General features: G+C 65.4%; 37 protein-coding genes (1 of these 37 running past the window's edge). 14 read left to right on the top strand and 23 right to left on the bottom strand.

The window, feature by feature from the left end; genetic code table 11:
* On the top strand, positions 1-1,091 hold the 3' portion of the coding sequence (locus tag DNJ95_RS04810) for a GGDEF domain-containing protein (RefSeq protein ID WP_242671911.1). 199 nt of this gene lie to the left of the window's left edge; the window shows 1,091 of its 1,290 coding nt (coding positions 200-1,290); the start codon falls outside the window, past its left edge; its stop codon occupies positions 1,089-1,091.
* A 52-nt stretch (positions 1,092-1,143) separates the two neighbouring features.
* Here DNJ95_RS04810 and nirD read toward each other — a convergent pair whose 3' ends face one another.
* From nirD to DNJ95_RS04780, 6 genes are all read right to left on the bottom strand, one after another.
* Positions 1,144-1,527 carry a nitrite reductase small subunit NirD gene (gene nirD / locus DNJ95_RS04805; protein ID WP_131183589.1) on the bottom strand — a complete coding sequence of 128 codons (384 nt, stop codon included), beginning with the start codon at positions 1,525-1,527 and terminating at the stop codon, positions 1,144-1,146.
* Positions 1,524-4,091: a nitrite reductase large subunit NirB gene (nirB, locus tag DNJ95_RS04800; protein WP_131183588.1), complete on the bottom strand. Its 2,568-nt coding sequence runs from the start codon at positions 4,089-4,091 to the stop codon at positions 1,524-1,526. Before nirB ends, nirD begins: the two co-directional genes overlap by 4 nt.
* Positions 4,092-4,357: 266 nt before the next feature.
* The gene (locus DNJ95_RS04795) at positions 4,358-5,602 is read right to left on the bottom strand and encodes a nitrate regulatory protein (protein WP_131183587.1); all 1,245 of its coding nucleotides are present in this window, start codon (positions 5,600-5,602) and stop codon (positions 4,358-4,360) included.
* A gap of 15 nt (positions 5,603-5,617) precedes the next feature.
* Positions 5,618-6,364 carry a uroporphyrinogen-III C-methyltransferase gene (gene cobA / locus DNJ95_RS04790; RefSeq protein WP_131183586.1) on the bottom strand — a complete coding sequence of 249 codons (747 nt, stop codon included), beginning with the start codon at positions 6,362-6,364 and terminating at the stop codon, positions 5,618-5,620.
* Between the two features lie 16 nt (positions 6,365-6,380).
* On the bottom strand, positions 6,381-8,111 hold the full coding sequence (locus tag DNJ95_RS04785) for a bifunctional protein-serine/threonine kinase/phosphatase (protein WP_131183585.1): 1,731 nt from the start codon (positions 8,109-8,111) through the stop codon (positions 6,381-6,383).
* 41 nt (positions 8,112-8,152) lie between these two features.
* Positions 8,153-8,965 carry a formate/nitrite transporter family protein gene (locus DNJ95_RS04780; RefSeq protein WP_131183584.1) on the bottom strand — a complete coding sequence of 271 codons (813 nt, stop codon included), beginning with the start codon at positions 8,963-8,965 and terminating at the stop codon, positions 8,153-8,155.
* A gap of 552 nt (positions 8,966-9,517) precedes the next feature.
* Between DNJ95_RS04780 and DNJ95_RS04775 the strand changes: the two genes are divergently transcribed.
* The gene (locus DNJ95_RS04775) at positions 9,518-11,293 is read left to right on the top strand and encodes an acyl-CoA dehydrogenase C-terminal domain-containing protein (protein WP_131183583.1); all 1,776 of its coding nucleotides are present in this window, start codon (positions 9,518-9,520) and stop codon (positions 11,291-11,293) included.
* Between the two features lie 359 nt (positions 11,294-11,652).
* Here DNJ95_RS04775 and msrA read toward each other — a convergent pair whose 3' ends face one another.
* Entirely contained in the window at positions 11,653-12,300 is a 648-nt protein-coding gene (gene msrA, locus DNJ95_RS04770) for a peptide-methionine (S)-S-oxide reductase MsrA (protein ID WP_131183582.1), read from the bottom strand.
* 180 nt (positions 12,301-12,480) lie between these two features.
* Here msrA and DNJ95_RS04765 point away from each other — a divergent pair, with 180 nt between their 5' ends.
* Entirely contained in the window at positions 12,481-13,284 is an 804-nt protein-coding gene (locus DNJ95_RS04765) for a helix-turn-helix domain-containing protein (RefSeq protein ID WP_131183581.1), read from the top strand.
* A gap of 77 nt (positions 13,285-13,361) precedes the next feature.
* The gene (locus tag DNJ95_RS04760; protein WP_131183580.1) at positions 13,362-14,000 is read left to right on the top strand and encodes a LysE family translocator; all 639 of its coding nucleotides are present in this window, start codon (positions 13,362-13,364) and stop codon (positions 13,998-14,000) included.
* 79 nt (positions 14,001-14,079) lie between these two features.
* Here DNJ95_RS04760 and plsB read toward each other — a convergent pair whose 3' ends face one another.
* The 4 genes from plsB to DNJ95_RS04740 form a co-directional block, all read right to left on the bottom strand.
* The gene (gene plsB / locus DNJ95_RS04755; RefSeq protein WP_131183579.1) at positions 14,080-16,560 is read right to left on the bottom strand and encodes a glycerol-3-phosphate 1-O-acyltransferase PlsB; all 2,481 of its coding nucleotides are present in this window, start codon (positions 16,558-16,560) and stop codon (positions 14,080-14,082) included.
* A 26-nt stretch (positions 16,561-16,586) separates the two neighbouring features.
* On the bottom strand, positions 16,587-18,629 hold the full coding sequence (locus tag DNJ95_RS04750) for a putative bifunctional diguanylate cyclase/phosphodiesterase (protein WP_131183578.1): 2,043 nt from the start codon (positions 18,627-18,629) through the stop codon (positions 16,587-16,589).
* A gap of 331 nt (positions 18,630-18,960) precedes the next feature.
* Complete coding sequence (locus DNJ95_RS04745; protein WP_131183577.1) at positions 18,961-19,542, bottom strand: superoxide dismutase; 582 nt, start codon at positions 19,540-19,542, stop codon at positions 18,961-18,963.
* 844 nt (positions 19,543-20,386) lie between these two features.
* On the bottom strand, positions 20,387-21,007 hold the full coding sequence (locus DNJ95_RS04740) for a LysE/ArgO family amino acid transporter (protein ID WP_131183576.1): 621 nt from the start codon (positions 21,005-21,007) through the stop codon (positions 20,387-20,389).
* An 89-nt stretch (positions 21,008-21,096) separates the two neighbouring features.
* Between DNJ95_RS04740 and DNJ95_RS04735 the strand changes: the two genes are divergently transcribed.
* Complete coding sequence (locus DNJ95_RS04735) at positions 21,097-21,993, top strand: LysR family transcriptional regulator ArgP (RefSeq protein ID WP_131183575.1); 897 nt, start codon at positions 21,097-21,099, stop codon at positions 21,991-21,993.
* A gap of 230 nt (positions 21,994-22,223) precedes the next feature.
* Positions 22,224-26,120, top strand: coding sequence for a phosphoribosylformylglycinamidine synthase (purL, locus tag DNJ95_RS04730; RefSeq protein ID WP_131183574.1), 3,897 nt, complete (start codon positions 22,224-22,226; stop codon positions 26,118-26,120).
* 108 nt (positions 26,121-26,228) lie between these two features.
* Here the strand turns inward: purL and DNJ95_RS04725 are convergent, their stop codons facing one another.
* The 3 genes from DNJ95_RS04725 to DNJ95_RS04715 form a co-directional block, all read right to left on the bottom strand.
* The gene (locus DNJ95_RS04725) at positions 26,229-27,182 is read right to left on the bottom strand and encodes a DMT family transporter (RefSeq protein ID WP_131183573.1); all 954 of its coding nucleotides are present in this window, start codon (positions 27,180-27,182) and stop codon (positions 26,229-26,231) included.
* 119 nt (positions 27,183-27,301) lie between these two features.
* Positions 27,302-28,372, bottom strand: coding sequence for an LOG family protein (locus DNJ95_RS04720; RefSeq protein WP_131183572.1), 1,071 nt, complete (start codon positions 28,370-28,372; stop codon positions 27,302-27,304).
* Between the two features lie 186 nt (positions 28,373-28,558).
* Complete coding sequence (locus DNJ95_RS04715; protein WP_131183571.1) at positions 28,559-29,968, bottom strand: MBL fold metallo-hydrolase RNA specificity domain-containing protein; 1,410 nt, start codon at positions 29,966-29,968, stop codon at positions 28,559-28,561.
* 179 nt (positions 29,969-30,147) lie between these two features.
* On the opposite strand from DNJ95_RS04715, the gene DNJ95_RS04710 reads away from it, so the two are divergent.
* Positions 30,148-32,553 carry a phosphoketolase family protein gene (locus DNJ95_RS04710; RefSeq protein ID WP_131183570.1) on the top strand — a complete coding sequence of 802 codons (2,406 nt, stop codon included), beginning with the start codon at positions 30,148-30,150 and terminating at the stop codon, positions 32,551-32,553.
* A 104-nt stretch (positions 32,554-32,657) separates the two neighbouring features.
* On the opposite strand, the gene DNJ95_RS04705 is transcribed toward DNJ95_RS04710, so the two are convergent.
* Positions 32,658-33,056 carry a PA3611 family quorum-sensing-regulated virulence factor gene (locus DNJ95_RS04705; protein WP_131183569.1) on the bottom strand — a complete coding sequence of 133 codons (399 nt, stop codon included), beginning with the start codon at positions 33,054-33,056 and terminating at the stop codon, positions 32,658-32,660.
* A 741-nt stretch (positions 33,057-33,797) separates the two neighbouring features.
* On the opposite strand from DNJ95_RS04705, the gene DNJ95_RS04700 reads away from it, so the two are divergent.
* Positions 33,798-34,505 (top strand): tRNA-uridine aminocarboxypropyltransferase, encoded by a 708-nt coding sequence (locus tag DNJ95_RS04700; RefSeq protein ID WP_131183568.1) that lies wholly within the window; start codon positions 33,798-33,800, stop codon positions 34,503-34,505.
* A gap of 9 nt (positions 34,506-34,514) precedes the next feature.
* Here DNJ95_RS04700 and DNJ95_RS04695 read toward each other — a convergent pair whose 3' ends face one another.
* On the bottom strand, positions 34,515-35,408 hold the full coding sequence (locus DNJ95_RS04695; protein WP_131183567.1) for a DMT family transporter: 894 nt from the start codon (positions 35,406-35,408) through the stop codon (positions 34,515-34,517).
* Positions 35,409-35,663: 255 nt separating this feature from the next.
* On the opposite strand from DNJ95_RS04695, the gene erdR reads away from it, so the two are divergent.
* On the top strand, positions 35,664-36,311 hold the full coding sequence (gene erdR / locus DNJ95_RS04690) for a response regulator transcription factor ErdR (protein ID WP_131183566.1): 648 nt from the start codon (positions 35,664-35,666) through the stop codon (positions 36,309-36,311).
* Between the two features lie 21 nt (positions 36,312-36,332).
* Here the strand turns inward: erdR and DNJ95_RS04685 are convergent, their stop codons facing one another.
* The gene (locus tag DNJ95_RS04685; protein WP_131183565.1) at positions 36,333-37,259 is read right to left on the bottom strand and encodes a LysR family transcriptional regulator; all 927 of its coding nucleotides are present in this window, start codon (positions 37,257-37,259) and stop codon (positions 36,333-36,335) included.
* A 122-nt stretch (positions 37,260-37,381) separates the two neighbouring features.
* Between DNJ95_RS04685 and fpr the strand changes: the two genes are divergently transcribed.
* Entirely contained in the window at positions 37,382-38,161 is a 780-nt protein-coding gene (gene fpr / locus DNJ95_RS04680) for a ferredoxin-NADP reductase (protein ID WP_131183564.1), read from the top strand.
* 620 nt (positions 38,162-38,781) lie between these two features.
* Here the strand turns inward: fpr and DNJ95_RS04675 are convergent.
* Positions 38,782-39,270, bottom strand: coding sequence for a YchJ family protein (locus tag DNJ95_RS04675; protein ID WP_131183563.1), 489 nt, complete (start codon positions 39,268-39,270; stop codon positions 38,782-38,784).
* A 201-nt stretch (positions 39,271-39,471) separates the two neighbouring features.
* Between DNJ95_RS04675 and DNJ95_RS04670 the strand changes: the two genes are divergently transcribed.
* Together DNJ95_RS04670 and dinG are read left to right on the top strand one after the other, a co-directional pair.
* The gene (locus DNJ95_RS04670) at positions 39,472-40,110 is read left to right on the top strand and encodes an OmpA family protein (protein WP_165491580.1); all 639 of its coding nucleotides are present in this window, start codon (positions 39,472-39,474) and stop codon (positions 40,108-40,110) included.
* A 220-nt stretch (positions 40,111-40,330) separates the two neighbouring features.
* A complete protein-coding gene (dinG, locus tag DNJ95_RS04665) occupies positions 40,331-42,475 on the top strand; it encodes an ATP-dependent DNA helicase DinG (protein WP_131183561.1) in 2,145 nt (714 codons plus the stop codon).
* A 19-nt stretch (positions 42,476-42,494) separates the two neighbouring features.
* Here dinG and DNJ95_RS04660 read toward each other — a convergent pair whose 3' ends face one another.
* From DNJ95_RS04660 to DNJ95_RS04640, 5 genes are all read right to left on the bottom strand, one after another.
* Positions 42,495-43,760: a mechanosensitive ion channel family protein gene (locus tag DNJ95_RS04660; RefSeq protein ID WP_131183560.1), complete on the bottom strand. Its 1,266-nt coding sequence runs from the start codon at positions 43,758-43,760 to the stop codon at positions 42,495-42,497.
* A 232-nt stretch (positions 43,761-43,992) separates the two neighbouring features.
* A complete protein-coding gene (locus DNJ95_RS04655; RefSeq protein ID WP_131183559.1) occupies positions 43,993-44,535 on the bottom strand; it encodes a hydrolase in 543 nt (180 codons plus the stop codon).
* A gap of 50 nt (positions 44,536-44,585) precedes the next feature.
* The gene (locus DNJ95_RS04650) at positions 44,586-44,930 is read right to left on the bottom strand and encodes a YdbL family probable chaperone protein (RefSeq protein WP_131183558.1); all 345 of its coding nucleotides are present in this window, start codon (positions 44,928-44,930) and stop codon (positions 44,586-44,588) included.
* A gap of 9 nt (positions 44,931-44,939) precedes the next feature.
* Complete coding sequence (locus DNJ95_RS04645; protein ID WP_131183557.1) at positions 44,940-45,131, bottom strand: YnbE family lipoprotein; 192 nt, start codon at positions 45,129-45,131, stop codon at positions 44,940-44,942.
* A gap of 16 nt (positions 45,132-45,147) precedes the next feature.
* Positions 45,148-47,712 (bottom strand): intermembrane phospholipid transport YdbH family protein, encoded by a 2,565-nt coding sequence (locus DNJ95_RS04640; RefSeq protein WP_165491581.1) that lies wholly within the window; start codon positions 47,710-47,712, stop codon positions 45,148-45,150.
* A gap of 441 nt (positions 47,713-48,153) precedes the next feature.
* Here DNJ95_RS04640 and DNJ95_RS04635 point away from each other — a divergent pair, with 441 nt between their 5' ends.
* Together DNJ95_RS04635 and DNJ95_RS04630 are read left to right on the top strand one after the other, a co-directional pair.
* A complete protein-coding gene (locus tag DNJ95_RS04635; protein WP_131183669.1) occupies positions 48,154-48,498 on the top strand; it encodes a tetratricopeptide repeat protein in 345 nt (114 codons plus the stop codon).
* A 291-nt stretch (positions 48,499-48,789) separates the two neighbouring features.
* Positions 48,790-57,402 (top strand): glycoside hydrolase family 94 protein, encoded by an 8,613-nt coding sequence (locus DNJ95_RS04630; RefSeq protein WP_131183555.1) that lies wholly within the window; start codon positions 48,790-48,792, stop codon positions 57,400-57,402.
* The last annotated feature ends 269 nt before the right edge of the window (positions 57,403-57,671 follow it).

Raw genomic sequence — 57,671 nt, 5'->3', positions numbered from 1 at the left:
TGATCCTGTACCTGCTGTATTTCGTGCTCGACGAGCAACTCGACTATTTTCGCGAACAGGGCCACGTGCGCGCCGATGCCGCCCTGGTCTTCCACCTGAGCTGCCTGTTGCTGCCGTTGCTCTACGGGTTGTTCGCGCTGTGGCGCGAGCGAACCCACCTGGCCCAGGACCTGGTCGCCCGCTTTGCCGTGCTGTTCGCCGTGGGTATCGTCGCCATGGCGCTGGCCCGGCGTTATCCGCAGGAGCTGGAACGATGGCTGTCGCTGGTGCGCTGGCCGGGCCTGTACGCCGACTGGATGACGCTGATGCAACTGGCCTACCCCGCGTTCCTGATCGCCGGGATGGCGCTGCTGGCACAGTACCTGCGGGTGCCGCGTCCGCTGCATGCCGCGCAATGCGTCGGGCTGGTCGGGCTGTTCTGGATGCTGCCCAATACCTTTATCCAGCCGAATGCGCTGCAGGTGATATCCAGCCTGAGCATGCTGATGATTATCGTCGGGGTGGCGCACGAGGCCTACCAGATGGCCTTCCGCGACGAACTCACCGGCCTGCCCGGGCGCCGTGCGCTGAACGAGCGCCTGCAGCGCCTGGGGCGCAATTATGTGATCGCCATGGCGGATGTCGATCACTTCAAGAAATTCAACGACAGCCATGGCCATGATGTCGGCGACCAGGTGTTGCGCCTGGTCGCCGGCCAGTTGCGCAAGGTCGGCGGGGGCGGCAAGGCCTATCGCTACGGTGGCGAGGAGTTCACCCTGGTTTTCACCGGCAAGACCCTCGAACAGTGCCTGCCTTATCTCGAGGCAGTGCGCCAGGCGCTGGAGCAGTACCCGATCCAGTTGCGCAACCGGGCACAGCGCCCGGGCGATGACCGGCAGGGCCGGCAGATGCGCGCCGGAACCTGCGCCAGCAGCGTTTCGGTGACGATGAGCATGGGCGTGGCGGAGTGTACCGATGTCCGGCTCACCCCCGAGGAGGTGATCAAGGCCGCCGACAAGGCGCTCTACAGCGCCAAGAGCGCCGGGCGCAACTGCATCCGCAGCCACGGCCAGCGCCGTGGTGCGATGCGGGTATCGCCGCAGGTTTCCTGACGCGGTCGTCGAGCCTTCATGCCCCAGGCGATACGTTGCGGCAGCCCGCTGCCTATGCCGGCTTTTCATCGCCGCGGCTGGCGATTTCCACGGTTGCCTCGCGCAGGCGTGCCGGCCAGACCTTCAGGCGCTGCTCCGGGTATTCCAGGCAACCGCCATCGCTCAGGCGGAAGTGCTGCTTGTACAGTGGCGAGGCGATCACCAGTTCTCCCGCGAGCTGGCCGAGCAGCCCGCGGCCAATCACATTGGCGGCGGATTTCGGGTCGCGGTTGCCGACGGCGAATACCTGCTGCTCGGTTTCCGGCAGGTAGAACAGGGCTATCTGCTCGTCGCCCAGGCGTACCACCACACCGGAGTTGGCGACCAGGTCGGTCTGGCGGCAGACCGGCTGCCAGGCGAGCGCATTGCCGCTATGGAGGGTTTCGCTGCTGCTCATGCCGGGTTCTCCTCGGTGTTGGCGAGCGCTCCGAGTTCTTCGTCGCGGGCTGGGCGGCGCTGGCCGCGTTCGCGCACGAAGCGGATCTCCGGGTCGCCGCCCTGCTGGTTGACGAAGGTGCGGAAGCGCTTGAGTTTTTCCGTGTCCTGCAGCGCGTTGGCCCATTCGCACTGGTAGCGATCGACCACCCGTTGCATCTGCGCCTCCAGTTCGGCGGCCAGGTCCAGGCTGTCGTTCAGGATCACCGCCTTCAGGTAGTCCAGCCCGCCTTCCAGGGATTCGCGCCAGACCGAGGTGCGCTGCAGTTTGTCGGCGGTGCGGATGTAGAACATCAGCAGGCGGTCGATGGTGCGCACCAGGCTTTCGTCGCTCAGGTCGGTGGCGAACAGTTCGGCGTGGCGCGGGCGCATGCCGCCGTTGCCGCAGACGTAGAGGTTCCAGCCGTTCTCGGTGGCGATCACGCCGATGTCCTTGCTCTGCGCCTCGGCGCATTCGCGGGTGCAGCCGCTGACCGCGAACTTGATCTTGTGCGGGCTGCGCAGGCCCTTGTAGCGGTTCTCCAGGCGCAGCGCCATGGCCACGCTGTCCTGTACGCCGTAGCGGCACCAGGTGCTGCCGACGCAGGACTTCACCGTGCGCAGCGACTTGCCGTAGGCGTGGCCGGTCTCGAAGCCGGCGGCGATCAGTTCGCTCCAGATCTCCGGCAGTTCGTGCAACTGGGCGCCGAACAGGTCGATACGCTGGCCGCCGGTGATCTTGGTGTAGAGGTCGTATTTCTTCGCCACGGCGCCGATGGCGATCAGCCCGTCCGGGGTGATCTCGCCGCCGGGGATGCGCGGCACCACCGAGTAGGTGCCGTTCTTCTGCATGTTGGCCATGAAGGTATCGTTGGTGTCCTGCAACGGGATCAGCGCCGGCTCGGTGATCGGCCGGTTCCAGCAGGAAGCGAGGATCGAGCCCACCGCCGGCTTGCAGATGTCGCAACCGATCCGGCCCTTGCCGTGGCGGGCCAGCAGTTCCTCGAAGCGCTCGATGCCTTCGACGCTGACGAAGTGGAACAGCTCCTGGCGCGTATGGGCGAAGTGCTCGCACAGGCTCTTGTCCACGGCGATGCCACGGACGCTCAGTTCGTGCTCGACCACCTGCTTGAGCAGCGCCGCGCAGCCGCCGCAGCCGCTGCCAGCCCTGGTGCAGGCCTTGACTGCGGCGACATCCGTGCAACCGCCGTCGATGGCCGCGCAGACCGCGCCCTTGCTGACGTTATGGCAGGAGCAGAGGGTGGCGCTGTCCGGCAGCGCATCGACACCGAGCGCCGGGGCGCCGCCGCCGGCGGGCATGATCAGGCTGGCCGGGTCCTCCGGCGGCTCGATGCCGTTCTGCGCGTATTGCAGCAGGGTATCGTAGTAGCTGTTGTCGCCGACCAGCACCGCGCCGAGCACGCGCTTGCCATCGGCGGCCACCACCAGCCGGCGATAGCTGGCCGTGGCTTCGTCGATATAGCGATAGCTGCGGGCGCCGGGCTGGGCGGCGTGGGCATCGCCGATGGAGCCGACATCGACGCCGAGCAGCTTGAGCCTGGTCGACATGTCCGCGCCGCGGAAGGGCGCGGACATGTCGACCAGGCCACAGAGCTGGGCGGCGACGCTGCGTGCCATCTGGTAGCCGGGCGCCACCAGGCCGAACACGCTGTCGTTCCAGGCGGCGCATTCGCCGATGGCATGGATGGCGGGATCGCTGGTCAGGCACAGGTCGTCGACGGCCACCCCGCCACATTCCCCGAGTTTCAGGCCACAGGCGCGGGCCAGGGCATCCTGCGGGCGAATGCCGGCGGAAAATACGATGAGGTCGGTTTCCAGGAACTCCCCCGCGGCGAAATTCATGCGGTAGCGGTACTCGCTGCCCGCGGTGATGGATTGGGTCGCCCTGGACAGGTGCACGCCGACACCGAGTTCCTGTATGCGCTGCTTCAAGGCCGCGCCGCCGAATTCGTCGAGCTGTACCGGCATCAGGCGCGGCGCGAACTCCACCACATGGGCTTGCAGGCCGATGGATTTCAGGGCGTTGGCCGCCTCCAGGCCGAGCAGACCGCCGCCGACCACCACGCCACGGCGCTTGCCCCGGGCGGCGGCGCGGATGCCGTCGAGGTCGTCGAGGGTGCGGTAGAGCAGCCGCGCCTCGCCCTCGGCACCGGCGATGGGCGGTACGAAGGGGTAGGAGCCGGTGGCCAGCACCAGCCGCTGGTAAGCAAAGGCTCCCCGGGTAGTGATCACTTCGCGGCGCACGCGGTCGATCTCCAGCACCGGCGTGCCTAGGTGCAGGGTCAGGCCGGGTTGCCGATAGAGCGCGGCATCGCTCATGGCCAGGGCTTCACTGTCACTGCCATTGAAATATTCGGACAGGTGCACGCGGTCGTAGGCGCGTTGCGGTTCTTCGCCGAAGACCAGGATGCGGTATTGTCCGAGGGCGCCGTTGGCGATCAACTGTTCGATGCAGTGGTGACCGACCATTCCGTTGCCGACGACGATCAGGGTCGGCAGGTCGTTGGAGCGAGTGGCTGGGTTCATGGGCAATCTCCCCGTTCAGGGCCTGATCAGGTTTTCGGTGGCGCAAAAAAAAGCGCCCCGGACCTTGCGGTCCCGGGCGCCATTGCCTGTGTATCTCTAAGTGTGGAAGCCGCTGTCGAGCGGCGACGAAGGGTATCAAGCAGGAGCCGTGCCAACTGCGCCGTCGAATCCCTCCCCCCGTAGCGGCGGCTCTGGCCGCGAATGGGGCTGCTCCGGGTACGCAGGTTTCGCGGCCAGGGTTGCTCCTGGTTGGGGCGCTTGCCTGTTTATGGTGCGGCCTGCTCCTGCGCCAGTAGGCGCTCGGCCACGTCGATCAGGCGCAGGCCCTGGTTCATCGCCGCCCGCTGCATCCGCTCATGGGCGGTCTGCTCGTCCAGTCGGTACTGGCTCATCAGCAGGCGCTTGGCCTGTTCGATGCGCTTGCGTTCGGCCAGGGTGCTGCGGGCGGCCTTGAGTTCATCGCCGAGGCGTTGCAGGTGCCGGGATTGTTCCTGCAGCAGGTCGAGCAGCGAGTGCTGCAGCGGGTCGTCCGCCGCGGCCTCACCGAGGGTGCGACCCTGTACGCTGAACAGCAGCGGTTGTTGGTGGTCCGCCTGCCTGGCCAGTTGGCGCAGCAGGGCGCGGTGGTTGTCCAGCTCCATGCTGGCGCTGTCCAGGCGTTGCCGGCAGAGCTGCCTGAGCGCCTCGGCGAGCAGGCCCTCGACCTCGTGCATGGCGTCGATACGTTCGCTGCACAGTTCGAACCAGAGCTCCGCCAGGCCGGCATCCAGCGGCTGCTCGGCCGAGGTGCGCAGGGCCAGTTCGCGCAGGCGTTGCACCTGCCCGGAGCTGCCCTCTATCCGTTGCCAGCGTTGCAGGGCGTCGCTGTCGGCGTACTGCACGAAGATCTCGCTGCAGCGCTGCTGGCCGGCACGCAGGTGGTTCATCCGCTCCTGGCGCGGCGCATCGAAAAAACCGAGGGAAAAGCCCATCACGCCACAGGCGCGTTCCTGCCCGGCCAGTTCCTTGGCCTGCATGAAGTTGAACATGGCCACCAGGGCGCGGGTCAGTTGCGGGTCGATGGCGGTGTCGGCGGCTTCGAATACCACCGCCAGCAGGCTGGCGATCAAGCGGGTGAAGCTGTCGCTGGCTTCTTCTACGCCCATGTGCAGGTCGCGGATGTGCCGCCGCAGCGCCGGCAGGTCGTCGAGACCGTGCAGCAGGTACGCCAGGCGATGGTAGAGGCGGGCGCGCTCGGCGCCCTCGACATCGAGCCGGTCGAGGTCGTCGCGCACCTGGCGTTCCCAGCCGCGGGCCTCGTCGCTGTACTGCTCGAGTGTCGCCAGCAGGCGCGGCTGCGGCTGGCCGAGGTAGATATTGGAGAAACCGCGCTCGCGCTGCAGGGCATGCACCAGGTTGCTCAGCAGGCTGACCAGCGTGCAGGTCTGCGCCAGGGTCTCCAGCCCCTGCTGTTCGCAGCGGCGAGCGGCGAGCATGAAGCGCAGGGTCGCGGGCAGGTGTCGGTCGTGCATGCGGGTGCTCCGGGTTCAGTTGGCGGCCAGCCGCGCCGCTGTTCGCTGTGTGCCACAGTATGCGGCCACCGCGCCGATGATGAGAATGGCCGGGCTGCGCAGGGCGAAGCCGCGGGCATCTTCGTTCATGCGCCCCAGGCTGCTGAGATGGGCACGCTGTTCCGGCAGCGAGGCGCGCTCGACCATCGCCACCGGGGTGTCCGCCGCCAGCCCGCCGGCCAGCAACCGGCTGCGTGTTTGTTCCAGGGTCGCCACGCCCATGTACAGCACCAGGGTGGTGCCGGATCGTACCAGGGCCGGCCAGTCCGGCTGGCTGCCATCCTCCGTGTGGGCGGTTAGCAGTGTCACGCCACGGGCCAGCCCGCGCAGGGTCAGCGGGATGCCGAACTCACTGGCGGCGGCCAGCCCGGCGGTGATGCCGTTGACGATCCCGCAGGCGATCCCGTGTTGCGCGAGCCAGGCCGCCTCTTCGCCGGCCCGGCCGAAGATGCATGGGTCGCCACCCTTGAGCCGTACGACGCAGCGCCCCTGGCGGGCATAACGCAGCAACAGGCGCTGGATGAAGGCCTGGGGCGTCGAGCGGCAGCCGCCGCGCTTGCCTACACGCAGAATCCGCGCCTGCGGGCAGTGTTCGAGAAGGGCCGGGTTGACCAGGTCGTCCACCAGCACGACATCGGCCCTGGCCAGCACACGTACCGCCTTGAGGGTGATCAGCTCCGGGTCGCCGGGGCCGGCGCCCACCAGCCAGACATGGGGGTTCATGTTTCGCCTCCTCCGTTCAGTTCATGCCGAGGCGGATCAGGCACAGGGCCAGCGCCACCACGGTGGTGCCGAGCAGCAGTGCCAGGCGTTGCCAGAAGCGCAAGCGCTGGGCCAGGCTGGCCGGCTCTGGTATGCGCAGGGTTGCCGCGCTGGGATGGCGCAGTTGGTGGATAAAGCTGGAGAGCGCTTCATGGCGCCGGCGCGGCAGGGGATGCACGGCCTGGCGGATCACCGCGTCCAGCCAGGCGGGAAAGGCGCTCTCGTTCTCCAGCAGCGAGCGGTAGGCCAGCCGGCGCTGTTGCGCGGGGCTGTGGGTGGCGGCCAGGCGGGTGCCATAGGGCAGTTGGCCGCAGAGCAGTTCATAGGCGAGTACGCCCAGGGAGAACTGGTCGGACAGTTCGCTGCCGCCTTCGCCGAGGAAATATTCCGGCGCCGCGTAGGCAGCCGAACCCAGCGGCATCTGGTTGGCGGGCAGGTCACCGGTGCTTTCGGCATGGGCCGCGATATGCACGGCGCCGAAGTCGATGATGCGCACGAAGCCGCTGTCGTCGATCAGGATGTTTTCCGGGCGCAGGTCCTGGTGGAGGATTTCCAGACGATGCAGGGCCTGCAGGCCGCGGGCGATCTGTTCGACGATGGCGATTACCTCGTCCAGCGGCGGGCGCGGGTTCGCCCGCATCCACTGGCGCAGCGTCCTGCCCGGCACGAAGCGGGCGATGGTGTAGAGATGGCTGCGCGGGCGCGTATGGGGTACCGCGCCGAGCAGGTGCGGGTTGTTCAGGCGGCTGGCGACCCACTCTTCGTTCAGCAGGCGTGCCAGCGCCTGACGATCCTCGGCCAGTTCGGCGGAGGGCGCCTTGAGCACCACCTGGCGCCCGCTGGGCAGGTCTTCGGCCTGGTAGACATGGCTGCGACTGCCGCTGTGCAGGCGGGCGAGGATGCGAAAACCATCGAATGCATGGCCAGGCTCCAGCAGCGGTGTCAGTGGCAGGCCGGCGAGGCGTTCGAGCAGTTCATCCGCCCGTGGCGCGGGCAGGGCCTCCAGGCGCAGCAACTGGGCCGTCAGGTTGTCCTGGCTGCCCTGTGCCAGGGCCGTCTCGACCAGTTCGCGGGCGGCGTCCTGCAGGGCTGGCCCGGAGCGCTCGATGATGGCGCGTATCTGGCTGTGCGAGAGGTGTTCGTAGACCCCGTCGGTGGCCAGCAGGAACAGGTCGCCGACTTCCAGCGGCAGGCGGCGGTAGTCGATTTCCACATGCCGCGCGACCCCCAGCGCCCTCGACAGGTAGCTGTGCTCGCTGGTGGTGTGCAGGCGATGGTCTTCGCTCAGTTGTTCCAGCACACCGCCGCTCAGGCGGTAGATGCGTGCGTCACCGATGTGGAACAGGTGCACGCTGGCGGATTTGAGCACCAGCGCGCTGAAGGTGCAGACGTGCCCGTGGTCGCGTGGCCCCTGGCGGCTTTGCGCATACAGCCAGGCGTTGCTGGCGGCCAGTACCCGTTGCGCCGAGCGGCGTACCGACCAACTGGGCGGCGTGCTGTAGTAGTCGGCCAGGAAGGCCTGCACGGCGACCGTGCTGGCGATATGGCTGACCGCGCTGCTGCTGATGCCATCGGCGATCGCCAGCGCCGCGCCCTTGTCCTGCAACAGGCTGCCGCTGGGCAGGCAGAGGCCGTGGGCGTCCTGATTGACGGCCTTGTGGCCGGCGCTGGAGTACTGGCCATAAGTGATCCGCAGGCAACTGCTCATAGGTGTGCTCCGTCGGGCCCTGGCAACCTGCGCGGGCCCGCTCAGCGCAGGGCGCGGCGGGCGCCGGTGCGGACGTGGGTGCTGTAGAGCGTCAGCGCGGTGAATGCCAGGCCGCCCACCAGGTTGCCGAGCACGGTTGGGATCTCGTTCCAGACCAGGTAGTCCATGATGGACAGGTCGCCGCCCATGATGATGGCCGTCGGGAACAGGAACATGTTGACGACGGAGTGCTCGAAGCCCATGAAGAAGAACACCGTGACCGGCATCCACATGGCGATGAACTTGCCGCTGACCGTGGTGGAGATCATGGCGCCGACCACGGCGGTGGAGACCATCCAGTTGCACAGCACGCCACGGAAGAAAATCGTCATCCAGCCGGCGAAGCCGTATTGCGCATACCCCAGGGTACGGTCATGGCCAATGCTGGCGATTTTCTCACCGACGGCATTGGGTTCGGTGGAGAAACCATAGGTGTAGACGAAGCACATCAGCAGCGCGACGGTCAGGGCACCGGCGAAATTGCCGAGGAATACCCAGCCCCAGTGCTTCAGTATGGCGCCCCAGGTCACGCCGGGCCTGTGGTCGAGCCAGGCCAGGGGCGTGAGGATGAAGACACCGGTAAGGAGGTCATGCCCCAGCAGGTAGATCATGATCAGGCCCACCGGGAAGAGCATGGCGCCGACCAGCGGGGACCCGGTGGAGACCGTCACGGCGACGGCGAATACCGCGGCGAGCGCCAGGATGGCGCCCCCCATGTAGGCACGGATCAGCACATCGCGAAGGGCCATATGGAGTTTGGCCTCTCCCGAGTCGACCATCTTGGCGGCGAATTCGGCTGGAGCAAGGTAAGCCATGGTAGTTGTCCTGTGTCGGAAATAAGGTATGGGGTCGGGTGCGGTCGTTGCCTGCCAACGGGGCTGTCAGGTCGGAGGAGCACAGGCGATCCGTATGGGTTCGTGCACACGGGCATGGGTCGTTTACCGATGCTGGCGTGAGCGTTCCTTCTGTGGCCGGTTGTCCATTGCGGCAGCCTCGTGCTTTTTCGAGCGCAAAAAAAAGCGCCAGAGCCATACCCGAAATCGGGCTGGGCTCTGACGCCATTGTCAGAAGAAGACAGTCCTTGAAACCGTCCGCATGGAACCCGTAAGCAAGAGACAGGCCAGCTTTCTGCGAGCCCTGTTTCCCGGGCCTGGGCGGGTGTGGAGGCGTTCGTCGCGGCCAGGCTATGGTGCGGATGCGGTGCGGAATGCGCCCTTTTGGTGCCTGCGGCCGCTGTCGAATGGCTGGCGTGACCAGTGAGTCTGAAACGGACGCTTCGGCCGCCAGAGGTGTTCGGCTAGACTCGGGCCGGAACGACTCTAACAATGACGGCCACCCTGGCCGCGACGGCTCTGCGAGGTTCTTCCATGGCTGATTACCAAGCTCCTCTGCGCGACATGCGTTTTATCCTGAACGAAGTCTTCGACGCACCCGCCCTGTGGCGCAGCCTGCCGGCGCTGGCCGAACTGCTGGATGGCGAAACCGCCGATGCCATTCTCGAAGAAGCCGGCAAGCTGATCGCCGGCAGTGTCGCGCCGCTGAACCGGCCCGGCGATGAGGAGGGATGCCATTGGCGCGATGGCCTGGTGAGCACACCCGAGGGCTATCTCCAGGCCTACCGGCAGTACGCGCAGGGCGGCTGGGTCGGGGTCGCTGGCGATCCGGCCTATGGCGGCATGGGCATGCCCAAGGTGATCTCGGCGCAGGTGGAGGAAATGATGAACTCCGCCAGCCTGGCCTTCGGGCTCTATCCGATGCTGACCTCCGGCGCCTGCCTGGCAATCCACGCGCATGCCAGCGAAGCCTTGAAGGACAAGTACCTGCCGGACCTGTATGCGGGCGCCTGGGCCGGCTCCATGTGCCTGACCGAGGCCCATGCCGGCACCGACCTCGGGCTGATCCGCACCCGCGCCGAGCCGCAGGCCGACGGCAGCTACCGCCTCACTGGCAGCAAGATCTTCATCACCGGCGGCGAGCACGACCTGACCGAGAACATCATCCACCTGGTGCTGGCCAAGCTGCCGGATGCGCCGGCCGGCTCGAAGGGCATTTCGCTGTTCCTGGTGCCGAAGGTGCTGGTCAACGACGATGGCTCGCTGGGCGAGCGCAACGCGGTGTCTTGCGGCTCGCTGGAGCACAAGATGGGCATCAAGGCCTCGTCCACCTGCGTGATGAACTTCGATGGCGCCAGCGGCTGGCTGGTCGGCGAGCCGAACCGGGGGCTGGCGGCGATGTTCACCATGATGAACTACGAACGCCTGGGGGTCGGCATCCAGGGGCTGGCCACTGGCGAGCGTTCCTACCAGAGCGCCGTCGCCTATGCCCGCGAGCGCTTGCAGAGCCGTGCGCCCACCGGGGCCGAGGCGCCGGAGCGGATCGCCGACCCGATCATCGTGCACCCGGACGTACGCCGCATGCTGTTGACCATGAAGGCGCTGAACGAAGGCGGGCGGGCCTTTTCCAGTCATGTCGCATTGCAACTGGATATCGCCAAGTTCAGCGAGGACGCGCAGGCGCGCCAGCGTGCCGAAGGCCAGGTGGCGCTGCTGACGCCGGTGGCCAAGGCCTTCCTGACCGATATGGGGCTGGAAACCACGCTGCATGGCCAGCAGGTGTTCGGCGGGCATGGCTATATCCGCGAGTGGGGGCAGGAGCAACTGGTGCGCGATTGCCGCATCACGCAGATCTACGAGGGCACCAACGGTATCCAGGCGCTGGACCTGCTGGGGCGCAAGGTAGTCGGCAGCGATGGCGAGCTGTACCGGGTCTTTTCCGATGATGTGCGGGCGTTCTGCCATGGCGCCGGTACGAACCTGCGGGAATTCCGCGAACCCCTGCTGGCGGCCCTGGACGAGCTGGATGCATTGACCGGCTGGTTGGTCGAGCAGGCGCGGCTGGCGCCACGGGAAGTCGGCGCGGCCTGTGTGGAATACCTGCATGCCTTCGGGTATGTCGCCTATGGCTATATGTGGGCACGCATGGCCGAAGCGGCGCTGGATCGGCAGCAGGAAGACTTCTATGCCTCCAAGCTGGGCACCGCGCGTTTCTATTTCGCCCGCCTGCTGCCGCGTACCAAGTCGCTGATCGCCAGCGTCAGGGCCGGCAGCGAGTCACTCTACCAACTGGAGGCGGAGCAGTTCTGAAGGCCTCGAGGCCGTTGCAGGGTGCGCATGGCGCACCCTGCGTGGATTGCATTTCCAGCTTGCGGAATCCTTTACCCGATAGCCGTCTTTCGAAGACGTGCATGGCCCTGAAAAGGCAGGACTCTGAGCCTCTGCCGTGTAAGTGATGGCTTACACGATGTGGTGACAATCGCCACTATCGGCACTTCGCCAGCAGGGCTAATCTGCAGGCACATGGACGTGACGCAGGAAGCGGCAAGGGAAAAAACGGATGATCAGGGAGTGACGCCAGGATGGCGTGTGATCAGGGATGTCAGGATTCAAGTCTGCAAGAACCCCGCTTCGGCGGGGTTTTCTTTTTTCCGTAGTCGCGGCCCCGCTCACGTCGAGCGGGGCGGCAGGCACAGCCCGGTGCCCTGCAGGCCGCAGTAGCCGTTGGGATTCTTGGCCAGGTACTGCTGGTGGTAATCCTCGGCGTAATAGAAGGGCGGTAGCTCGGTGATCTGCGTGGTGATTTCGCCGAAGCCAGCCTTCGACAACTCGCTCTGGTAACTCTGCCGGCTGGCTTCGGCCAGTGCCTGCTGCCCGCGGTCCTGGTAGAAGATCACCGAACGGTACTGGGTGCCCTGGTCGTTGCCCTGGCGCATGCCCTGGGTCGGGTTGTGGGCTTCCCAGAACGCCTTGAGCAGGCTCTGGTAGTCGATCCGCTGTGGGTCGAAGACCACCTGCACCACTTCGGCGTGCCCGGTCAGGCCGGAGCATACCTCTTCGTAGCTCGGGTTCGGCGTATACCCGCCAGCGTAGCCGACCGCGGTACTCCAGACGCCCGGCAGTTTCCAGAACAGCCGTTCCGCCCCCCAGAAGCAGCCGAGGCCGAAGACCGCCTGCTGCAGGCCTTCGGGGAACGGTGGAAGCAGGGCATTGCCGTTGACGGCATGCACATTGCCGACGCTGATGGCTTCCGCACGGCCTGGCAGTGCCTGCCCGGCACTGGGCAGGGTGAATTTGTGATGGTCTTGCAGTGACATGGGACACCTCCTCATGGATGTTCGGGCGCGGCGAGGCGCTTCGATAAAGGCGCTGGAGGCTGGACGAAATAGCGGCACAGCCCATGTTTTTCGTCCGCTTTCCAGCGTTCTTTCCGGCCCTTTGCCGTGCAGCTTGCCGCTTGCGGCCCGCCGCTGGCAACTGCTGATACCATTGCCGCCATGCATGCCATGACCCGATTCTGGCGCGACCCTGCCATGCCCTACGTGGAGAGCAGGCGCGCCTGCCATAGCCGCGCCTGCTACAAGGCGCACAGCCATCCGACCTTTTCCATCGGCGCGGTCGATCAGGGCGGCAGCCGGTTCACTGGCGCTGGCACAGGGCCGGTCGCCTTGCAGGCAGGCACCCTGGTGTTCGTTCCGGCGGAGCGCGTGCACGCCTGCAACCCCGTGGCCGATACGCCCTGGAGTTATCAGATGCTGCACCTGGAGGCGGGCTGGCTGCGCGATCTGCGGCGGGAGTATGCCCGTGGGGATGGCTGCGAACCTGTACGGATCGTCCGCAACCCCGGCCTTTATGGGCGCTTCTGCCGGCTCAACGAGCTGTTGTTCTCGCGATCCGCCGTGGCCGACAAGGAGGCTGCGCTGATCGAGTTCATCGGCGATAGCGACGGCGCCAGGGGGCTGTGCATCGAGACGTCGGCGAGTGTGCCGCGACAGGCCGGGCGACTTGGCGAGGTGCTGGAATGGTTGCGGCGCGACCCCATTGCCGAGCGTTCGCTGGGCGAACTGGCCGCCCGCGCAGCGATGAGCCGCTATCAGTTGATCCGTGCCTTTCGCGCCCTGACGGGCTTGACGCCGCATGCCTGGCAGTTGAACCAGCGCATCAATATCGCCCGCGGACTGGTGCTGGCCGGCGAGGACCTCGCGCAGGTGGCCCTGCGCCTGGGGTTTGCCGACCAGGCTCATTTCCAGCGCGCTTTCAAGGCGCATACGGCTACCACGCCCGGCCTTTACCGGCGTTGATCCGGCTGCAATTTCCTTCAATACGCGCCACGTCCGGAAACCACACACTACCGCGCCGACAACCCAGAAGGTGTGGAATGGAGCAGTTCCTGATCGTTGCCGCCGCGCATTTCCTTGCGCTGCTATCGCCCGGCCCGGATTTCTTCCTGGTCGCGCGAACGTCGATGTCCTCGGGCTGGAGGGTCGCCAGCGGGGCCTGCCTGGGCATCGCGCTCGCCAATGGCGTATTCATCGTCGCCGCCTTCCTCGGAACGGCCGCGCTGCGCGCCGATAGCCTGCCGTTCGTCGCCTTGCAACTCGCGGGCTGTATCTACCTGCTCTACCTGGGGGTGCTGTTCATCCGCCATGCCGGTACCGCCACGCTGGAGGCGGCGACCCAGGGTGGCCATGCCCGGCAGCTTCCGGCTCCCTCGCGGGCCTGGTGGCGGGCGGCCGGCATGGGCTTCCTGTCGGGTATCCTCAACCCGAAGAATGCGCTGTTCTATGCCAGCCTGGCCGCGCTGCTGGGCGTGGCTGGCGACGGGGGGCGCAAGCTGCTGTATGGCGCATGGATGTTCAGCGTCGTGCTGCTCTGGGACTTGCTGGTCGCCTGTGCGATCGGCAATCGTGCCGTGTTGCGGCGCTTCGCCCGGGCGCTGCCCTGGCTGGAGCGGGCTTCCGGTGTCGTACTGATCCTGCTGGCGGGGGGTGTCCTGGCCTTGTCGCTGTCGGGTTGAGCGATTGTCCGGCTCGCGTAGGCGCGTTGCGCCCACCTGGGCGACGCAAGGGGGCGGCATGGCGCACCCTGCGGCGGCTTCAGGCGTGTGGCGGCCGGTTGGCCGTGCGGTCCAGCGCGATCTGGCGGATCGACAGGCGGATTTCCGCAGGCAACACGCGCTTGGCCACGCTCTCGGTCAGCTCGCCGAGCTTGCGCTGGTGGATCAGCCGGCCATTGCGGTCCGGGCGTATCACGCCCTGCTGGCGCAGGCCGGCGATGAATTGGCGGAACAGGCTCTTGTCGAAGAACTCGGGCGCGTTCAGGCCGTGCAGCACCGACAGGCGCTGGGCCATCACGCTGGCGAGGCTTTCCAGTTGTTCGGCATCCAGCCCGCGTTGGCCGTGGTCGAGCAGCAGCGAAGTGACCATGTAGAAGCGCTGCAGGGTCTGCATGACCACCCGGGACAGCAGCGTCAGCAGCACGAATTCGCGTGAACTCGGGTCCGGTCGCACATAGGCCTGCTCATCCTGTTTCAGCAACCCCTGGGTGACGAAGGCGGCGAGCCACTGGTCGATCACCGTGGGCAGTTCCTCATCCTCCCAGCGGATGAACAGTTCGGCGCGCAGGTAGGGGTAGAGCGCACGGCTGAAGCGCAGGATCTGCTCGCGGCCAATGCGCGCATTGACCTGGAAGAAGCTGGCCAGCAGCGCCGGCAGCGCGAAGATATGCATCACGTTGTTGCGGTAGTAGGTCATCAGTACCGCGTTGGGTTCGTCCAGGTAGAAGATGCGCCCGAGGGCATCGTTCTGCTCGGCCAGCATCCCCATGTTCCCGACCTGCTCGATCAGCGCCGCGCCGTTACCTTCGGGCAGGGTGACGCGGTCCGAGTAGGGCACCGCGCGCAGCAGCTCCAGGTAGATATCCAGGGTCCGTTGCAGGGCATGTTCGTCGAGGGCCAGGCGCCGGGTCGACAGCATGACGACCGCCACCAGGTTGACCGGGTTGATGGCGGCGGCCTGGTTGATGCGCTGGGCGATGCGCTCGGCCAGGCGATTGGTGGTCTCGTTCAGCCAGGGCGGGCGGAACCCCTCGGCCGCCGGCTGCTGGCGCCAGCCGGGATGTTGCTGGTCGAGGAAGTCGTTCAGTGGCAGGGGGGCGCCGAAGTTGACCCAGACCTGGCCGAAGCGCTGGCGCAGGGCGCCGATGACCTTGAACAGGTCGAGGATGGACTCTTTCTTCTTGCTCGCCCCGCGCAGTTCGCCCAGGTAGGTGCGGCCCTCCAGCACCCGTTCGTAGCCGATGTAGACCGGTACGAAGAGGATCGGCAGGCGCGACGAACGCAGGTAGCTGCGCAGCGTCATGGCGAGCATGCCGGTGCGTGGCTGCAGCATGCGCCCGGTACGCGAGCGCCCGCCCTCGATGAAATACTCCACCGGGAAGCCACGGCTGAACAGCGTGTGCAGATACTCGTTGAAGACCGCCGTATACAGCGGCTTGTCCTTGAACGAGCGGCGCATGAAGAAGGCGCCGCCACGGCGCAGCATGCCGCCGATGAGCGGCATGTCGAGGTTGATGCCGGCAGCGATATGCGGTGGCGTCAGGCCGTTGTGGAACAGCAGGTAGGACAGCAGCAGATAGTCGATATGGCTGCGATGGCAGGGCACGTAGACGACCTCGTACCCCGCTACGCTCTGCTGGAGTCGGTCCACATGGTTGACACGGACGCCGTCGTAGATGCGGTTCCAGAACCACGACAGCAGGGTTTCCAGGAAGCGTACGGCGCTGTAGGTGTAGTCCGAGGCGATCTCGTTGCCATAGCGCAATGCCCGCGCCTCGGCCTTCTCCAGCGGGATACCCTCGCGCTGCGTTTCCTCGGCGATGGCCTGGCGCACCTGCGGGTGGTGCAGCAGCCCCCTGACCAGGGTGCGCCGGTGCGACAGGTCGGGTCCGATGACAGCCGCCTTCTGGTTGCGGAAATGTACCCGCAGGATACGGTGCACCATACGCAGGGTGCGCTCGTTCCCCTTGTTCTGCGCGATCAGCTCCTTGAGCGGGATCGGTTCGGAGAACTGTACGCGGGTCTTGCGTCCCAGCATGAGAATGCTCAGCAGCCGGCGCAGGCGTCCGGTCACTGCCCAGGTGTCGGCGAACAGCAGTTTCCAGGCACTGGTTTCGCGGTCCGGCGACTGCCCCCAGAACACACTGACCGGGACGATCAGCGCATTTTCCAGGTTGCCCTGGCTCAGGGCATTCACCAGCCGTACCAGCACCGGCGGCGTGCTGCTGCGCCGCCGGCGGCCAAACCAACTGGCGGATGGCGTCAGGAAGAGCACCGCGTCCGGCTCATGGAAGGCCCCCAGTCGCAGGGCATCCAGCGGGCTGGGCAGGCCGTTCTTCGCGCACTCCTCGGCCAGTACCGCGAGGTCGCTGGCCGAGGTGCGTGGCAGGGCATAGATGATCGCCGCGTCGCTGGCGGGAAGCTCGAAGGATTCCGGGCGGATGGTTTCCGAGCGCACCCAGAGGCGCAGTATGCGGCGTACCAGTGCGAAATATGCGCGGCGCAGAGGGGAAGAAGTCATGCGTGGTTGCGGTCCTGTGTCTGGGCTCAGGCGTTCTGCGGCCCTTGCTGGCGTAGCAGTGCGCTCAGCCGTTCGGCGGCGATGGGTTTGCTGTAGTAGTAGCCCTGGCCTTCGTCGCAGCCCTGTTCGATCAGGTAGGCTTCCTGCTCGGCCGTCTCCACGCCTTCTGCGATGACCTGCATGTTCAGGCTATGGCCCAACTGGATGACGGCGCGCACGATGCTGGCATCGCCTTCGCCGTTCTTGATGTCCTGGACGAAGCTCTTGTCGATCTTGATCTTGTCCACTGGCAGCTTCTTCAGGTAGTTGAGGGACGAATAGCCGGTGCCGAAATCGTCGATGGCAATCAGCGCGCCGCAGGCGCGCAGGCAGTGCAGGCTGTGCGCCGCGGTCTGAATGTCCAGCATCAGGCTGGTCTCGGTCACTTCGAGTTCCAGGGTGCCCCCGGGCAGGTGATGAACGGAGAGCAACTCGCCGATGGTGGCTGGCAGGGTGGCGTGATGCAGTTGCACGGCGGACAGGTTGACCGCCATGCGCAGGCCGGTGAAACCCTGCTGGTGCCAGTCATGCAACTGGCGGCAGGCCTGGTCCAGCACCCATTCGCCGATTTCGATGATACTGCCGTTCTGCTCGGTGATGGGGATGAACTGGTCTGGCGGTATGTTCTTTCCCTGCGGGTGGTTCCAGCGGATCAGCGCTTCCACGCCGGTGATGCGCTGGCGCCGGTAGTCCCATTGCGGCTGGTAGAGCAGGTGGAATTCGTGCTTGCCCAGGGCTTCGCCGAGGGCCTTCTCCAGTTCGCGCCGTTCGCGCATCGCGCTGTCGATACTGGCGACGTAGAACTGGTAGCGGCCATGGGCACGGCTCTTGGCCAGGGTCATGGTCTGTTCGGCTTTCTGCAGCAGCTTCTCGGTGCTGTCGCCGTCCTCGGGGTAGAGGGTGATGCCGATGGTGACGCCCAGGCGTACCGAGTATCCATCCAGGGCGATCGGCTTTTCCAGGTTGTCGAGAATGCTCTGCGCCAGCTCGGCGGCCTGGTAGGGCTCGCTGATGTCTGGCAGGATCAGCACGAACTGGTCGCCGCCCAGGCGTCCCAGGGTTCCGCGCCGATTGGCCAGCAGGCGCAGGCGGTCGGCCAGCGCGGCCAGCAGGCGGTCGCCGTTCTGGTAGCCGTACTGTTCGTTGGCGTTCTTGAAGTCGTCGACACCAAGGCACAGCACGGCCACGTGATGTTGCTGCTGTTCGGCGTCATTCAAGGTCTGCAGGAGGTATTGCTGCAGGCGCTGGCGGTTGGGCAGGCCGGTGAGGTAGTCGTAGCGGCTCATGCGCTGCAGGTTGTGTTCGGCGGTATGGCGCAGTTGCATGTTGCGCTCGATGGCGGTCAGCAGGTTATTGGCGGTCGTTACCCATCGCCCCAGTTCGTTGCGCTCGTGGCCGGGCAGCATGGGCAGTTTGTGCGCGCCGGGCTTGTCCGGGTCGATATGGCTCAGGTGGTCGATCAGGTTGGTCAGCGGCCGGGTCAGCAGCCATTCGTAGATCAGGAACAGCACCAGGGCGAGGATGACCGAGCGCGCCAGGCCGACGAGGAACAGCACTACCGAACGGTTGATGAAGTCATGGCCGTACTGGGCGGTGTCGAGGACGATATTCAGGTCGCCGTAATGTTCGTTGAGAGGCGGACGGCCCGTCAGTTCGATGGAAAACGGCTGCTGCCGGCCCAGGATCGGATCGGTGATCCAGCGCAGCGGCAGTTCGGTGAGCGGGCGCTGTTTCTGTGCGAGCATTTCCTCGCCGGTCTTGCCGATGCTGCCCGCGTGCATCGACTCATGCTTGAACAGGCCCTCGATGACCTGGGTGGCCATGTCCTGGTCGAGACTGTAGATAGCCTGGGTCGAAGGGTCCCGCGACATGCGCAGGATGCGCTGGGCGTCGGCATCGATCAACTGGGCCGTCTTGTGCGCCTCCAGGACGATCTGGGCGAAGTTGAGCAGCAGCCCCACGGCCAGGGCGGATAGCAGAACGATCTGCAGGAGCTTTCTCGACAGGCTGTTTCGCAGTTCCCGTTTCAAGACGTTTTCCTTCTGACACGCCTGGCAAGTAGTTAAAGTATTGGCAGGAGTGTTACCTGCGTCAAAGTCCCCGTTCGTTGTCGGGTCTTGCGGCAGCATCCATATGCTGTCGGAGTGGCGCAGGTCCAGGGGTGATCGGGGAGGTTCCTGCCGCTAAGGAAGGCTTCGAGCGGTGTCGGAACATCCGGTTGCTACCGTTGGTCGGCGGCGCATGATGCCGACAGAATGGCATTCTGCCAACCTGCCGTTATGTCGCGTGGCGGGGATTCTTCCTGGCAGAACGAGCGATGCCCGCAAGAGCGGGCATCGGGGGCACGGCGTGTCGCGGGGATCAGGCGGCGAAGTTCTTCGCGACGAAGTCCCAGTTCACCAGGTTCCAGAATGCTTCGACGAACTTCGGACGGGCGTTGCGGTAGTCGATGTAGTAGGCGTGTTCCCAGACATCGATGGTCAGCAGCGGGGTGTCGCCCGCGGTCAGCGGGTTGCCGGCACCGATGGTGCTGGACAGCGCCAGGCTGCCGTCGGCCTTCTTCACCAGCCAGGCCCAGCCGGAGCCGAAGGTGCCGATGGCGGTCTTGGTGAACTCTTCCTTGAATTTGTCGATGGAACCGAAGGAGGCAACGATGGCATCGGCCAGGGCGCCGCTCGGCTGGCCGCCGCCATTGGGCGACAGGCCGTTCCAGAAGAAGGTGTGGTTCCAGACCTGGGCGGCGTTGTTGAAGATGCCACCGGAGGAGGTCTTGACGATGGTTTCCAGGTCCTTGCCTTCGTACTCGGTGCCGGGAACCAGGTTGTTCAGGTTGGTGACGTAGGTCTGGTGGTGCTTGCCGTAGTGGTACTCGATGGTTTCGGTGGAAATATGCGGCTCGAGGGCGTTTTTCTCGTAAGGCAGCGGCGGCAGTTCGAAAGCCATGGTGTATCTCCTCAAATCAGGTGTTTCGGATTGATGCAACTGGCGCGGGAGTGTCTGGCGGACTGAAACGGATGCCTGTCCGCTACGGTATCGTAGGGCGTGCGCCTGGAGCCGTCTGATGCGGCATTGCAGGCAGGGTCGTTTCGCCTTTCCCGTCGTTTGGTTGCGTGGTTCGCTCAATCTCTGGCCATCACGGTTGGCCGGTTGCGGGCATCAGTGCCCGCGACCCGGGGATCATAGCACCCGGCCTGCGGCAAAACCACGCGTCGGACGTGTGGTTAACTATCGGTTGGACTGGCGTTGTGCGGCGGTTCCGCTATGACCGTGGACGCTGGGTAATCGTGCCCCGCCTCGTTGCGAGCGGATTGGCAAACAAGCGTGCGTTTCATCGCATGCCGCTGGCGGTGTCCATACACCCGTAGCCTCGCGAACCCGGCCAGCCCCGCTACGCAACACGCATGAACCCGTCGCCCATATGAATAAGGGGGGCGCTCTTCGTCGGCGTCCCTGCCGACGAAGGTTTCGCAACGGGGCTGGCCGGGCTCGAGGCGACTATGGAAAGAGCGGTCGGCGCAGTACTGAATCATCCGCAGGGCTTTCGCTTTTTCGCTCTTTCCCGCAGGCACTGCTGAAGGTGGCTGTGCGGATGCCTGGTGGTGGGGTGGGGCCTTCGCCGCCAGGGATGGCGGCGAAGAGCTACAGGGATGTATTCACGCGTGCCCCGCCCCGCCACCAGGCATTCGCACAGGGACGATGAGCCCGAGATCACGCTCTACGATCCAGAAGTCAGCCAGACACATTATTGCCAATCCAGTCGCAAGGGTGCCGCCCTCCGGCCCTGGACTCAGGTGATGGCTGTCTTGCCGACGATCAACTGGGCGGCGATGGCGAACATCATCAGCGCCACCCCGAGGTCGATCAGGCGCCAGGTGAGCGGTCGCGCCAGCCAGGGTGCCAGCCAGGCGCCGCCCAGGGCGAGCAGGGCGAACCAGCCCAGCGAGGCGCTGGCGGCGCCAGCGGTGTAGGCCCCGGGTTCTGGCTGTTGGGCGCCGAGCGAGCCGATCAGCAGCACGGTATCGAGGTAGACGTGGGGGTTGAGCAGGGTGACCGCCAGGGTGGCGAGCAGTACCTTGCCCAGCGGCCTGCGGCTGGCCTGCCCGCTGTGCAGCGCCTGCGGCCGAACACTGCGCAGCAGCGCCTGCAGGCCGTACCAGATGAGGAACGCTGCGCCGCCCCAGCGGGCGATCTGCATCAGCAGCGGGCTTTCCGCCAGCAGCTTGGCCAGGCCGAACACGCCGAGGCCGATCAGCAGGAAATCGCAGACCACGCAGAGGGCGGCGACCGGGATGTGATGCTCGCGGCGCAGGCTCTGCGCCAGGACGAAGGCGTTCTGTGCGCCGATCGCCATGATCAGCCCGATGGTGACCAGTAACCCGTTGATGTAGCTCTGCCAGATGTTGTCCATGATGGTCCTGCCATGTCGAAGGCTGGCAGTCTGGTGTTTATTGCAATATAAGAAAAAGCAATTTTGCTGATGGATCATTAGGAAAACTGATGTTCGACTATAAGTTGCTCTCGGCCCTGGTCACTGTGGTCGAGCAGGGCGGTTTCGAGCGGGCGGCCCAGGTGCTGGGGCTTTCGCAATCGGCGGTGTCCCAGCGCATCAAACTGCTGGAGGCCCGGGTCGGGCAGCCGGTGCTGTTGCGTGAGGTGCCGCCGCAGGCCACGGAGATCGGGCGGCGCCTGCTCAATCATGTGCAGCAGGTGCGCCTGCTCGAACGAGACTTGCAGGGCCAGGTGCCCGAGCTGGACGAGAACCGCCAGCCGGAACGCCTGCGCATCGCATTGAATGCCGACAGCCTGTCGACCTGGTGGGGCGAGGCGGTGGCGCAGTTCTGTGCCGATCACCAGATATTGCTGGACCATGTGGTCGAGGACCAGGCCGTGGGCCTGAAACGCATGCGGGCGGGGGATGTGGCGGCCTGTGTGTGTGCCGCGGAGCGGCCACTGGCGGGCGCCCGCAGCACGTTCCTCGGCTCGATGCGCTATCTGGCACTGGCCAGCCCGGCCTTTCTCGCCCGGCATTTCGGCGATGGTGTGAAGGCGGACGGGCTGGCGCGCGCGCCCGCCATCGTCTTTGGCCCGGATGATTACCTGCAGCATCGCTACCTGGCGGCACTGGGGATCGGCGAGGGGTTCAACTTCCACCTGTGCCCATCGTCCGAAGGCTTCGTGAAGCTGCTGCTGAGCGATCTGGGCTGGGGCATGGTGCCTGAACTGCAGGTGCGCGAAGAGCTGGACAGCGGCAGGCTGGTGGAGTTGCAGGCGGGGTTGCGCATCGACGTTCCGCTCTACTGGCATCACTGGCGCAACGGCGGTGAGCTGCTGGGCCAGTTGACCCGGCATCTGGCGCGTACGGCCGGCAAATGGCTGGTGCCCGGCCCGGCCTGAACGCTGCAATACCCTGGTGCCCCCGCTGTTGCGTGAAGGCTGACGAGGGCCTTGGCGTCGGGCGTGATGTGCGCCGGCGCGGTCGCGCCGAAACGTCAACGGACCCTGACGTCCATATGGAACCGAGGCTTCGCGATTGCCCTGGCCGGGCCGCTTTTGCCGGTGCGGGAGGCGGCGCTATGGGCTAGAATACGCGCCCCCGACCGTCCCCCTCCGAGGCTGTTCCGACGATGTTGATCCTGCGCGGTACCCCCGCTCTTTCCGCCTTCCGTCATGGCAAGCTGCTGGCCCAGTTGACCGAGAAGGTCGCGGCCGTGCGTGGCCTGTATGCCGAGTTCGCCCACTTCGCCGAAGTCGATGGCGTGCTGGGGGCCGATGAACAAGCGGTATTGTCCCGGCTGCTGAAGTACGGCCCGAAGGTGCCGGTGCAGGAGCCGGCGGGTCGCCTGTTGCTGGTGGTGCCGCGTTTCGGCACCATCTCGCCCTGGTCGAGCAAGGCCAGCGATATCGTGCACAACTGCGGCCTGGGCAAGGTCAGCCGCATCGAGCGGGGCATCGCCTACTACATCGACGGCGAGCTGAACGAGGCCGAGCGGCAGGCGGTCGCGGCGCTGTTGCATGACCGTATGACGCAGGCGGTGCTGGAGCGCTTCGAGGATGCGCAGCAACTGTTCAGCCATGCGCAGCCCAGGCCGCTGACCGCCGTCGACGTGCTGGGTGGCGGGCGCGTGGCGCTGGAGAAGGCCAACGTCGAGCTGGGGCTGGCGCTGGCCGAGGATGAGATCGACTACCTGGTGAAGAGCTTCACCGAGCTGGCGCGCAACCCCCACGACATCGAACTGATGATGTTCGCCCAGGCCAACTCCGAGCACTGCCGCCACAAGATCTTCAATGCCAGTTGGGACATCGACGGCGAGAGCCAGGGCAAGTCGCTGTTCGGCATGATCAAGAACACCTACGAACTGCACCGCGAAGGCGTGCTGTCGGCCTACAAGGACAACGCCGCGGTGATCGTCGGCCATCCGGCCGGGCGTTTCTACCCCGATGGCGAGAGCCGCGAGTACGTGGCCAAGCCGCAGCCGGTGCATATCCTGATGAAGGTGGAAACCCACAACCACCCGACCGCCATCGCCCCTTTCCCCGGCGCCTCCACCGGCTCCGGCGGCGAGATCCGCGACGAGGGCGCGACCGGTCGCGGCTCCAAGCCCAAGGCGGGGCTGACCGGCTTCACCGTGTCCAACCTGAACATCCCCGGTTTCCAGCAGCCCTGGGAAGTGCCCTACGGCAAGCCCGAGCGCATTGTCACCGCGCTGGACATCATGCTCGAAGGCCCGCTGGGCGGCGCGGCGTTCAACAATGAGTTCGGGCGCCCGGCGCTGACCGGCTACTTCCGCACCTTCGAGCAGACCATCGCCACCCCGCGTGGCGAGGAAGTGCGCGGCTACCACAAGCCGATCATGCTCGCCGGCGGCCTCGGCAACATCCGCGAAGACCATGTGCAGAAGGGCGAGATCTCCGTCGGCGGCAAGCTGATCGTGCTCGGCGGCCCGGCCATGCTGATCGGTCTGGGCGGCGGCGCGGCGTCCTCGATGGCCACCGGCACCAGCTCCGCCGACCTGGATTTCGCCTCGGTGCAGCGCGACAACCCGGAGATGGAGCGCCGTTGCCAGGAAGTCATCGACCGCTGCTGGCAACTGGGCGAGCGCAACCCGATCAAGTTCATCCACGACGTGGGCGCGGGCGGACTGTCCAACGCCTTCCCCGAGCTGGTCAACGATGCCGGCCGCGGCGGCCGCTTCGAGCTGCGCAAGGTGCCCAACGACGAGCCGGGCATGGCACCGCTGGAAATCTGGTGCAACGAGTCCCAGGAGCGCTACGTGCTGTCGGTGGACGCCGCCGACCTGGAGCGCTTCGCCGCCATCTGCGAGCGCGAGCGTTGCCCGTTCGCGGTGGTCGGCGAGGCCACCGCAGAGGCGCACCTGACCGTCAGCGACGAACACTTCGGCAACAAGCCGGTGGACATGCCGCTCAACGTACTGCTGGGCAAGGCGCCGCGCATGCACCGCTCGGCCAGCCGCGAAGAGGCACTGGGCGATGACTTCGATGCCGCCGCCGTCGAACTGGGCGAAGCCGTCGAGCGCGTGCTGCACCACCCGGCGGTGGGTAGCAAGAGCTTCCTGATCACCATCGGCGACCGCAGCATCACCGGCCATGTGGCGCGCGACCAGATGGTCGGCCCCTGGCAGGTGCCGGTGGCCGACGTGGCGGTGACCGCCACCAGCTTCGACGTGAACACCGGCGAGGCCATGGCGATGGGCGAGCGCACGCCGCTGGCGCTGCTGGACGCCCCGGCGTCCGGGCGCATGGCCATCGGCGAGACCCTGACCAACCTGGCTGCCGCACGTATCGAGAGGATTTCCGATATCAAGCTGTCCGCCAACTGGATGGCCGCCGCCGGCCACCCCGGCGAGGATGCGCGCCTGTACGACACTGTGCGCGCGGTCGGCATGGAGCTGTGCCCGGCGCTGGGCATCACCATCCCGGTGGGCAAGGACTCGATGTCGATGAAGACCCGCTGGAACGAAGGCGAGGGCGAGAAAAGCGTGACCTCGCCGCTGTCGCTGGTGGTGTCCGGCTTCGCGCCGGTGAGCGACATCCGCCAGACCCTGACGCCGCAGTTGCGTATGGACAAGGGCGAGACCGACCTGATCCTGATCGACCTGGGGCGTGGCCAGAACCGCATGGGTGGCTCGATCCTGGCCCAGGTCTACGGCGGCATCGGCCGCCAGGCGCCCGACGTGGACGATGCCGAGGACCTGCAGGCGTTCTTCGCGGTGATCCAGGGACTGAATGCCGATGGCCTGCTGCTGGCCTACCACGACCGTTCCGACGGCGGCCTGCTGGCCACCGCGCTGGAAATGGCCTTCGCCGGGCATTGCGGCCTCGAGCTGGGCCTCGACTGCCTGGTCGATACGCCGCAGGACATTGCCGCACTGCTGTTCAACGAAGAACTGGGCGCGGTGATCCAGGTGCGCCAGGACGATACCGAAGTGATCCTCGGCCAGTTCAGCGCGGCCGGCCTGGGCGACTGCGTGTCGGTCATCGGCCAGCCGCTCAACAGCGCCGAAGTCGCCATCCGCTACCAGGGCGAGCTGGTGTTCAGCGGCGAGCGCAGCCTGTTGCAGCGCCAGTGGGCCGAGACCAGCTACCGCATCCAGCGCCTGCGCGACAACGCCGAGTGCGCCGAGCAGGAGTTCGATGGCCTGCTGGAAGAAGACAACCCCGGCCTGCATGCCAGGCTCACCTTCGATATCAACGAGGACATCGCCGCGCCCTATATCAAGCGTGGCGAGCGCCCGCGCGTGGCGGTCCTGCGCGAGCAGGGCGTCAACGGCCAGGTGGAAATGGCGGCAGCCTTCGACCGGGCCGGCTTCAGCGCAATAGACGTGCACATGAGCGATATCCTCGCCGGGCGCGTCAGCCTGGAGCAGTTCAAGGGTCTGGTCGCCTGTGGCGGCTTCTCCTATGGCGACGTACTGGGTGCCGGCGAAGGTTGGGCCAAGTCGATCCTGTTCAATGCCCGTGCGCGGGAGGCCTTCATGGCCTTCTTCGAGCGTGGCGACAGCTTTGCCCTGGGCGTGTGCAACGGTTGCCAGATGCTGTCCAACCTGCACGAGCTGATCCCCGGCACGGAAAACTGGCCGCACTTCGTGCGCAACCGCTCCGAGCAGTTCGAGGCACGGGTGGCGATGGTGCAGGTGCAGGATTCGGCTTCGATCTTCCTGCAGGGCATGGCCGGTTCACGCCTGCCGATCGCCATCGCCCACGGCGAGGGGCATGCCGAGTTCGGCAGCGCGGAAGCCTTGTTGCAGGCCGACCTGTCCGGCAGCGTGGCGCTGCGCTACGTGGACAACCACGGCAAGGTCACCGAGCGCTACCCGGCCAACCCCAACGGTTCACCGCGTGGCATCACTGGCCTGACCAGCCGCGACGGTCGCGTCACCATCATGATGCCGCACCCGGAGCGGGTGTTCCGGGCGGTCACCAACTCCTGGCGTCCGGATGGCTGGGAAGAGGATGGCGGCTGGCTGCGCATGTTCCGCAATGCACGGGTCTGGGTCGACTGATCCTCACCACGCGTGCAAACACGAAGAGCCCGGCGTACATCAGTGCCCGGGCTCTTTCTATTCTATGGCGACCGTGGGATGCCTGTATCGCCTGCCGGTGCGCATACCCTACGCGGTTTCCATGGCGGTTTTGGCGGCGGGCCGCCGGTGTATCGCCACGCAGGCGATGACGCTCAGGGCGACCAGCAGGAAGGCGGTCGCCTCCAGCGCCGTGGGCGGCCGTTGCTCCCAGGTGAAGCCGTAGAGCAGGGCGAACAGGGTCTCGAACAGGATCATCTGCCCGGTCAGGGTCAGCGGCAGCAGGCGGCTCATGCGATTCCACAGGGCATTGCCGACGATCGAGGCGAAGAAGGCCAGGCCCGCCGACACGCCGATGAGCCGCAACCAGTCGAGCGGGGCGTGCGCCGAACTGGTGAACAGCACCGCGAACGGCACCAGCGCCAGGGTCAGGGCGCCGGTCACGATGCCTGTCAGCAGGTTCCAGTCGTGGGCCGTTATGTGCCGTAGCCTGACCAGGCTGCGGCTGTTGGCGACGGCGAACCAGGTCCATGAGGCCAGTGCGCCCAATGCGCACAACAACCCGCCCGCCTGCCGCCCGGCGCTGCCCGGTGCCGGTAGCGCCAGTGCCTGCCAGCCGATGCACGACACGCCGGCGATACCGAGCGCCAGCGGCAGTGCCAGGCGCCGCAGGGGGACGGCATGGGCTTCGCGGCTGCCGATGAGGGTCACCGCGACCGGCAGGAAGCCGATGACCAGTGAGGTCATGGCGATGCCGCCCAGCTGTACCGCCGCACCGATCAGGACGTAGTAGAGCAGGTTGCCGACCAGCGCCAGCCCTGCCAGCATGTGCCACTCACGGCGCCCCACGTCGGGCAGTACGGCGCGCAGCCTCGGGGCCAGCAGCACGAGGGCGATCAGGCCGAAGAACAGGTAGCGGCCTATCGCGAGATGCAGCGGGCTGAATTCCCGGACGAGTTCCGGGGCCAGGAAAATCAGGCCCCAGAGGGCGCCGGCGGCGGCGCCGCAGAGGACGCCGGCAAGGATGTTGGAACGATCGGGCATGTGATGGCTTCAGGCATCAGGCTGGCGCGACGAGCGACGGCGAGCCCCTGGTGTGCGGCCCCGGTAGGGTGCGCTGCGCGCACCTGGGCGGTGGATGAAGGTGTTGCGGGGCATGGCGTTCAGGCCCAGTTCTGTGGCTGGTTTATATAGTCCGTCAATTCGCGCAGGCGACCGTGATCGCGGCCATTGAAGGCGAAGCTCAGGCGCGGCATGCATTCGAGTTCCGGCTCGTCCATTTCGGCGGCCTCGCAGGTGCGTTGTTCGAAACCATCGTGCAGGCACAGGTCGGCGAAATGTTCATTCAGTTGTTCGAGTGCCCGCGGAGCCAACTGGTGGTTCATGCGGATCACGAAATTGCGCTCGATCCAGCGGCTGGAGTGGAAGTTCCGGTAGAAGTCGGCAATTTCCAGCGTGGCATCCTCGACATTGTTCGCCAGGCGTATCAGGCGCATGTCGGTGGGCAGGATATAGCGGTTCTCCACCAACTGGTGCTGCATGAACTTCAGGGCATCCTGCCAGTAGCTGCCACCCGGCTCGTCCAGCAGTACGATGGGCACCAGCGGGCTCTTGCCGGTCTGGATCAGGGTCAGCACTTCCAGTGCCTCATCCAGGGTGCCGAAGCCGCCGGGGCAGAGTATCAGCGCGTCCGCCTCCTTGATGAAGAACAGCTTGCGCACGAAGAAGAAGTGGAACGACAGCAGGTTGTCGGTGCCGCCCACCGTGGCGTTGGGCTGCTGCTCGAAAGGCAGGGTGATATTCAGCCCCAGGCTGTTGTCCAGGCCCGCGCCTTCGTGGGCGGCGGCCATGATGCCGCCACCGGCGCCGGTTATCACCATCAGGTCATAGCGCGCCAGGGTCTTGCCCAGCTCGCGGGCCATGGCGTACAGCGGGTGTTCGAGGGGGGTGCGCGCCGAGCCGAATACCGTGACCTTGCGCCGCCGCTTGAACTGTTCCAGGCGGCTGAAGGCGCGCTCCATCTCGCGCATGGTCTGCAGCATGATCTTGGCGTCCCAGCGGCTGCGGTCGGCCTGGGCCATGTGCATCACCGTGCTGAGCATTTCCCGGTACAGCGACTGGTTGGGGCTGCTTTCGGGGACGGCCAGTGCGATCAGTTCATCGAGCCGGCTGGAAAAGTCGACGGCGTTGGTCTTGACGTGGCGGGAAAGGTAGTCATCCGCTTGGAACGGCATGTGAAGTCTCCATCTGTGCCTGGCCTCGGTAGCGCTCAGGCGTGCCCTGGTCGGTAGCGTGCGCGGTGCGCACCGGCAAGCGAGGCGGCATCGCCCTGGTGCGCACGGCGCATCCTACGGCGATTGCGTTGCAAGCTTGCGGCTGCTGTCAGCTATGAATCGTCAGGCATGTCGAAAGCCATGGTTTCAGATCGCGATGCGATCTCCCGGCTCGGGGATATTGGCTTTCCAGTCCAGCCGTTCATGCAGTGCCTGTCGCAGTATCTGCATCTTTTCCAGCTCGCCATGCACCAGGTACAGCTCCGGGCGCGATTCGAAATGGCTGGCCCAGTCGAGCAGTTGCGACTGCCCGGCATGGGCGGAGAAGCCGCCCAGGGTATGCACCTGGGCATTCACCGCGATGCGCTGGTGCAGCACTTTCACGGTTTGCGCGCCGTCGACGATGCTACGCCCGAGGGTGCCCCTGGACTGGAAGCCTGGAATCACCAGGTGGCATTCCTTGCGCCACAGGTTGTGCTTGAAATGATGCAGAATGCGTCCGCCGTTGCACATGCCGCTGCCGGCGATGATGACCGCGCCGCTCTTGAAGCGATTGATGGTCATCGACTCTTCCGCCGTCTGCGTGCTCTTGAGGATCGGCAACCACTTCTCGATGCGCCGCCGGCCCTTGTCGAAGCCCTCGATCGCCTGCGCATGGCTCTGGTCCAGTTGATCCTGGAAGCGCGCATAGACCTTGTTGGCGCCTATCGCCATCGGGCTGTCGAGGAACACCGCCTGTTGCGGCAGGCGCCCCTGCTGGTAGAGCAGGCCGAGGTAGAAGATCAGGTCCTGGGCGCGGCCCACGGCGAAGGAGGGCATCAGCACGTTGCCGCCGTCGCGGTGGGCCTGTTGCAGGATATCCGCGAGCTCCTCGATGGTGGCCTGGTGGTCGCGGTGGTCACGGTCGCCGTAGGTGGATTCCATCAGCAGCACATCGGCCTGGCGCAGGGCGGTCGGGCCTTTCATCAATGGCGCGTTGGCGTTGCCGAGGTCGCCGGAGAACACCACGCGGCGCGTCTGGCCGAAGTCCTCGATGTCCAATTGCACGATGGCCGAGCCGAGGATATGGCCGGCATCGAAGAAGGTCACCTGCACGCCGGGAGCGGCTTCGAAGGTTTCCTCGTAGGCGTGCGGCGTACGCTGGCCGAGCATGCGCTCGGCATCGACGCGGGTATAGAGTGGCTGCACCGGTGGCTTGCCCTGGCGGGCGCGCCACTTGCTTTCCCACTCGGCGTCCTTCTCCTGGAGGTTGGCGGCATCCAGCAGCATCAGTTCCAGCAATTCGCCAGTGGCCTCGGTCAGGTGCACCGGGCCTTTGTAGCCGGCCGCCACCAGTTTCGGCAGCAGGCCGCTGTGATCGATATGGGCATGCGACAGCACCACGGCGTCGAGGGTCCCGGGGTCGAAGGCGAAGGGCGCCCGGTTGCCTTCTTCCTCCTGGCGGCGTCCCTGATGCATGCCGCACTCCAGAAGCACCTTGGCGCCTCCGTGGGTTTCAATGAGATAGCAAGAGCCTGTTACCTGCTGGATGGCGCCAAGGAAGCTGAGCAAAGCCATAATACGTTCCTGTCTGTACTACGATGGTGGCTACGCGCACGTGCCGGAGTCTTGATGCATATCAGCGATGGAACGGTACGCGCTACCTAGACTAGAGGCTGTAGACCTTTCGTCGCAAGCCGCATTGCCGCGACCGGAGGTCGGTAGCCTCAGCACGCAACCAGCCAATGGAGTGAACCATGAGTCAGCTACTGCCCAGTCTTGCCGAGCTGGACCAACATGCCCAGGCGCAGGTGGAGTTCGCCACCTGGCGTGCCGGCTATGGCCCGTTCGAGCATGCGGCGCAAACCCAGGCGGCGGCCTACCGGCTGGCGCACCAACTGGTGCAAGCGGGGCTGCAGCCGGATGTCGGCTCGGTCTACCGCTACCTGCGGGCGATCGACCACCTCGCCAGCGCCGGGCTCTGGCTGGTGGTGCACATGACCTATGCGCGACGCCTGAAACTGGATGGCGCGCCCCTCGACGCCGATGACTTCAAGGACAGCCCCGAGGGGCATACCGGCGGCGCGCTGAACATGGTGCCCGCCTACGCCGGCTACCTGGGCCTGAACGCCCTGACCGGGCGGACCCGCGGCTGGCTGATGGGGCAGGGGCATTGCGTGGCGGCGATCGACGCGCTCAACGTGTTGCTGGGCAACTTGCACCCGGAGCAGGCCGAGGCCTACAGCGGCGGCGAGCAGGGGCTGAACCGCCTGCTGAGCGATTTCTATGGCTACCGGCAGGCCAACGATGGCAGCCCGCGCGACCCACTGGGCAGCCATGTCAACGCCCATACCGCCGGGGGCATCGCCGAGGGCGGCTACCTGGGGTTCGCGGAACTGCAGTACGCGCATATTCCATTGCCCGGCGAAACGCTGGTGGCGTTCCTCTCGGATGGTGCCGCCGAGGAGCAGCGGGGCAGTGACTGGATTCCGCGCTGGTGGCGCGCCGAGGATTGCGGCGCGGCATTGCCGGTGATGATCGCCAATGGCCGGCGTATCGAGCAGCGCACCCAACTGGGCACTCTGGAAGGACTGGAGGGGTTCCGCCAGCATCTGTCGCAGTGCGGCTTCGACCCTATCTCCTTCGATGGGCGCGACCCGGCGGCATTCATCTGCACGCTCTGGGAGATGGAGCACCGGTTGGCGCGGCGGGTCGAGGAGCGCCAGCGTGGCATCCTGAATTACCCGTTGCCGATTCCCTATGGCATCGCCGAGACGGTCAAGGGTTTCGGCTTCTACGGCGCCGGCAGCAATGCCGCGCACAACCTGCCGTTGCCGGGCAATCCGCAGGTGGATGGCGCTGCCCGCGCCCTGTTCAATGAACATGCCGCGCGGCTGTTCGTGCCACAGAAGCTGCTGGCCGAGGCCCGCGAACTGATCGAAGGCAGCCGCCGGGGCCGCTCGCTGGAGCGTGACAACGCGATGGCGCTGCGCCGTCCACGCACGCCCGATATCCCCGAATTGCACTACCGGGATGACGTCTGTTCGCCGATGGCCGCAGTGGATCGCTTTTTCGTCGACCTGACCCAGGCCAACCCCGATCTGCGTGCCCGTGTGGGTAATCCCGACGAACTGGCCAGCAACCGCCTGGGCGGTGTACTCAAGGCGCTCAAGCACCGGGTCACCGATCCGGAGAGCGAACTGGAGGCGGTGGATGGCCGCATCATCACGGCGCTGAACGAAGAGGCGGTGGTGTCGGCCTGCCTGGCCAACCAGGGCGGCCTCAACCTGGTCGCCAGCTACGAGGCCTTCTGCGTGAAGATGCTCGGCGCGGTGCGCCAGAGCATCATCTTCTCCCGCCAGCAGAAAGAGGTGGGGCGCCCCGCCGGCTGGCTCGGCTGGCCGCTGATCGCCACTTCCCATACCTGGGAAAATGGCAAGAACCAGCAATCGCATCAGGACACCACCTTCTGCGAGGCCCTGCTGGGGGAAATGAGCGATACCGTGCGGGTGCTGTTCCCGGCGGATCACAACAGCGCCCTGGCGTTGCTGCCATCGATCTACAGTGCCCGCGGCGAGCTGGCCTGCATGGTGGTGCCCAAGCGCGAACGCCCGGCGTTCTTCAGCCGTGAACAGGCAGAGCATCTGGCGCGTGATGGCGCGATTCTGGTCAGGGAGTATGACGGCGAAGAGCCGGTGCTATTGATCGCCAACGGCAGCTACCAGTTGAGCGAGATGCTGCGGGCGGCGCAGCGCCTCGAGGAAGCGCAGTGCGCCTACCGGCTGGTCTACCTGCAGGAGCCGGGGCGCTTCCGCGCCCCACGCGATCGCTGGGAGGATGCGGTGCTGGCCGGCAATGCGCTGGTGGCACGCTTGTTCCCCGAGCGCATGGAAACCCGCATCCTGCTGACCCATATGCGTCCGGAAGTGGCGCGGGGGCATCTGTGGACCCTGCTGCCGGATGCGCGCAAGTCGTCGGTGCTGGGTTACCGAAATCGTGGCGGCACCCTCGACGAAATCGCCATGCAGTTCGTCAACCGGGCCTGCTGGGCCAATGTACTGGCAGCCTGCGCGCGCCTGCGCAATGTGCCACGCACCGCGCTGCTGACGCCGGAGGAAGCGGCCGCCGTGGCCGGCAAGGGCGACCCGGCGGTACTCCGATAAGAGCAGCGGCAAGCTGCAAGCTACAAGTGGCAAGAAAGCGTTTGCCGGGGTTTCAGGGTACCTTCACGCTTGCCGCTTGCCGCTTGCCGCTTGCCGCTTGCCGCTTATAGCCCGCAATCCCGGGCGTTGTAGCGCTCATTGGCGATGGGCTTGTTGCTCTTGTATTCGCTGAACTCGAAGCGCAACACCGCGCCCTGTGCCAGCAGTTCGCGCAGGCCGCCATTGTTGCAGACGCTGGCGGCGAGCTGTTTGCGCACATCGTCCGGGTTGCTGCGCATTTGCGCGGCATGGTCGGGTTGTACGCTGAGGTGGTTGACCAGTTCGTGGTTGTCCACGCTGTAGCCCTGGTCGAGGATATCGGCATTGATGGCGCGTGGCGTACCGACGCTGCTTTCGCGCGCGACCTTGGCGAGCAGCTCGTCCAGCTTCTGCTCCTTGAGGGAGGCGGCATGCACGGATGGAAGGGCGAGGGCGAGGGCGAGCAGGGTGGCGAGGCGATACATCAGGTGATCTCCAGGATGGTTTTGCAAGAGTCTGCACCGGTTTCGACCGGAGTGTCCCGTGTCTGTTCAGTCTTGCCGGGAAAGGCCGGGCGCTCGGGGCAATGGCATGATGTGCCGGAGCCTGTCCATGGCGGGTCTAGCCTGGTTGCGACTGGATTGGCAATTGTGTCTGGCTTGCGGATCGTACAGGGTGACCTCGGGCTCACCGTCCCTGTGCGAATGCCAGGTGGCGGGACGGGGTGCGCGTGAATACATCCCTGTAGCTCTTCGCCGCCATCCCTGGCGGCGAAGGCCCCGTCCCGCCACCTGGCATCCGCACAGCCACTAGCGGCGGTGCCTGAAAGAAAAAGCCAGAGAAAGCGCAACCCCTATGAATGAGGCGGCCCGGCACTGAGGGCTCTTTCCATAGTCACCACGTTATTCGCCGCGAGGCCGTCCAGCCCCGCTACGAAACCTTCACTGGCAGGGACGCCGGCGAAGAGCGCCTCCTTATTCATATGGGCGACGGGTTCATGCGTGTTTCGTAGCGGGGCTCGCCGGGTTCGCGACACCACGGACAACAGAACACCTCCAGCGGCCTACGATGCAACGCACACTTGATTGCCGATCCGGTCGTGATACCGCGTCCTCCAATATCAGGGCTCACTCCCACCGGGAAGCGCCGCCGACTGTGATGATGTTCATGCACTTGCCCAGCCCAGGCGGTAGACTGCGCGGCCTTCTGTCCAGGTCCTGGTGATCATGCCCCATGCCGTTGCCCGATTGCGTGAGGAACGCCTTGCGCGTAGCCTCAAGCCCTTTGTCGCCCGGGGTTCGCGGACGGCGCGTTGCCCGCGCTGCCGGGTCGCTATCAGCCATTGTGCCTGTGCCTGGCTGCCCGAAGCGGGGGCGGAGGCGGGCGTATGCCTGCTGATGCATGATGTCGAAGCGCTCAAACCGACCAATACCGGTTGGCTGATCGCCGATGTGGTCGCCAGCAGCCATGCCTTTACCTGGTCGCGCACCGAAGTCGACCCGCGTCTGCTCGAACTGCTGGCGGACCCGCAATGGCAACCTTTCGTGGTGTTTCCGGCGGAGTATTCGGTGCCAGGGCGGGTGGTCGACCAGGTCGAACCGGTAGCGGGGCGGCGGCCGCTGTTCATCCTGCTGGATGCGACCTGGACCGAGGCGCGCAAGATGTTCCGCAAGAGCCCTTACCTGGATGGCTTTCCGGTGCTCTCGTTGCAGCCGGAGCGCCTTTCACGCTACCGCCTGCGCCGCTCCACGCGCGGCGAGCACCTGTGCACGGCGGAAGTCGCGGCCCTGTGCCTGGAACTGGCGGGGGAGGCGCGGGCCGCGCAAGTGCTGGATAACTGGCTGGACGTGTTCACCGGCCACTACCTGGGCGCCAAGCGGCAACTGCCCGTGAATATCGGAGATGCCGCCCACCGTTTCCTCGAACGGGGTTGAGCGCCGCCTTCAGGCGGCCTTCGCCTGCGGCTTGAGCGGCCACAACTGGGCGATCAGCATCCCGGCGAACATCAGCAGGCAGCCGAGATAGCCGCGCAGGTCGAGGCTCTCATCGAGGAACAGAGCGCCGGCGATCGCCGCGAACACCGCTTCCAGCGACAGGATGATGGCGGCATGCGAGGCGATGGCATGCCTTTGCGCGACCACCTGCAGGGTGTAACCCACACCGACGGCGAACAGCCCGCCATAGATCAGGGCCGGTAGCGCCAGACGGATATTGTCGAAGGTGGTCTGTTCCAGCAGCAGCCCCAGCAGCAGGCTGACCAGGGCACAGGTGACGAATTGCAGGAAGGCCAGGCGGATGGCGTCGTAGCGGCTGACGAAGAAACTCACCAACAGCACATGCACGCCCCAGACGAAGGCGCCGGCCAACTGGATCCAGTCGCCCGGGGCCACGCTGAAGTCTTCGCCGATACTCAGCAGCGCCATGCCGCCCACCGCCAGGAATGCGCCGATCCAGGTGCCGATGCCGCTGCGATGGCCGATGAACATGCCGAGGATCGGCACCACGATCACATACAGCCCGGTGATGAAGCCCGAATTGGTCACCGAGGTGAACAGCAGGCCGACCTGCTGCAGGTTGATGCCCAGCGTCAACGCCAGGCCCATGGACATGCCGCCGAACAGCAGGCCACGGTTGAGCAGTGGCGCATACCCCCGTGCCTGGCGGTTCTGCCGCAGCAGCAGCGGCAGCAGGATCAGGGCGCCGAGGGCGAAGCGCAGCCCGGTGAACATGAACGGACCGAGATTGTCCATGCCGATGCGCTGGGCCACGAAGGCGCTGCCCCAGATCATCGCGGTTATCAGCATCAGAATATCGGCGCGTAGGCTCAGGTTGCGCATTTATCGGGCTCGTCACGGGAAAAGCGCGAACTTTGCAACAAAGCGTGAGGCTTGACCACTTATTCCGGGCTGGGCATCCTTGCCCGGTTCGATCGGCCCATGTCGGTGGCGCGCTCCATGCGGAGCAGCGGGCCGCTGGCGGTGCCAGGTGCGTCAGTACATACTCGCGCCAGTGACATACCCACTTCTGCCGGCATGGTGCCGACATCGACCGCGAGGTCGGGTCGATGCGCCAAAAAAAATAAAGGTCTGCCAATGGCTGCTTACGAAATTATCATCGCCGACGATCACCCCTTGTTTCGCAGTGCATTGCAACAGGCACTCACGATGGGGCTGGGTGAGAACGTCCGCCTGGTCGAAGCGGCCAGCATCGCCGAACTGGAGGCACTGCTGAACCAGGGCGCGTCCTGGGACCTGGTACTGCTGGACCTGAACATGCCGGGTGCCTACGGTTTTTCCGGCCTGGTGCTGCTGCGCGGGCAATACCCGCACCTGCCGGTGGTGATGGTCTCGGCTCTGGAGGATTCCGCCGTGGTCGCGCGTTCGCGCGAGTTCGGCGCCAGTGGCTTCATTCCCAAGTCCAGCCCGCTGGAAACCATCCAGGAAGCGGTGCGTGCGGTGCTGGATGGCGATGTCTGGTGGCCGAGCAACACCCAGGAAGTCGCCCATCTGAGTGACGAGGCCAAAGCCGCCAGCGAAGGGCTGGCCAGCCTGACACCGCAGCAGTTCCGCGTACTGACGATGGTCTGCGATGGTTTGTTGAACAAGCAGATCGCCTATGAGCTGAGTGTTTCCGAGGCGACCATCAAGGCCCACGTCACGGCGATCTTCCGCAAACTGGGCGTGCGTACCCGGACCCAGGCCGCGCTGCTGCTGCAGCAGATGGGCTCGATCCCGAGCTGACCGGTTTTCCTGCTGCTGCCATCAGGCGATCGGGGGCAACACTATCTCGTCGCTGCGGCGCACACCCGCAGTCAGTGCCTGGCACTGTTCGATGAATTCGCGCATGGCGGCGGTCTGGTACTTGAGCGAGTGCCAGATGAAGTAGAAACGCCGGGTCAGGTCGAGTTCGGGCGCCTCCAGCGGCACCAGGCTGCCGTGGCGGAACTCATCGCGTAGCGCCAGCCTGGAAATGCAGCCGATGCCGATAGCGGATTCGACGGCGCGCTTGATTGCTTCGGTATGCTCCAGCTCCAGGCGGATATTGAGCTTTTCCGGGCGGTGGCGCATGGCCTGGTCGAAGGTCAGGCGGGTTCCCGAGCCCTGTTCGCGGAGAATCCAGGGTTCCCCGCAGAGTTCTTCCATGGAGGCCGTCCCACGCTGTGCCAGAGGGTGCCGGGGCGTACAGAAAACCACCAGTTCATCCTCGACCCAGGGCATGACTTCGATATCGGGATGCTGGCAGGCACCTTCTATAAGACCCAGATCAAGTTCGTGGTGCGCCACCTGGTGGACAATCTGCGCGGTGTTGTGGACATGCAGGGCGACCTTGCAGCCAGGATGGCTTTGCATGAAGTTGCCGATCAGCAGGGTCGCCAGGTAGTTGCCGATGGTCAGTGTCGCGCCCACTTCCAGCGAGCCGAAGCCACTCTTGCCCTCGAGCAGGTCTTCGATGGCGCGGGCCTGGTCGAGCAGGGCCATGACCTGTGGCAGCAGTTGTCGCCCGAGGGAGTTGAGGCACAGGCGCTTGCCCATCCGGTCGAACAGTTGGCAGGCCGACTGGCGCTCCAGTTCCGCCAGCGACGAACTGGTGGCCGACTGGGACAGGGACAGGTATTCGGCGGCTTTCGATACGCTTTCCTGGCGGGCCACGGCGGCGAATACCTGTAATTGCCTCAAGGTAAAATGCATATCTATATAACCGATAACCTATATCTTTAATATTTACTTAACGGATATTCTCTGCGTCTATAAACTATCGCGCAATAGTGCCAGCCGACCGGCGCGGATCTCCAACGAGGAAACTTCAATACATGAGCAACATGAATGTCGAGCGCGTGCTCAGCGTCCACCACTGGAACGACACGCTGTTCAGCTTCAAGTGCACCCGCGACCCGGGGCTGCGTTTCGAGAATGGCCAGTTCGTCATGATCGGCCTGCAGCAGCCCAATGGCCGGCCGCTGATGCGCGCCTACTCGATCGCCAGCCCGAACTGGGAAGAGAACCTCGAGTTCTTCAGCATCAAGGTGCCGGACGGCCCGCTGACCTCGCAACTACAGCACCTGAAGGAAGGCGACGAGATCATCATCAGCAAGAAGCCGACCGGCACGCTGGTGCTCGATGACCTCACTCCCGGCAAGCATCTCTACCTGCTCAGCACCGGTACCGGCCTGGCGCCTTTCATGAGCGTGATCCAGGACCCGGAAACCTACGAGCGTTTCGAGAAGGTGATCCTGGTGCATGGCGTGCGCTATGTGAATGAAGTGGCCTATGAGAACTTCATCACCCAGGTGCTGCCGCAGAACGAGTTCTTCGGCGAGGCGGTGAAGGAAAAGCTGATCTACTACCCCACCGTTACCCGCGAGCCCTTCCGCAACCAGGGGCGCCTGACCGACCTGATGCGCAGCGGCAAGCTGTTCAGCGACATCGGCCTGCCGCCGATCAACCCGCAGGACGACCGGGCGATGATCTGTGGCAGCCCGAGCATGCTGGATGAAACCAGCCAGGTGCTGGACAGCTTCGGTCTGAAGGTTTCGCCGCGCATGCGCGAGCCGGGCGACTATCTGATCGAGCGGGCCTTCGTCGAGAAGTAAATATCGGCGATGCTTGCCCAAGGGCCGGGAGATGCGAGTCTCCCGGCCTTTTTGTTTCACGCGAGGTTTCAGGCGACGGCCCTTATTCGTGGCCAGGCATATGTCCTGCTTCAGGGTATGAGGTGGTGCGACTGGATTGTATTTGGCGTACAGCGTGCCCCGGGGCTTAGCGTCCCTGTGCGAATACCCGGTGGCGGGACGGGGCACGCGTGAATACATCCCTGTAGCTCTTCGCCGCCATCCCAGGCGGCGAAGGCCCCGTCCCGCCACCTGGCATCCTCACCGCCACTAGCGACGGCGCCTGTGGGAAAGAGCCAGCGAAACCGCAAGCCCTATGCATGATTCGGTACTGCGCCGACGGCTCTTTCCATAGTCGCCTCGGGTTCGTGATACCAGGAGCGCCAGGACTGTGTGCACAGTAGCCCGCGAGGGGGGAAATCCGCATATGGCCGGCCGCCTGTAGCCGCGTTTCCTCGCTATTCGTCCTGGCAAATACGTTGAAAGGCATGGTTCTAAGACACCGCCAGCGATATACGATGAAACGCACGCTTGATTGCCAACCCAGGTAGGGCACCTGTTCGCTACGCGACAGCGCTGCGGCGAAGACGCGGGGGAGGTTGCTACAGGTAAGGCGCACAGCACTTCTTGAATTTCGACCCGCTGCCGCATGGGCAGGGGTCGTTGCGGCCTGCCGACAGTGGCACTGTCGGGTCGATGAAATACCAGCGACCGTCACGCTGGACGAAGGTCGAGCGTTCGTGGTGAGCGTGATTGCCGGCCATGTCATGCCAGCGCGCGGTAAAGCTGACGTGTGCGTGCTCCGGTTGTGCGCCGATGAGCCGGCATTCCTCGACATCCAGGCCCAGCCAGGTGCTTTCCTGGCTCCATTGCCTTATCGCGTGGAGGTCGATCAGGTCCTGCTGGGCGGGCAGCGTCGTCGTTCGCAGGTAGTCGATCAGCCCCAGTACATAGGCGCTGTAGCGTGAGCGCATGAGCTGCTCGGGGCCTGGGGCGGGGTGCCCGTCGTGATAGCGGCCACAGCAGTCCGCCAGTGTGTCGCCATTGCCGCAGGGGCAGGTGACGGACGATGTCGGGACGACGTTTTCCATGGGAGCCTCGTTCGTGCCAGGCCAGCGGGACGCCATTCGACTGGCGGGCCGGGAGTTTGCCGCCTAGTCTACTCGTTGTCGGCGCTTCATTCGCGAACGTGGCGGAGCCGGCAGCCCCTGGAGGGCATTTGCGGAGCCGGTTCGCCCTGCCGGGCGAGAAGCCATGGTTTCGACCACTCTTGATGGATGGAGGCGTGATCGATGAGTACTTTACGGACAGCGGTACCCGTGATTGTCATGACGACATTTCTGGCCGGGTGCGCCGGTATACAGAAACAGGATTGGCCGACCTGCGCCGCCGTCGGCGGTGTCGGCGGCGCGGCGCTGGGGGCGATCGAGAGCAGCGTGTACACCGGCTGGGGTGCGTTGATCGGGGCCGGCGTCGGTGCGGCCTATTGTTGGGCCAACGGCGCCGAGGAAGAAACCGTCGTGGTCTACGAGGAGGTGGTCGAGGTGATCGAGGAGGAGGTCGAGCCGGAGCCTCTCGCCGAAGCGGTACGGGTCGAGCTGGATGTGAAGTTCGATTTCAACCGGGCCGTGGTCAAGCCGGAAAGCCAGGCCGATATCCGCAACCTGGCCGACTTCCTCAAGGCTTACCCGCAGACTTCCACCGTGCTGGAAGGGCATACCGATTCGGTGGGGACGGACGCCTATAACCAGCGTCTGTCCGAGCGTCGCGCCAAGGCCGTGCGCGATGTGCTGGTCGATCAGTACTCGATCGACGGTTCGCGGGTCGACAGCGTCGGCTACGGCGAGTCGCGGCCAGTGGCGGACAACGCCACGGAGCAGGGGCGTGCGATCAACCGCCGGGTCGAGGCCGAAGTCGAAGTCCAGCCATAAGGACGCAGAAACGGCGGCAGGCTTCGGGCGCCAAGCTGGAATCCTTAGCGGGGGAGCGCCGGGCGCGGCAAGCGATGCGGCGCCCCCGTGGAAATCCCGCTTCAAGCTCGTGGCTTGAAGCCTGTCGCCGTTCTCCAACAATCTTCGCTGGCGCTTCGGGCTGTGCGGGGTATCATAGCCGCCCTGTCAGAATACTGAAGATACATACAGTCTTTCGTTCATGCTCAGTCCCGAACTCAAGTCCCAGATCCAGGGCGCCTATAGCCGTTTTCTCGAGGCCAAGGGGCTCAAGCCGCGCTATGGCCAGCGCCTGATGATCGCCGAGGTGGCCAAGGTGCTGGGCGCGATCGAGGTTGATGACGAGGGGCGGCGCGATGGCGAACCCGCCGTAGTGGCGGTGGAGGCGGGCACCGGCACCGGCAAGACGGTGGCCTACAGCCTGGCGGTGATTCCCACGGCGAAGATGGCCGGCAAGCGCCTGGTGATCGCCACCGCGACCGTGGCGCTGCAGGAACAGATCGTGCACAAGGACCTGCCGGACCTGATGCGCAACAGCGGGCTGAATTTCAGTTTCGCCCTGGCCAAGGGCCGCGGGCGCTACCTGTGCCTGTCCAAGCTGGATGTCCTGTTGCAGGAAGGCCAGGCGCAGAGCGCCACGGCCCAGTTGTTCGAAGAGGAAGGTTTCCGCATCGATGTCGACGAGCGCAGCCAGAAGCTGTTCGGCGGCATGATCGAGAAACTGGCGGGCAATCTCTGGGATGGCGATCGCGACAGTTGGCCGCAGGAGCTGGAGGACAGCGACTGGGCGCGGCTGACCACCGACCACAGCCAGTGCACCGGCCGGCATTGTCCGAATTTCCAGCAGTGCGCCTTCTACAAGGCGCGCGAGGGCATGACCAAGGTCGATGTGATCGTCACCAACCACGACATGGTGCTGGCCGACCTGGCCCTGGGCGGCGGCGCCGTGCTGCCGGACCCGCGCGACACTCTCTACGTGTTTGACGAAGGGCACCACCTGCCGGACAAGGCCATCGGCCATTTCGCCCATTTCACCCGCCTGCACTCGACCGCCGACTGGCTGGCGCAGATCGATAAGAACATGACCAAGCTGCTGGCGCAGAATCCGCTGCCGGGGGATTTCGGTCGCCTGGTCGAGGGTTTGCCGGAGCTGGCCAGGGACCTGCGCACGCAGATGCAGTTCATGTTCAGTGCCTGCGAGCAACTGGCCGACTTCAAGGCCGGCGAGGATATGAACGGGCGCGAGCGGCCACGGCATCGCTTCGTCGGCGGCGTGGTACCGGAGCACCTGGTCGAGCTGGGCATCGAGTTGAAGAAGGGCTTCGGCAAGCTGACCGATCTGTTCACCCGGCTGGCCGAGTTGCTCAAGGAGGCGATGGACGGCGAGGCGGGCGGTGGCATCGCCAGTCACCAGGCCGAGGAGTGGTATCCGCTGTTCGGCAGCCTGCTGACCCGTTCCCAGGGCAACTGGGAGCTGTGGGGCGCCTTTACCGCCGAAGACCCCGAGGGCAGCCCGCCGATGGCGCGCTGGCTGACCCTGGCGGAAAGCGGGGCGCTGTTCGATATCGAGGTCAATGCCAGCCCGATCCTGGCGGCGGAAACCCTCAGGCGCAATCTGTGGAACGTCGCCTATGGCGCGCTGGTGACCTCGGCGACGCTGACGGCGCTGAATACCTTCGATCGTTTCCGCATGCGTGCCGGCCTGCCCAAGGGGGCTGTCACCGCCGTGGTGCCCAGCCCGTTCCGGCATGCCGAAGCCGGCGTGTTGCGCGTACCCGATCTCAAGGCCGACCCACGGGATGCCACGGCGCACACGGCGGCCATCATCCGCGAGTTGCCACGGCTGGTGGAGGGCGCCCGCGGCACGCTGGTGCTGTTTTCCTCGCGCAAGCAGATGCAGGATGTCTTCGATGGCCTGGAGCGCGACTGGCGCCGACGCGTGCTGATCCAGGGCAACCTTTCCAAGCAGGAAACCCTGAACAAGCACAAGGCGCGGGTAGACGAGGGCGAGACCAGCGTGCTGTTCGGGCTGGCCAGTTTCGCCGAGGGCGTCGACCTGCCGGGTGCCTACTGCGAGCATGTGGTGATCGCCAAGATTCCCTTCGCGGTGCCGGACGACCCGGTCGAAGCGGCGCTGGCCGAGTGGATCGAGGCGCGCGGCGGCAACCCCTTCATGGAGATCGCCGTACCGGATGCCTCGCTGCGCCTGGTGCAGGCCTGCGGCCGCCTGCTGCGCACCGAGGAGGACCGTGGCGACATTACCCTGCTCGATCGCCGGGTGGTGACCCAGCGCTATGGCCGGGCCATTCTCGATGCGTTGCCGCCGTTCCGGCGGCAGATCGAATAGGCTTTTTTAGCTGCAAGCCTCAAGTGGGGGCGGCGTTCGAGCGAGATGCTTCGGTTTCGAAGGCCGGGCGCAGCTCGCGCATGTCCGCGCCGCTCGGGTGCTGGAAGACGCGCAGGCCGAACTCCGGCAGGATCGCCAGCAGATGGTCGAAGATATCCGCCTGGATGCCTTCATAGCCGACCCAGGCCACGGTGTTGGTGAAGCAGTAGATTTCCAGCGGCAGGCCGTCGGCGGTCGGGCTGAGCTGGCGCACCATCAGCGTCATTTCCTGATGGATGCCGGGATGGCTGCGCAGGTAGCGCTCCACGTAGGCACGGAAGCTGCCGATGTTGGTCAGGCGGCGGGTGTTCACCGGCTCCTGGCCGCGTTCGGCGAGGTGGGCGTTCCAGTCGTCGATTTCGCGCTTTTTCTCGTCGATATACTCTTCCAGCAGATTGAAGCGCAGCAGCCGCTGGCGCTCCTCCTCGTCGAGGAAGTGCACGCTCTGCTGGTCCAGGTAGAGGCTGCGCTTGATGCGCCGACCGCCGCTTTCCTGCATGCCGCGCCAGTTCTTGAAGGAGTCGGTGATAAAGCGCTTGGTCGGGACGCTGGTTATGGTCTTGTCCCAGTTCTGCACCTTGACCGTGTGCAGGGCGATATCGATCACGTCGCCATCGGCATTCAACTGCGGCATTTCCACCCAGTCGCCGACACGGATGATGTCGTTGGAGGTGATCTGCACGCTGGCCACCAGCGACAGGATGGTGTCCTGGAAGATCAACATCAGTACCGCGGCCATGGCACCGAGGCCGGACAGCAGGATCAGCGGCGAGCGGTCGATCAGGGCGGCGATGATGAGGATGGTGGCGATGGCGTAGATGGCGATCTTCAGGACTTGCAGGTAGCCCTTGATCGGGTGCTGCCTGGCGTCGGAGCGGCGCTGGTAGACCAGGTTGATGATATCCAGCAGGGCGCCGATGGCCAGGGCGATGGTCAGCACGATGAAGCCGCTGCAGACATTGCGCACCACGGTCACGACCGCTTCCGGCAGACCGGGAATGGTACCCACGCCAATTGAGAGCACCAGGGCCGGCACTATGTTGGACAGGCGCTTGATGATGCTGAGGTTCTCGGGCTGGCCCTGGTGGTTGTGCCGCAACAGCTTGTAGAGCCCGCGCACCAGGATGCGCTTGACCAGCCAGTTGGATGCCCAGGCGGCGATGACCAGGGCCGAACTGGCGAGCAGGGTTTGTAGTTCGGGATGGTTTCCCAGCCAGACGAGCCAGACAGCCCATTCTTCACGCATAAATAGCTCCTAAGCGATTGACAGACCCGCAGGACCATAACAAATACGTTCGGTCCGTTGAAACCGGGAGTCCTGCTTGGAGCGGTGAAGCCGGCGAGGGTTCAGTGGCGATACCCGGGCAGCCGGCTCAAGTTTTCAGTATCCAATTGATTCGCAAGGGATGTATTCACGCGTGCCGCGTCCCGCCAGCAGGCAGTCGCACAGGGGCGATGAGCCCGGGATCGCACCGAGGTCAGCGGATGAATTCCTTGCTGATGGCGCGGAATTCGTCGGTCCCGGCCTTTTCCAGCCATTCGAAGACCACCATCTCCCGCGAGACGATGGTCGCGCCGGCCTGGCGCATGCGTTTCAGCGCCAGTTTCTTGTCCGCTGCACGGCGCGAGCCGACCGCTTCCTCGACGACGAATACCTGGTTGCCGCGCTGCAGCAGGTCGAGCACCGTCTGCAGCACGCAGACATGGGTTTCGCAGCCACAGATGATGAACTGGCCGCGCTCGCCACCTGGCAGCTTGAACAGTTCGCCGCTGCGCGCCGCGGAGAATTCCAGTTTTTCCAGGATGGCCTCGGCGGCGATGCCTTCGCGCAGGCGGGCGCTGGTCGGGCCCAGGCCCTTGCTGTATTGCTCGCTCAGCAGCACCGGCACGCCCAGGCGTTGCGCCGCCCTGAGCAGCCAGCCGCTGTGTTCGAGCACGCTTTCTCCGTCCTGTATCACTGGCAGCAGGCGCTCCTGGATATCGATGACGAGCAGGGTGGAGTCGTTCGCTTTGATCCGCATCTTGTTGTTTTCCTTCGCTTCGATGGAGCCTGGTGGCACGGCGCGGGGCGCTACTTGCGTATCCATTTGCCGTCGAGCTGGATGAATTGCCCGCCGGGGGTCTTCTCGATGGCCTTCTTGCCGGCGATGGCTTCCACATCCTTGATATTGACGCCGTTCTTCTGTGCGACGCGCTGGTATTCGGCCCGCCGGGCCTGGTTGATCTGGCTGGCGATGGCCTCGGCGTCGCCGCTGGAGCGGACCACGCCCAGGTAGCCATCGGGTTTTTCGCCGACCAGGCCACTGGCCTTGGCGTCACCCAGCGCGGACATGGCTTCGTTGAGGCTCAGGGCCGCGGCGGGCAGGCTCAGGCACAGGGCCAGCAACAGGGTTACAAGTGTGAATGGCTTGTTCATGGGGATTCCTCAGAAAAGACCGCTGTCTTCGTTGATGATCGAGTCCAGGGCCTTGTCGACCTTGATGTAGATCTCGTGCTCGATCTTCACGTTCAGGTTGATATTGATCGGCTCGCTGGGGACGGCCAGCTCGACGCGCGGGGTGCAGGCACTGACCAGCAGGGCCATGGCGAGGATGATCTGGGGTGGGCGCGGGCGCATGGAGGATTCTCCTGTCTCAAGGGGCGGTCTTGTCGCGTTGCAGGCTCTGCTGCACACGCCGCTGGATGGTTTCGCTCACTCTATCGCTCAATTGCAGGCTGGTCAGCAGGGCCGGGATATCTTCCTCGAGGTTGATCGAGAAATTGATCGGGCGCCCGCCTTCGAGCGTCGGGTTGTTGCCGTGCAGGCGCAGGCCGAGTTGCAGCTTGCCGCGCTCATCATAGCGGACATCGCTGTCGAGGCGACTGTAATGGAAGTCGTCCAGGGCTTCGGCGACGATCTTCATCGCCGGGTTGGACTGCCCCAGGGCCTGGATCTTCGCCGAGCGGAATTGCAGCACGCCGCCTGGCGCACGGGCGTTCAGCAGGCCCTGGTCGATGCTGTAGCCCTCCGGCGAACTGCGCAGTTGGGCATTGCCGTCGATGATTCCGCTGCCGGTCAGCCCCTCGGCCGGGTAGGCGCGCAGCAGTTCCGGTATCTGCAAACCCTCCAGATTCAGCGCCAGGCGTTGTTCGCTGGCGGCCAGGTCGACTTCGCCGGCATCCAGCCACAGGCGCCCGCCCAGCAGCCGGGTTTCCGCCGCCTGCCATTGCAAACGCCCGCTGGCCGGGCTTCGCAGGTTCGCCTGGTAGCTGCCTTGCCAGTGCAGCGGGCCGATGGGAAAGCCGACATTGAGTTGCTGCAGGTCCAGTCGTGCGCCATCCACTTGCAGCTTCTGCCCGTTGACGCGCATCTCCAGCAGGGTATCCAGGCCGCTCAGTTCGCTGCGTGCATAAATACCCGAGAGCCCACGGGCTTCCAGCCGCAGGCTGGCCGTTAGCTCGGAGGCGGCAGGCCATTCGAGGCTGGCCCTGGCGTTCAGCCGTCCGTTGTCGAAGGCGAGGGTTTGCGGCCAGTCGCTGAAACTGGCGGAGAGTGGGTTGCCGGCGCGGAAGAATATCTCCTGCAAGCCGGCGTCCATAGCCAGGGTTCCGCCCCAGGCTTGCGCGAGCGCCAATTGCAGGGTCAGGCCGGCGTCGTTGCGCAAGGGGCCCTGGAGCTCCAACTGGCGCTCATTCACCTGAAGTTTTCCGCTCCACTGCCAGCCAAGTGGTTTGAGCAGGGCATGAGACAGTTTCTGCACGCGGAGTTCGGGCGCTGCGTTCAGTGCGAAGCGGCGGTCCTCGGTGGCTTGTTGTTGCAGGTCGGCCTGCAAATGGGCGTCTTTCAGGCTCAGTTGCAGTTTTTCGCCCGCCCAGTCGCTGGTGCGCAGGCTGTCGATGCGGATTGTCGGGTTCTGTTCCAGCCGCAGTTCTGCCTGGTGCAGGTCGGCACTGGCGGTGAAGCCCAGCGTCGCTTCCAGTCCTGTCAACCGATGATCGAAAAGATCCAGGCTTGGGGCTTGCAGGCGTAGCTGCCCTTCAGATGATTCCAGCCGGTAGTTCGCGGCCCTGGTATGCAACTGGAGGGCGCTGTCCAGTTGCAGATTCAATTTGCCCTCGCTTTGCAGGTGTAGCCGCAGTGGCAGGCTATCCCGTGACGTTGCAGGCGCTCCGGGGGTAATCCCTAGGGTCAGTTCAGCGGGCCGCAGGGCCGCTGGAACACCTTCGAGCAAGGTTGCCTCGGGCCGCCAGTCGAGCGCGGCGTCGAGGCTCGACGGTAGCCATACGCCGTCCCGGCCCTGTGCCTGCAGGTTCAGGTCGCCCTTGAGCTGCCCCAGCACCGGTAGCGGCCAGTACTCCGGCAGGTTGAGGTCGAGGTTGAACTCGCCATCCGGCAGGCCCTCGCTGTCGAAGGGCCGTTCGAGTGACCAGGCGACTACCAGGTGCATCTGTTCCGCCAGCGCGGGAAAGGCCTGGGGCGGCTGGGGTAGCCACGGCGAGAGCCAGTCGAGCAGCCAGGGTGCTTCCGGCAGGGCACCCATGGTCATGCTGCCTGACCAGCGTTCCTCCGCGGACGAGATCAGGTTGTTCAGGAAGATCCGTGGCTGCCCGTCCAGGGAGAGCCGGGCATTCAGTTGCAGCTCCGCGGGCCGTGCCTGCCAGGCCCTGGCGTCGAGCTGCAGCCTGTGGCCGTCGCGCTGCGCCGTCAAGTCTATCTCGGCTGGCAGCAACTCACGCCCCGCATGCTGCCAGCGCAGGCTGAGGCGCTCCTGGCATTGGCCGCTGGCACAGGGCAGTTTCAGTTCGATGACGGGCAGGCTGCCCTGTTCCGGTATCCAGGCCGCCCACTGCTGGAGCATCGTTGGATCGAATGCCGGCCGTGTGCTTTCGACATCCGCTGCGCCTGCCCGGACTTCGATCTCCAGCCTGTCCATGTGCAATGCCTTGAGCGCGGGTGTGGCGAACAGGCTGCCGATCCGCAAGCGCAGGCCTTCCGCGCTCAGCTCCAGCCGCCCGCCGTCCGCCGTCTCTTGCTTATAGATGAAGCGCTGCAGGGTCATGCCGGAGCGGCCAATACCGAGGCCTTGCCAGTCGATGGCGGTAATGCCGTTTTCCTGCTTGAGACGCTGCCAGCGCTGTTGCCCATACAGGCCTGCGGCGATCACTGCCAATATGAGCGCCAGGGTCGAGCAGGTCAGCCATTTGCGGCTTGTGCGCATGGAGAATCGCTCCGTTTCTAGGTGGCTGCGGCATGATTGTGCATGGCATCCGACGGAAGGCACAAAACTTGTGCACATTTTACTGGCGCCCTGTCAAGCCGCTATGGCAGCTTGCCGCAGGCCCCGGGATTTTTCTTCTAACAATCTAACTGCATGAAATATAAGGACAATTCAGGGGTGGTGAAAAATCCTACAATTTGACTGGAGGCCGCGTGGTCTGTGGTGGGCAGGCTCTTTTACGCAGATTATCCACCAGCTTATCCACAGCTTCTGTGGGTTTCTCGCAGTGTCGGTGGGAGGGCCGCTTCAGTGGGCGGCGGCAAGCCTTTACCTTCTCTGAAAAAGGAGTAGAGTGCGCCACCTCCAGGGTTTCAGCCGCATCTTCCCATGAGAATCCGCTCCACCGATTCAGTTCAGGTTACCCGTCGACTTCCCATGCGCATGGCTCTGTGGTTGCTCGACAATCGCTCGTTGGGCCAGGCCACAGGGGTCAAGCGGTTGGCCGGACGGCTGCTCAAGCAGCCGGCGCTGGATGGCGTGGTGGTGGCCCAGAGCCGGCTGGGGCGCTTGCTGTGCCATGACTGCGACAGCCAGCGCGATCGCCGTATCGGCATCGAACTGCTGCGCCAGGCCGCGCGTGCCGGCGACTGCCAGGCCCAGCTCGAACTGGGGCGTCTGTACAGCCAGCCCCGGCACCATCAACCTGCCCAGGCCCGCCATTGGCTGGAGCAGGCCGTCTTCCAGGGTTCGACCGAGGCGCGTCTGCTCTTGCGCAAGCTGCCTTAAGGGCTATCCTTTCAAAGTCTTCGACAGAGCGGCTGCCTGTTAGGAGCGGCCTTGGCCGCGAGGCTTTTCCTGCGCATCGCATTCGTGGCCAAGACCTCTCCGCCGACGACTCTATCGCGCTTTCGGCTTGTGCTCGCTTTCGTCTGGTAGAGCCTATGTGCGCTGGCGCACAGACGCTTTACTCCTGTGCAATCAAGCTGATAGCACATTTTCACCAGCGCCTCTGGCGCTGATGGTCCGCCGTTCGGCGTCGCCGCCAGCGGGCCGCTTACGCTGCATGTCAAGGAAAACATGAACAACCAATGGCTTCACGTAATCCGGCGGTTGTGGCGGCCCGTGCCTCGAACATTCGAGTACGAGTCCGTCCTGCGCTCCGAGCTGTTCAGTGCCGAACAGATGGCCAGCCATGGTGCTGAGCTCGCCCACGGGCATCGCCTGAGCGAGGAGGCGACCTCCGATGCCTTGCTCGAACGGCTTGCCGACAACGCCAGCGTGCTGGCCAGCAGTTGCCGCGTCATGGCCGCGGCAGCGCTGTCCAGCCAGCGTGCCACACCGGCCGCCGAGTGGCTGCTGGACAACTTCTATCTGGTCGAAGAACAGATACGCACCGCCCAGAAGCATCTGCCCAAAGGTTATTGCCGCGAGTTGCCAGGCCTGGCCAATGGCCCTTCGGCCACGCTGCCGCGGGTCTACGATATCGCCCTGGAAACCATCGCCCACGGCGATGGCCGGGTCGATAGCGACAGCCTGGGGCGTTTCGTCGCAGCCTACCAGACGGTCATGCCGCTGACCCTCGGCGAGCTCTGGGCGATACCCATCATGCTGCGCCTGGCGCTGATCGAGAACCTGCGCCGCGTGGCGTCGCGGGTAATGGCCAGTTGGAGCGACCGCAACCTGGCCAACGACTGGGCCGACCGCCTGACCGAAACCGCCGAGCGCGATGCCAAGAGCGTGGTGCTGGCCGTCGCCGACATGGCACGTTCGGCACCGCCCATGACCAGCTCCTTCGTCGCCGAACTGGCGCGCCGCCTGCAAGGGCAGAGCGCGGCGCTGATCCTGCCGCTGACCTGGATCGAGCAGACGCTGGTCGAGTCCGGCCTGGGTACCGAACGCCTGGTGCAACTGGATGCCCAGTTGCAGGCCGCCGAGCAGGTTTCGATCAGTAACAGCATCAACAGCCTGCGCCTGCTTTCGGCCACCGACTGGCGCGAGTTCGTCGAGAGCATGAGTGGCGTGGAGCGCGTGCTGCGCGAAGATCCCGCCGGCGTCTATGTCCGCATGGATTTCGCCACCCGCGACCATTACCGGCACGCGGTGGAGCGCCTGTCCCGGGCCTGCCGGCATTCCGAGGAAGAGGTGGCGCGTGCGGCTATCGCGCTCTGCACCAGCGGGCCGGACGACAATCCGCTCATGGCCCATGTCGGCTTTTATCTGGTGGGCGGCGGTATACCCATTCTGGAGCGGCAACTGGGGGCCAGTTTGCCGCTGATCGAGCGCAGCCGGCGGCTGCTGCGCCGGGCGCCGCTGTATTTCTTTCTGCTGCCGACCATTCTGCTCACCGCCCTGCTGGCCTGGCCCCTGCTGGCGCTCGCTCGGGCCGACGGCTGGTCGGCGGCACAACTGCTGGCGCTGAGTGTGCCGACCCTGTTGATGACCAGCCGCCTGGCCATTGGCCTGGTCAACTGGCTGGTGACCCTCACCCTGCCGCCGGACATTTTGCCGCGCCTCGACTACAGCGAGGGGATCCCTTCCGAGGCACGCACCCTGGTAGTGGTGCCGACACTGATCGGCAGCACCCAGGACGTGGATGAACTGGTGGAAGGCATGGAAGTGCGCTTTCTCGCCAACCGTGACGCCAACCTGTACTTTGCCCTGCTGACCGATTTCATGGACGCGCCCAGCGAGGTCATGGAGGGGGATGCTGCGTTATTGCAGCAGGCCCGCCAGGCGGTCGAGGGCTTGAACCTCAAGTATCCGCTGCCGGGCGGCCAGCGGTTTTTCCTGCTGCATCGCCCGCGGCGCTGGAACCCGGCCGAATCCTGCTGGATGGGCTACGAGCGCAAGCGCGGCAAGCTCACCGAGTTGAACGCGGTCCTGCGGGGCAGGGGGCAGGAGCGCTTTTCCCTGATCGTCGGCGACATCGCCGCGCTGCCGAGCATTACCTACGTCATCACCCTGGATACCGACACACAACTGCCACGTGACGTTGCCCGGCAGTTCGTCGGCACCCTGGCGCATCCGCTGAATGTGGCGCAGTTCGACCCGTTGCGGCGCTGTATCGGCAGCGGCTATGCGATCCTGCAACCGCGCGTTGGCATCAGTCTGCCGAGCATCGCCCGCTCGGCCTACGCGCAACTGTTCGGCAGCGATGCCGGTATCGATCCCTATACGCGTTCCGTGTCCGACGTGTACCAGGACATGTTCGGCAATGGCTCGTTCATCGGCAAGGGGATCTACCAGGTCGACCCCTTCGAGCAGGCGTTGCAGGGCTGTTTCCCTGATAACAGCATTCTCAGCCACGACCTGATCGAAGGCTGCTACGCCCGTTCCGGGCTGATCAGCGACGTGCAGGTGTATGAAGAGCACCCGGCGCGCTACAGCGCCGATATGAAGCGCCGCCACCGCTGGATTCGTGGCGACTGGCAATTGCTGCCCTGGCTGCTGCCCTGGACCCCCGGGGCATGTGGTGGGATGGAGCGCAACCGCCTGAGCGGCCTGGCCCGCTGGAAGATTCTCGATAACCTGCGGCGCAGCCTGGAGCCGACGGCGTTTCTGTGCATTCTGCTGTGGGGCTGGTTCGCCACTTCCTACCCTTTGGTCTGGACGCTGGCGGTGCTCGCCCTGGTGCTGACCCAGCCCTTGCTCAACAGCCTGCTGGATCTGCTGCGGAAAGCCCACGACATACCGCTCGGCCAGCATATGAAGGCAACCCTGCACGATGCCGCGCAGCATTTTTCCCGTGGTTTGCTGGGGCTGGCCTGGCTGCCGTTCGAGGCGCTCAACAACCTGGATGCCATCGGCCGCACCTTGTGGCGCGTACTGATCAGTCGGCGCCGACTGCTGCAATGGGACTCTTCGCGGGAAGTCGAACGCAGTGGCCGCAACGACCTGCCAGGGTTGTACCGGCTGATGTGGGCCTGCCCGCTACTGGCCGCGGGTGTGGCGGCTCTACTGCTCGGGCGGCCCGCGCTGCTGGCCATCGCCGCGCCTTTCCTGTTGACCTGGCTGGTGTCGCCAGCGATCGCCTGGTGGCTGAGCAAGCCCGCAAGCCACGAGGCTTTCGCCCCCTCGGATGAAGAGCGCCGCTTTCTGCGACGGCTGGCGCGCAGGACCTGGGCCTTCTTCGATGACCATGTGGGCCCGGCGAACAACTGGCTACCCCCGGACAATATCCAGGAGCAGCCCACCGCCGCCATTGCGCACCGTACCTCGCCGACCAACATGGGCATGGCGCTGCTCTCCCATCTCGCAGCGTATGACTTCGCCTACCTCAGCGCTGGCCGATTGCTGGCACGGCTCGACCATTCGTTGACCAGCATGGCCCTGCTGGAGCGCTATCGCCGGCATTTCTATAACTGGTATGACACGCGGACCCTCAGGCCGCTGCCGCCGCACTACATCTCCACGGTGGACAGTGGCAACCTGGCCGGCTTGCTGTTGACGCTGCGCCCCGGTCTGCGTGAATTAGCGGATGCCCCGGTGATCGGCGCGCACTGGCTGGCCGGCCTCGGCGATACCCTCGATGTGTTGCGGGAGGCGCTGTTGGCCAACGGGCTGGACGGGCGTCTGCTGGACGAGCTGTCCATTGAGTTGGAGCTGGCGCATGCCTTTACGCCCGGCAATCTCCCCAGCATGCAACGCAAGTTGCTGCGTCTGATCAGGTTGGCGGAAAGGCTCGACACCGAACTGGCAAGCGTCGGCGAGGCGCAGTACTGGTTGCAGGCACTGTTGGCGCAGTGCCGTGACTTCAGCACGGAAATGGCCAACCTGGCCCTGCCGAGCAACCCGGCGGGCCTGAGCACTTGGCGGCAACTGGCGCAGCTCGATGTCAGCCAGTGGCCCGCCGGCGAGCGGGACCGGGCCGGTGCGGTCAAGGCCTGCGCCAGCGAACGGATGGCCACCGCGCAGCGTCTGGCCGATCTGGCCGGCGACCTGGCGGAGATGGACTTCAGTTTCCTCTACGATCCACGCCGCGACCTGCTGGCCATTGGCTATAACACCGATGAGCAGCGCTTGGACAGCGCCTACTACGACCTGCTGGCGTCGGAAGCGCGGCTGACCAACTTCGTGGTCATTGCCCAGGGCCAGTTGCCGCAGGAGGGTTGGTTCACCCTTGGCCGGCTGCTCACCAGCAATGGTGGGGTGCCGGTGCTGCTGTCCTGGTCCGGTTCGATGTTCGAATACCTGATGCCGATGCTGGTCATGCCCGCTTACGCCGGGACCCTGCTGGACCAGACCTGTCGTGCCGCAGTGGCACGGCAGATCGAGTACGGCCACCAGCTCGGCCTGCCCTGGGGCGTGTCCGAGTCTGGCTACAACAGCCTGGATACCCATCTCAACTACCAATATCGCGCCTTCGGCGTTCCCGGCCTGGGCCTGAAGCGCGGCCTCGGCGAAGACGTGGTCATGGCTCCCTATGCATCGGCCCTGGCGCTGATGGTGGCGCCCGAGGCCGCCTGCAAGAACCTGCAGGAACTGGCGTCCATGGGCATGGCCGGACGCTACGGCCTGTACGAAGCCATCGACTTCACCAACGCACGTTTGCCGCTGGGGAAAAGCGCCGCGGTGGTCCAGTCCTTCATGGCGCACCACCAGGGCATGAGCCTGCTGGCGCTGACCGCCGTATTGCTCGAGCGGCCCATGCAGCGCCGCTTCGAGGCCGATCCGCAGTTCCAGGCCACGGCGCTGTTGCTGCAGGAGCGCGTTCCCAAGAATGCCGCACAGTACCTGCACGCGGCCAATGGCTTGCCGGTGGATACCACCGCGCGGATCAGCGAAAGCAAGCTGCGCGTCTACACCGAGCCGAACCGCAAGCACCCGGCCGTGCAACTGCTCTCCAACGGTCGCTACCACGTGATGGTCAGCAATGCCGGTGGCGGCTACAGCCGCTGTAACGAGATGGCCGTGACCCGTTGGCGGGAAGACATCACCTGCGATAACGCGGGCATGTTCTGTTACCTGCGGGATATCGCCAGCGGGGATTTCTGGTCATCCGCGCACCAGCCGACGTTGCGCCGCACGGAGGGTTACGAAGCGATATTCACCGACGCCCGTGCCGAGTTCCGTGTACGCGAGCGCGATTTCGATGTACACACCGAGATCGTCGTCTCGCCTGAGGACGACATCGAGCTGCGCCGCCTGCATATCAGCAACCGTGGGCGCAGCCGTCGTATCCTGGAATTGACCAGCTACGCCGAGGTGGTGCTGGCCCCGCCGCTGGCCGATGCGCTGCATCCGGCATTCAGCAAACTGTTCGTGCAAACCGAGTTGCTGCCGTCGCTGCAGGCGATCCTGTGCAGCCGCCGGCCGCGCTCCAGCGCAGAGAGCACGCCATGGCTGTGCCATCTGCTGGCGGCCCATGGCGTGGATATCGAAGCCATTTCCTACGAAACCGACCGTGCGCGTTTCATCGGCCGTGGGCGCAACCTCAGCCATCCGGCGGCGATGGAGGCCGACACGCTTTCCGGTACGGCCGGGGCGGTGCTCGATCCCATCGTGGCGATCCGCTGCCGGATCGTGCTGGAAGCCGGGCAGAGCGCGACCATCGACCTGGTCACCGGGGTCGGCGACAGCCGTAGCGGTTGTATGCAACTGATCGACAAGTACCGTGATCGGCACCTGGCCGACCGGGTGTTCGATCTCGCCTGGACCCATAGCCAGGTGCTGTTGCGCCAGCTCAACACCTCCCATGCCGAGGCACGGCTATTCGAGCAGATGGCCGCCTCGATCATCTACACCAACCCCACCCTGCGGGCGGCGCCCGCTATCCTGGTGGGTAACCTGCGCAACCAGAGCGGCCTCTGGGGCCAGGCGATTTCCGGCGACCTGCCCATCGTGCTGCTGCAAATCTCGGCCATCACCAACATCGAACTGGTGCGGCAACTGGTACAGGCCCATGCCTACTGGCGGCAGAAAGGCCTGGCGGTGGATCTGGTGATCTGGAACGAAGACCAGGCGGGCTACCGGCAAGACCTGCAGGATCTGATTCTGGGGCTGGTCACCTCGGGCAGTGAAGCCCACCTGCTGGACAGGCCGGGCGGCATCTTCGTGCGCCCGGCCCAGCAGCTCTCCAGTGAAGACCGGGTGCTGATGCAGGCGGTCGCCCACCTGGTGTTCAGCGATGAGCGTGGCAGCCTCTCCGAGCAGGTGTACCGGCGCCGCGCCGAGCCGCCCCTGCCGACCTTCGATGCCGCGCTGATGCGCCGGCCCGTACGGACCAGGGCTGCGCTGCCGGTCGATCCCGCGCTGCTGCTGGGTAACCCGCACGGCGGTTTCAGCGCGGATGGCAACGAGTATGTCATTCACAGCACGGCAGGCCAGCCGACTCCGGCGCCATGGGTCAACGTCCTGGCCAATGCGCAGTTCGGCACGGTGCTGTCGGAAAGCGGCAGCGCCTACACCTGGTATGAAAATGCCCACGAATTGCGCCTGACGCCCTGGCACAATGATCCGGTCAGCGACTCCTGCGAAGAAGCGATCTACCTGCGTGACGAGGAGAGCGGCCACTACTGGTCACCCACCCCGTTGCCGCGGCCTGGCCAGGGCCGCTACGTGACCCGCCACGGTTTCGGCTACAGCGTCTTCGAGCACGATGAGGACGGTATCCGCAGTGAGCTGTGGGTCTATGTGGCACTGGACGCCCCGGTCAAATTCTCGCACCTGCTGGTACACAACACCTCCGGCCGCCCCCGGCGCCTGTCGGTGACCGGCTATGTCGGCTGGGTGCTCGGCGACCTGCGGGAGAAGTCAGCCATGCACGTGGTCACCGAAACCGATCCCAACAGCGGCGCCTTGTTCGCGCGCAATGCCTATTCCATCGAGTTTCCGGGACGGGTGGCGTTCTTCGATGTCGATGCGCCGCTACTCGGCAGCACAGCCGAACGGAGCGAGTTCATTGGCCGCAACGGCAACCTGAACGCCCCGGCGGCGATGGCCCAGGCGAACCTCTCCGGCCGTGTCGGCGGTGGGCTCGACCCCTGCGCTGCGCTGCGGGTCGGCCTCGAACTGGCGCACGGCGAGAGCCGCAGCCTGACCTTCCGCCTGGGTGCGGAACAGGATAGCAAGGCCGGTTCACTGCTGGTACGGCGCATGCGTGGCAATGCGGCGGCAACGGTCGAGCTGGAAGCTGTCCAGGCCCACTGGCGCTCGACCCTGTCCGCGGTGCAGATCGAAACGCCCGAGCCCGCCATCGATGTACTGGTCAACGGCTGGCTGATGTACCAGGTCATCGCCTGCCGCTTCTGGGCGCGCAGCGGCTACTACCAGTCCGGCGGGGCATTCGGCTTCCGTGATCAGTTGCAGGACAGCATGTCCATGCTGCACACCGACCCGGCCGCCGTGCGCCGGCATCTGCTGCTGTGCGCCGCCCACCAGTTCGTCGAGGGGGATGTACAGCACTGGTGGCATCCGCCGCTGGACCGGGGCGTGCGCACGGGGTGTTCCGACGATTACCTGTGGCTGGCGGCGGCGACCAGCCGCTATGTACAGGTCACCGGGGACAGTAGCGTGCTTGCCGAACCGGTGGGCTACCTAGAAGGGCGTGCCCTGCATGGCGGCGAGGAGTCCTACTACGACCTGCCGGGCCAGTCCGCCCGGCGCGAAACCCTGTACCAGCACTGCGTACGGGCGATCGAGCGTAGCCTGGCGGCGCGTGGCGTCCACGGCCTGCCGCTGATGGGGCATGGCGACTGGAACGACGGCATGAATCGCGTTGGCGAGCAGGGCAGGGGCGAGAGCGTCTGGCTCGGCTTTTTCGGCTACGACGTGCTGCGTCGGTTCGCGGATACCGCGCTGCTCAACGGCGACCACGCTTTCGCCCTGCATTGTACGGAGCAGGCCGAGGCGCTACGCGCCAGCCTGGACGAGCACGCCTGGGATGGCGCCTGGTTCCGCCGCGCCTACTTCGATGACGGTACGCCGCTGGGGTCGTCGAGTAACGATGAGTGTCGCATCGACTCCATCGCCCAGAGCTGGTCGGTGCTGTCTGGCGCCGCCTCCGAGACGCGCGGGCGCACGGCGATGGATTCGCTCGAACAGCATCTGCTGCGCAGGGACGTGGGCCTGTTGCAACTGCTGGCGCCGCCGTTCGATCGCGGTGCGCTCGATCCCGGCTATATCAAGGGCTATGTGCCCGGCGTGCGCGAAAATGGCGGCCAGTATACCCAGGCGGCGGTGTGGGCGAGCATGGCGTTCGCCGCCCTGGGCGACAGCGAACGCGCCTGGGAACTGCTGCGCATGATCAGCCCGGTCAGCCACGGCGATAGCGCACAGGCGATTGCCACCTACAAGGTCGAGCCCTACGTGCTGGCCGCCGATGTCTACGGCATGCCGCCGCACGAGGGGCGTGGCGGATGGAGCTGGTACACCGGCTCGGCCGGGTGGATGTATCGGCTGATCCTCGAGTCGCTGCTTGGTGTCCAGCGCGATGGCGCCAGCCTGCGCATCCAGCCGCTACTGCCGGCGCAGTGGCCGGGCTTTACCTTGAACTACCGTTTTGGCGCGACCACCTATCGCATCCATGTACAGCGTGCGGATATCCCGGCGCAGACGATCCACCTCGATGGCATACGCCTGCCCGGCGACAGCATTCCCCTGCATGACGATGACCGTGAGCACCAGGTCGAGATCCGCCTTCCCTCGGCGGGCCTGCTCCTGGAGCCCGTTCAAGGCCTGGCAAGACTTTGAACGGCTCCGGGTTCGAAGCCCGTGGCTTGGCGGTTGATCAGACGTTGATCACACGTTTAAACGTTGATCGGTCGGCAAAGGTTCATGAGCACTAAGTTTCGCGGGAAAAGCGCGCCATGGCCCTCGCGGGAATTGCTGGAAGTGAACCGCCCCGGGTATCGCGGAGGCTCCATCTTTTGAGAAACTGGAGCCACTATGCCAAAGCCATCTAAGTTTTCCCCCGAAGTCCGTGAGCGTGCTGTGCGGATGGTCTACGAGGTCCGCGAGTC

Origin of the sequence: Stutzerimonas kirkiae, from assembly GCF_004327335.1 — a bacterium.
GTDB lineage: Bacteria > Pseudomonadota > Gammaproteobacteria > Pseudomonadales > Pseudomonadaceae > Stutzerimonas > Stutzerimonas kirkiae.
This window is presented reverse-complemented; position numbering and strand designations above follow the sequence as displayed.

Bases quoted from the DNA above. Each gene is read 5' to 3' on its own strand.
- nirD (WP_131183589.1), bottom strand. From the start codon at position 1,527: ATGAGCAGCAGCGAAACCCTCCATAGCGGCAATGCGCTCGCCTGGCAG.
- nirB (WP_131183588.1), bottom strand. From the start codon at position 4,091: ATGAACCCAGCCACTCGCTCCAACGACCTGCCGACCCTGATCGTCGTC.
- DNJ95_RS04795 (WP_131183587.1), bottom strand. From the start codon at position 5,602: ATGCACGACCGACACCTGCCCGCGACCCTGCGCTTCATGCTCGCCGCT.
- cobA (WP_131183586.1), bottom strand. From the start codon at position 6,364: ATGAACCCCCATGTCTGGCTGGTGGGCGCCGGCCCCGGCGACCCGGAG.
- DNJ95_RS04785 (WP_131183585.1), bottom strand. From the start codon at position 8,111: ATGAGCAGTTGCCTGCGGATCACTTATGGCCAGTACTCCAGCGCCGGC.
- DNJ95_RS04780 (WP_131183584.1), bottom strand. From the start codon at position 8,965: ATGGCTTACCTTGCTCCAGCCGAATTCGCCGCCAAGATGGTCGACTCG.
- DNJ95_RS04775 (WP_131183583.1), top strand. From the start codon at position 9,518: ATGGCTGATTACCAAGCTCCTCTGCGCGACATGCGTTTTATCCTGAAC.
- msrA (WP_131183582.1), bottom strand. From the start codon at position 12,300: ATGTCACTGCAAGACCATCACAAATTCACCCTGCCCAGTGCCGGGCAG.
- DNJ95_RS04765 (WP_131183581.1), top strand. From the start codon at position 12,481: ATGCATGCCATGACCCGATTCTGGCGCGACCCTGCCATGCCCTACGTG.
- DNJ95_RS04760 (WP_131183580.1), top strand. From the start codon at position 13,362: ATGGAGCAGTTCCTGATCGTTGCCGCCGCGCATTTCCTTGCGCTGCTA.
- plsB (WP_131183579.1), bottom strand. From the start codon at position 16,560: ATGACTTCTTCCCCTCTGCGCCGCGCATATTTCGCACTGGTACGCCGC.
- DNJ95_RS04745 (WP_131183577.1), bottom strand. From the start codon at position 19,542: ATGGCTTTCGAACTGCCGCCGCTGCCTTACGAGAAAAACGCCCTCGAG.
- DNJ95_RS04740 (WP_131183576.1), bottom strand. From the start codon at position 21,007: ATGGACAACATCTGGCAGAGCTACATCAACGGGTTACTGGTCACCATC.
- DNJ95_RS04735 (WP_131183575.1), top strand. From the start codon at position 21,097: ATGTTCGACTATAAGTTGCTCTCGGCCCTGGTCACTGTGGTCGAGCAG.
- purL (WP_131183574.1), top strand. From the start codon at position 22,224: ATGTTGATCCTGCGCGGTACCCCCGCTCTTTCCGCCTTCCGTCATGGC.
- DNJ95_RS04725 (WP_131183573.1), bottom strand. From the start codon at position 27,182: ATGCCCGATCGTTCCAACATCCTTGCCGGCGTCCTCTGCGGCGCCGCC.
- DNJ95_RS04720 (WP_131183572.1), bottom strand. From the start codon at position 28,372: ATGCCGTTCCAAGCGGATGACTACCTTTCCCGCCACGTCAAGACCAAC.
- DNJ95_RS04715 (WP_131183571.1), bottom strand. From the start codon at position 29,968: ATGGCTTTGCTCAGCTTCCTTGGCGCCATCCAGCAGGTAACAGGCTCT.
- DNJ95_RS04710 (WP_131183570.1), top strand. From the start codon at position 30,148: ATGAGTCAGCTACTGCCCAGTCTTGCCGAGCTGGACCAACATGCCCAG.
- DNJ95_RS04705 (WP_131183569.1), bottom strand. From the start codon at position 33,056: ATGTATCGCCTCGCCACCCTGCTCGCCCTCGCCCTCGCCCTTCCATCC.
- DNJ95_RS04700 (WP_131183568.1), top strand. From the start codon at position 33,798: ATGCCCCATGCCGTTGCCCGATTGCGTGAGGAACGCCTTGCGCGTAGC.
- DNJ95_RS04695 (WP_131183567.1), bottom strand. From the start codon at position 35,408: ATGCGCAACCTGAGCCTACGCGCCGATATTCTGATGCTGATAACCGCG.
- erdR (WP_131183566.1), top strand. From the start codon at position 35,664: ATGGCTGCTTACGAAATTATCATCGCCGACGATCACCCCTTGTTTCGC.
- DNJ95_RS04685 (WP_131183565.1), bottom strand. From the start codon at position 37,259: ATGCATTTTACCTTGAGGCAATTACAGGTATTCGCCGCCGTGGCCCGC.
- fpr (WP_131183564.1), top strand. From the start codon at position 37,382: ATGAGCAACATGAATGTCGAGCGCGTGCTCAGCGTCCACCACTGGAAC.
- DNJ95_RS04675 (WP_131183563.1), bottom strand. From the start codon at position 39,270: ATGGAAAACGTCGTCCCGACATCGTCCGTCACCTGCCCCTGCGGCAAT.
- DNJ95_RS04670 (WP_165491580.1), top strand. From the start codon at position 39,472: ATGAGTACTTTACGGACAGCGGTACCCGTGATTGTCATGACGACATTT.
- dinG (WP_131183561.1), top strand. From the start codon at position 40,331: ATGCTCAGTCCCGAACTCAAGTCCCAGATCCAGGGCGCCTATAGCCGT.
- DNJ95_RS04660 (WP_131183560.1), bottom strand. From the start codon at position 43,760: ATGCGTGAAGAATGGGCTGTCTGGCTCGTCTGGCTGGGAAACCATCCC.
- DNJ95_RS04655 (WP_131183559.1), bottom strand. From the start codon at position 44,535: ATGCGGATCAAAGCGAACGACTCCACCCTGCTCGTCATCGATATCCAG.
- DNJ95_RS04650 (WP_131183558.1), bottom strand. From the start codon at position 44,930: ATGAACAAGCCATTCACACTTGTAACCCTGTTGCTGGCCCTGTGCCTG.
- DNJ95_RS04645 (WP_131183557.1), bottom strand. From the start codon at position 45,131: ATGCGCCCGCGCCCACCCCAGATCATCCTCGCCATGGCCCTGCTGGTC.
- DNJ95_RS04640 (WP_165491581.1), bottom strand. From the start codon at position 47,712: ATGCGCACAAGCCGCAAATGGCTGACCTGCTCGACCCTGGCGCTCATA.
- DNJ95_RS04635 (WP_131183669.1), top strand. From the start codon at position 48,154: ATGGCTCTGTGGTTGCTCGACAATCGCTCGTTGGGCCAGGCCACAGGG.
- DNJ95_RS04630 (WP_131183555.1), top strand. From the start codon at position 48,790: ATGAACAACCAATGGCTTCACGTAATCCGGCGGTTGTGGCGGCCCGTG.